Genomic DNA, 55,863 nt, shown 5'->3' with positions numbered 1-55,863 from the left:
TGTTGCACCCTACTCTTGCCGGGGGTATTGTCCGACTCCTGCACTGCAACATTACGACGCAGGCCCACTGCGGAGCGCGCCATGCCCCAAATTACCCCCAACGAATCCTGTTCCACGCCCAAGGCCACCCCGATCGATGCTTCGCGCATTGGTTTTCCGGCTGCCCAGGGCCTGTACCACCCCAAGAACGAGCATGACGCCTGTGGCGTCGGATTCGTTGCGCACATCAAAGGCAAGAAAAGCCACGCGATCATCCAGCAAGGTCTGAAGATCCTTGAAAACCTGGACCACCGCGGCGCTGTCGGCGCCGACAAGCTGATGGGCGACGGCGCGGGCATTCTGATCCAGATTCCCGACACGCTCTATCGCGACGAACTGAGCCAGCAAGGCATCATCCTGCCGCCCCCGGGCGAATACGGCGTGGCCATGGTGTTTCTGCCCAAGGAAACCGCCTCGCGCCTGGCTTGCGAACAAGAGCTTGAACGCTCGGTGCGCGCTGAAGGCCAAGTCGTGCTGGGCTGGCGCAATGTGCCGGTGGATGTCGACATGCCCATGTCGCCCACGGTGCGCGACTGCGAGCCGGTCATCCGCCAGCTGTTCATCGGCCGTGGCGCCGACGTGATGGTGCCCGACGCGCTGGAACGCAAGCTGTACGTAATCCGCAAGACGGCCAGCCACGCCATCCAGAACATGCATCTGGCCCATGGCAAGGAATACTTCGTGCCGTCCGCGTCGGTGCGTACCGTGGTCTACAAGGGCCTGCTGCTGGCCGACCAGGTGGGCCGTTATTACCGCGATCTGGCCGACACCCGCACGGTGTCCGCCCTGGCGCTGGTGCACCAGCGCTTCTCGACCAACACGTTCCCCGCCTGGCCGCTGGCCCACCCGTACCGCATGATTGCGCACAACGGCGAAATCAACACGGTCAAGGGCAACTTCAACTGGCTGCGCGCCCGCGAAGGCATGATGCAGTCGGCCGTGCTGGGCGACGACCTGAAAAAGCTGTACCCCATCGTCTATGAAGGCCAGTCGGACACCGCCACGTTCGACAACTGCCTGGAACTGCTGGTCAACTCCGGCTATTCCCTGGCGCACGCCATGATGATGATGATCCCGGAAGCCTGGGAACAGCACACGCAGATGGACGAGTCCCGTCGCGCGTTTTACGAATACCACGCCGCCATGATGGAGCCGTGGGACGGCCCCGCCGCCGTTGCGTTCACCGACGGCCGCCAGATCGGCGCCACGCTGGATCGCAATGGTCTGCGTCCCGCCCGCTACCTGGTCACCGATGACGACATGGTCATCCTGGCGTCCGAAGCCGGCACGCTGTCGATTCCCGAGAACCGCATCGTCAAGAAGTGGCGCCTGCAGCCGGGCAAGATGTTCCTGATCGACCTGGAACAAGGCCGCATCATCGACGACGCCGAGATCAAGCTGCAACTGGCCAACAGCCGCCCGTACCGCCAGTGGATCGAGCGCCTGCAGATCAAGCTGGAATCGCTGCCGGCCCCGCGCCAGGCCGCCGTCGCCACGCAGTCGCCGGTGTCGTTGCTGGATCGCCAGCAGGCATTCGGCTGGACCCAGGAAGACTACAAGTTCATCCTGGAACCCATGGCGTCCACCGGCGAGGAAGTCATCGGCTCGATGGGCAACGACGCCCCGCTGGCCGTGCTGTCCGACCGCGCCAAGCCGTTCTACAACTATTTCCGCCAGTTGTTCGCGCAGGTCACGAACCCGCCCATCGACCCCATCCGCGAACAGCTGGTGATGTCGCTGGTGTCGTTCATCGGCCCCAAGCCCAACTTGCTGGACATCAACAACGTCAACCCGCCGCTGCGCCTGGAAGTGTCCCAGCCGGTGCTGGACTTTGCCGCCATGGCGCAAATCCGCGACATCGAGCAGGTCACGGGCAAGAAATTCCGCAGCTTCGAACTGGACATCACGTACCCCGCCGCCTGGGGCCCCGAGGGCATTGAAGCCCGCGTGGCCGCGCTGTGCGCGCGCGCCGTCGATGCCGTACAAAGCGGCTACAACATCCTGATCGTGTCGGACCGCCTGGTCGACAGCGAACGCGTGGCCATCCCCGCGCTGCTGGCAACGTCGGCCGTGCACCAGCACCTGATCCGCGCCGGCCTGCGTACCAACACCGGCCTGGTCGTGGAAACCGGTTCCGCGCGTGAAGTGCACCACTTCGCGCTGCTGGGCGGCTACGGCGCCGAAGCCATTCACCCCTACCTGGCGCTGGAATCGCTGGGCAAGATGAATGACCCCGAAAAGGCCGTGAAGAACTTCATCAAGGCAACCGGCAAGGGCTTGAACAAGGTCATGTCCAAGATGGGCATCTCGACCTACATGTCCTACACCGGCGCGCAGATCTTCGAAGCCGTGGGCCTGCAAAGCAACCTGGTGAACAAGTACTTCACCGGCACCTCGTCCAACATCGAAGGCATCGGCATCTTCCAGGTGGCCGAAGAAGCGCTGCGCCAGCACCGCGCGGCGTTCAGCACCGACCCGGTGCTGGCCAACGACCTGGAAGCCGGCGGCGAATACGCCTACCGCGTGCGCGGCGAAGAGCACATGTGGACGCCGGATTCCATCGCCAAGTTGCAGCACGCCTCGCGCGCCAACAACTACCGCACCTACAAGGAATACGCGCAGATCATCAACGACCAAAGCCGTCGCCACATGACCCTGCGCGGCCTGTTCGAATTCCGCTTCGACCCGTCGCGCGCCATCCCGCTGGATGACGTCGAACCCGCCAAGGACATCGTCAAGCGCTTTGCCACCGGCGCCATGTCGCTGGGCTCGATCTCGACCGAGGCGCACTCGGTGCTGGCCGTGGCCATGAACCGCATCGGCGGCAAGTCCAACACCGGCGAAGGCGGCGAAGACGAACTGCGCTACCGCGCCGAAATGCGCGAAGGCAAGAGCACCATCAAGGACGGCGACACGCTGGCCTCGCTGCTGGGCTCGGACCGCATCGAAGCCGACGTCGTCTTGAAGAAGGGCGATTCGCTGCGTTCGAAGATCAAGCAGGTGGCCTCGGGCCGTTTCGGCGTGACCGCCGAATACCTGTCGTCCGCCGACCAGATCCAGATCAAGATGGCGCAGGGCGCCAAGCCCGGCGAAGGCGGCCAGCTGCCCGGCCACAAGGTGTCGGAATACATCGCCAAGCTGCGCTATTCCGTGCCGGGCGTGGGCCTGATTTCGCCCCCGCCGCACCACGACATCTATTCCATTGAAGACCTGGCTCAGCTGATCCACGACCTGAAGAACGTCAATTCCAAGGCCTCGGTGTCGGTCAAGCTGGTGTCCGAAGTGGGCGTGGGCACGGTGGCCGCGGGCGTCGCCAAGGCCAAGGCCGATCACGTTGTGATCGCCGGCCACGACGGCGGCACGGGCGCGTCCCCGGTGTCGTCCATCAAACACGTGGGCACGCCCTGGGAACTGGGCCTGGCCGAAACGCAGCAAACGCTGGTGCTGAACCGTCTGCGCAGCCGCATCCGCGTGCAGGCCGACGGCCAGATGAAGACCGGCCGCGACGTCGTCATCGGCGCGCTGCTGGGCGCTGACGAATTCGGTTTCGCCACGGCGCCGCTGGTTGTCGAAGGCTGCATCATGATGCGCAAGTGCCACCTGAACACCTGCCCGGTGGGCGTGGCCACGCAAGACCCGGTCCTGCGCAAGAAATTCCAGGGCAAGCCGGAACACGTCGTCAACTTCTTCTTCTTCATCGCCGAAGAAGTGCGCGAAATCATGGCGCAGCTGGGCATCCGCAAGTTCGACGACCTGATCGGCCGCGCCGATCTGCTGGACATGCGTTCGGGCGTTGAGCACTGGAAGGCGCAAGGGCTGGACTTCGCCCGCGTGTTCCATCAAACGCAATCGGACGCCGACGTGCGCCAGACCGAAGAGCAGGACCACGGCCTGGCCGGCGCGCTGGATCACCAGCTGATCGACCGCAGCCGCCCCGCGCTGGAACGCGGCGAAAAGGTGTCGTTCATCGTGCCGGTGCGCAACCGCAACCGCACGATCGGCGCCATGCTGTCGGGCGCCGTGGCCTCGCGCTATGGCCACGACGGCCTGCCGGACGACACCATCCACATCCAGTGCAACGGCACCGCCGGCCAGAGCTTCGGCGCGTTCCTGGCGCACGGCATCACGATGGACCTGGTGGGCGAAGGCAACGACTACGTCGGCAAGGGCTTGTCGGGCGGCCGCATCATCGTGCGCTCGCCCAACGACTTCCGCGGCTTCGGCCCCGACCACATCATCGCTGGCAACACCGTGCTGTACGGCGCGTTGGCGGGCGAGGCGTTCTTTAACGGCGTGGCCGGCGAACGTTTCGCGGTGCGTAACTCGGGCGCGGCGACGGTTGTCGAAGGCACGGGCGACCACGGCTGCGAATACATGACGGGCGGCACGGTCGTGGTGCTGGGCGCCACGGGCCGTAACTTCGCGGCCGGCATGTCGGGCGGCGTGGCGTATGTGTGGGACCCTGAGCGCACGCTCAAGCATCGCGTCAACCTGTCGATGGTCGAACTGGAAGGCGTGGCGCCGCATGCGGAACAGCAAGCGCTGAACAACATCGACATCTGGCACAGCGCGCAGCGCGGTGGCGAACGCGAGACGGATGAAACCATCCTGCGCCGCCTGGTGGAAGACCACTTCCGCTACACCGGCAGCTACCGCGCCCGCGAGATCCTGGGCGACTGGGAAGCCTCGCGCGGCAAATTCGTAAAGGTCATGCCGACGGACTACCGTCGCGCATTGGGTGAAATGTGGCGTGCAGCCAACCAGCAACAACTGGCTGCGTGAGGGATACCATGGGAAAGATTACTGGCTTTATGGAATTTCAGCGCTTGCAGGAGGCCGCCGAGGCCCCGCAGAAGCGGCTGAAGAACTGGCGCGAATTCGTGCTGCACCTGACCGACGACCAAGCCAAGCAGCAAGCGGCGCGCTGCATGGATTGCGGCATCCCGTTCTGCAACAACGGCTGCCCGGTCAACAACATCATCCCCGACTGGAATGACCTGGTGTACAAGCAGGACTGGCGCCGCGCGCTGGACGTCCTGCACTCCACCAACAACTTCCCCGAGTTCACGGGCCGCATCTGCCCGGCTCCGTGTGAAGCCGCCTGTACCTTGAACATCAACAGCGACGCCGTGGGCATCAAGTCCATCGAGCACGCCATCATCGACAAGGGTTGGTCCGAGGGCTGGGTTGCACCGCTGGTGCCGGCACGCAAGACCGGCAAGAAGGTTGCCGTGGTGGGCTCCGGCCCGGCCGGCATGGCCTGCGCGCAGCAGTTGGCGCGCGCCGGCCACTCGGTGACGCTGTTCGAAAAGAGCGACCGCATCGGCGGGCTGCTGCGTTACGGCATCCCCGACTTCAAGCTGGAAAAGCATCAGATCGATCGCCGCATTTCGCAGATGGAAGCGGAGGGCGTGGAGTTCGCGCCGTCCACCTACATCGGCAATCCGAAAGACCCCGTGGCCGATGGCTTGACGGTGCGCACGCCGGAATCGCTGAAGGCGGAATTCGACGCCATCGTCATGACGGGCGGTTCGGAAACGCCGCGCGATCTGCCGGTTCCCGGCCGCGAGCTGTCGGGTGTGTATTTCGCCATGGACTTCCTGCGCCAGCAGAACAAGGCAGTTGCCGGCGACCGCCTGACGAACCAGACGCTTGCCAAGGGCAAGCACGTGGTGGTGATTGGCGGCGGCGATACGGGTTCGGATTGCGTGGGCACCAGCAACCGCCATGGCGCGGCCTCGGTCACGCAATTTGAATTGATGCCGCAACCGCCCGAGTCCGAGAACAAGACGATGACGTGGCCGTACTGGCCGCTGAAGATGCGCACGTCGTCCTCGCACGAAGAGGGCTGCGAGCGCGATTGGTCCGTGACCACCAAGCTGCTCAAGGGCAGCAACGGCAAGGTCGAAAAGCTGGTCGGCGCGCGCGTCGAGTGGTTCAAGGACGAAGCCACCGGCCAGATGAAGATGCGCGAAGTCGAAGGATCGGAATTCGAGATCAAGGCTGACCTGGTGCTGCTGGCCATGGGCTTCGTATCGCCGGTGCAGACCGTGCTGGATGCGTTCGGCGTGGATCGCGATGCGCGCGGCAACGTGCGTGCCAACACCGACGACTACCGCACCAACGTCGAAAAGGTTTTTGCCGCGGGCGACATGCGCCGAGGCCAATCGCTGGTGGTCTGGGCCATCCGCGAAGGCCGCCAGTGTGCGCGATCGGTCGATGAATTCCTGATGGGCAGCACCGAACTGCCGCGCTGATCTTCCGGCAACGCAACACCTACGCAAGACCCCATTCGCCGCCTTCGCGCCCCAGCGCCAAGGCGGCGAATGTCATTGAAGGCGGCGAATGTCATTGAAGGCGGGGAATGTCATTGAAGGCGGCGAACGACACCGCATTAGTCTCCCCGCTGTTGCCGCGCCACCACGTCGCATTCCGCATCTTTTAACGGTTTGACACACATCAATCTGGCCTTGCGCCGGGTCTGAGAACCTGTGGCCTCACCTTACGGAAAGATCGGAGAAGAAAAATGTTTTCGCTGAACGGGCGTATCCGCGCCACCGCCATTGCCGCACTGATCGCCGCCGGCTCACTGGCTGCCCCGGCGCATGCGCATGAAGCGGGCGACGTGCTGTTCCGAGTGGGCGTGACGCAGGTGCGCCCCGCTTCCAACAACGGCACGGTGCTGGACGGCAGCGTCAAGCTGGACGCGAACAACAACGTACGCCCGAGCTTCACGCTGGGCTACATGGTGACGCGCAACATCGGCATCGAACTGCTGGGCGCGTGGCCGTTCCAGCATGACGTCAGCGGCAGCGGTTTGGGCAAGATCGGGTCCAGCAAGCAGCTGCCCCCGACCCTGAGCCTGCAATGGCACATCCTGCCCGACAGCATGATCCAGCCGTACATCGGCGTGGGCATCAACTACACGCACTTCTTCGACACCCAGGCCGAAGGCGCGCTGAAGGGTTCCGACCTGAAGATGGGCGATTCGTGGGGCGTGGCCGCCCAACTGGGCGCGGACTTCAAGATCAACGAACGCTGGTTCATGAACGCCGACATCCGCTACATCGACATCAAGTCGAAGGTGAAGTTGGACGGCCAGCACATCGGCACCGCGCGCATCGACCCGTGGGTGGCGACGCTGGGCGTTGGCTACCGCTTCTAAGCAGCGGCTGTTTGCCGGCCCGGCGTCTGCAATTGCAGGCGCAAGGCCTGCAACGCGGGCGTATCGTCGTCCGCGCGCCAGACCAACTGCGTCAGGGCGGTAGCGGATGGGCCGGTCAGTGCGCCGACATGGACGGAATGCTCGGCCCCCAGCACTGCCAACACCGAGCGCGGCACGATGGCCACACCCGAGCCCGCCGCCACACACGCCACGATGGCGTGATACGACGCAAACTCCATCACCCTGCCCGGCGCCACGCCTTCGTGGTTCAGCCACGATTCCAGGATGCGGCGGTACGAACACCCCGCCGCGAAGGCGATCACCGTGCGGTCGCCAAGATCGCGCGGGCTGCTGATCGGCCCCCATGCCAGGGGCGAGATCAATGCCAGGCTTTCCTGAAAAGCGTCCATGGCGGCCAGACCCTCTGCCGGAAACGGCTGGGCAACAAACGCCGCTTCGATTTCGTAATTGCGCACCTGCGCGGCCAATGCGCCCGACGTGCCGGTGACCAGTTCAATGCCCACTTGCGGCCATGCCGCGTGATAGGCCGCCAGGATCGGCGGCAGGCGCGCGGCCGCCGTGCTTTCCATGGTGCCGATGCGCAGCACGCCCTGCGGCGCGCCGTCGCGCACTGCCGCCTGCGCCTCGTCGGACAAACGCAGCAGCCGGTCGGCGTAGGACAGCAGCACGCGGCCCTGGTCCGATAGCACCAGCCGGCGGTTCTGGCGGCGAAACAGCGGAGCGTTCAGTGACGCCTCCAGCTGCTTCAGGCGCGTGGACACATTGGACTGCACCCGGTTCAGGTGCTGGGCCGCGCGCGCGACGCCGCCCTGGTCGGCCACGGCCTTGAAAATCTGCAACGCATCGAGATCCAAGTTTCTCATTTCAAGAACCTATGTTCTTAATAATTCACTATTAAAGATATAAGTACAGCCGTAGAGTAGGCCCATGTCAACGCCTGCTTACCCTTCCGTTTCCGTTTCCGATTCCGCTGCCGATGCCGATGCCGCTGCCGCTGCCGACACGCGCAGCGCGGCCACTCTGGCGTGGCCGGCCGCCCTGGCCCTGGCTGCCGCCATGGGCATCGGCCGCTTTGCCTTCACCCCCGTCTGGCCGCTGATGGCCGAGGAAGGCGGCTTGTCGCTGGCGCAGGGCAGCTGGATCGCCTCGGCCAACTACGCCGGCTACCTGCTGGGTGCGCTGGCCGCCGTGGCCTGGCCCATGCGTCACGCAGGCCACGCACGCGTGCAGCTTGCCATCAGCCTGTTGGCCGTGGCGCTGTTGACGCTGGCCATGCCGTTGACGCATGACGTCATGGTCTGGTGTGCGCTGCGCCTGGCCGCCGGCTATGCCAGCGCCAGCGCATTCATCTGCGTCGCGGCTGGCCGGACGGTGGCGCCGGGCGATCCGCGGGAGCCCGCCGCGTCGGCGCTGACGTATGCGGGCGTGGGCGCCGGTATCGCGCTGACCGGCTTGGCGTGCCTGGCGCTGATGGCATGGGGCGTGCGGGCGGACGGCACCTGGCTGGCGCTGGGCGGGTTGACGCTGGCCTTGTCCGCCATCGCCTGGCCCGGTTTGAAGCGGCCATCGCATGTGCCTTCGTCGACGGCGCACGCCGGCCCACCGGCGCGTGTGCCCCGCGTCACCGCCCGGCTGGCATTGCATTACGGCGTTTTTGGCATCGGCTACATCATTCCCGCCACCTTTCTACCCGCCATGGCCAAGCAGGTCATCGCCAACCCCGCCGTGTTCGGTTGGGCATGGCCGCTGTTCGGCCTGGCCGCTGCCGTGTCATGCCTGCTGGTACCGCGGCTGGCACGGGCCCGCGACGAAAAGCGCGTCTGGCAGGTTGCGCAGGCGCTGATGGCGGCCGGCATGCTGGCCGCCGCGCTGTGGCACCACATCGCCGCCGTGATCGTGGCGGCGCTGCTGGTGGGCGGCACGTTCATGGTGATTACGCAGGCGGGCATGCTGACGGCCCGGCGCATGGCCGGCGCCGCCGCCCCGCGCGCCGCCGCCATCATGACCGCCGCTTTCGCCGCCGGGCAGATCCTGGGGCCGCTGTTGGCATCGTGGGCCGGCCACTGGGGCGCCGGCCTGCCGCAGGTGCTGGGCGGCGGGGCCGCGCTGCTGGCCGTGTCCGCGTGGCGCTTGGGAAAAATCACGACAGAAGACAAAGGCGCTGGGCATAATGCGATCGGCCCGCAGGGCTGTACACATTAGAGACAAGAAAGAGGAGTCACCCGCATGAAATCACTGCGCCCCCTGATCGCCGCCCTGGCGGCCGTTGCCGCCTTCAGCAGCGCCGCGCAAGCCCAGACCGCCGACTGGCCCGCCAAGCCCATCACCATGATCGTGCCTTACGCGCCGGGCGGCTTTGCCGATACCCGCGTGCGCCTGCTGGCGCGCAAGCTGGGCGAATCGCTGGGCCAACCCATCGTGGTGGAAAACAAGGCGGGCGCGGGCGGCGTGGTCGGCACCAACCTGATTGCGAAGGCCGCCCCCGACGGCTACACCATCGGCACGGGCAACCTGGCCCCGATGGCGGTGAACCCGTCGCTGATGAAGGAAATGCCCTACAACCCGCAGAAGGATCTGGCCCCGATCGTGCTGATCGAGAACAGCCCGCTGGTGTTGAGCGTGAATAACGAATTGCCGGTCAAGACGCTGGCGGACCTTATCGCGCTGGCCAAGAAGCAGCCGGGCAAGCTGTCGTTTGGCTCGTCGGGCGTGGGCGGGGCGCACCACTTGTCCGGTGAAATGTTCCGCGAACAGGCCAAGATCGACATCGTGCACGTGCCGTACAAGGGCGGCAGCCTGGCCGCCACCGATTTGATGGGCGGCCACATTTCGATGATGTTTGAAATGGGCTATTCCGCGTTGCCGGCCATCCAGGGCGCCAAGATCCACCCCATCGCCGTCACGTCCGCCAAGCGCCTGGCCGTGCTGCCGGACGTGCCGACGATGGCCGAGTCCGGCCTCACCGGCTTCGAGTCCTACAACTGGCAGGGCATCGTCGCCCCGGCCGGCACGCCGGCGCCGATCATTGCCAAGCTGAACGCCGAGTTCAACCGGATCCTGAAAGAACCGGATGTGCAAAAGGCCATTGCCGACACCGGCAGCCAGGCCGGCGGCGGCACGCCCGAGGAATTCGCGGCTTTCATCAAGAGCGAAACCGACAAGTGGGCCCACGTCATCAAGGCTGGAAACATCCAGCTTCAATAACCTGAAGGAGTCACTCCATGGCCGCCCGATTGCTAGACCTGCTGAAGCTGGACCACCCCGTCATCCAGGCGCCCATGGCGGGCGGGGCGACGACGGTGGAACTGGTGTCCGAAGCGTCCAAGGCGGGCGTTCTGGGGTCGCTTGGGGCGGCCTACATGACGCCCGCGCAGATCGAAACCGCCGTGCAGGGCATTCGCGCCCGCACGGACCGCCCGTTCGCCATCAACCTGTTCGCCAGCGTGCCGGCGCAGCCCATGCAGGGTGACGCCGACCGCATGCTGGCGTTGATGGCCCGTTACCACGCCAAGCTTGGCCTGCCGGCCCCGGCCGCGCCGGCCACCCAGGCGGACCCGCTGCCCGAGCAGATCGACGCCATCCTGCGGCTGCGCCCGGCCGTGTTCAGCTTCACGTTCGGCCGCATCGCCGGCGATGTTCTGGCGCGTTGCCGCGAGCTGGGCATCCTGACGGTCGGTACGGCGACCACGGTGCGTGAAGCGGTGGCGCTGGAGCAGGACGGCGTGGACGCGGTGGTGGCCCAGGGGGCCGAGGCAGGCGGCCATCGCGGCACGTTCCTGGACGATTTCGAGCAGTCGCTGGTCGGCACGATGGCGCTGGTGCCGCAGATTGCGGATGCGGTATCCATCCCGGTGATTGCCTCCGGCGGCATCATGGACGGGCGTGGCATCGCGGCCGCGCTGGCCCTGGGTGCCGACGCGGCACAAATGGGGACGGCCTTCCTGACGACGGACGAATCGGGCATCAGCGAAGCCTACAAAGCCGTCCTGCCCGGATCGCGTTCGGAGCAATCGCGGGTGACGCGGGCGTTTTCCGGCCGCCCGGCTCGCGGCATTGCCAACGCGTTCATGCGGGACGCCGACGCCATTGCCGCCGACATCCTGCCGTACCCCCTGCAAAACGCCTTGACGCGCCCCATGCGCACCGAAGGCGGCAAGGCCGGCAATACGGAAGTGTTGTCGCTGTGGGCAGGTCAGGCCGCGCCGCTGGCCCGGCGCGAAAGCACGGCCGATCTGGTGGGCCGGCTGGCGCGCGAACTGGCTGCCGTCCGACATCGCAACTGACTTGGCCCGACTTATGCGCAGGATGCGCCCCGGCCCAGCCCAAAAGCGCCGCCCGCTTGCCTCAAACACGACCGGATTGTCCCTGCCACCGAAAACACTGTTCCACGGGCGCGCCCTTGCGTTGTCATTGCAAAGCGTCGAGCTACAATGGCGCCTCGCCGCTGGGGCCCATCGCCTGTTTTGCCCCGGCACCTGAGTAACCGGGCGCTTCCTGCCGCAGCCTGTCTTGCCCGCGCAGCCCGGTTATCCGCCCCGCGCGCCGACAAGCCAGCAGGGCTAGCTCCGCCACCGAAACACTCTTTCGTTGCCCATGCCCGCTCAATCAAGCAGCACCCCGGAATTCGCCCTGCGCCTGGACGGTGTAGCGCTTGGCTACGGTGATTTCACCGTCCTGCGCGATATCTCCATGGAAGTGCGCGCAGGTGAAGTGGTCGCCATCATGGGCGGCTCGGGCTCGGGCAAGACCACGCTATTGCGCGCGGCCACCGGCCAGTTGCTGGCCCAGCAAGGGCGGGTAGAGGCGTTTGGCCAGGACCTGGGCCAGGTCACCCCGGCGCAGTTGCAGTCCCTGCGCAAGCGCATGGGCGTGCTGTTCCAGCAAGGCGCGTTGTTCACCGATTTGAACGTGTTCGAAAACGTGGCGTTTCCGCTGCGCGAACACACCCGGCTGTCCGAAGCCGAAGTCACCGACCGGGTGCTGGACAAGCTGGACGCCGTGGGCTTGCGGGCCGCCGCGCATCTGAAGGTAGCTGAAATTTCCGGCGGCATGGCCCGCCGTGTGGCGTTGGCCCGTGCCGTCGTGCTGGAACCCGAACTGATCCTGTACGACGAGCCCTTCGCGGGCCTGGACCCGATCTCGCTGGGCATCACCGCCCGCCTGATCCGCCATCTGGCCGACCGGCTCGGTTGCGCCTCGGTGCTGATCACGCACGACGTCCAGGAATCCTTTTCCATCGCCGACCAGGTGTATCTGGTGGGCCAGGGCAAGCTGGCCGCTGCCGGCACGCCGGAATCGTTGTCGGCGTCGCAAGACCCTTACGTGCAGCAATTCCTGAAAGGCGAACCCGACGGCCCGGTCGCGTTCCAGTATCCCGACACGCCGGCTTTTCAGAAGTGGCTGTCCGCACAGAAAGGGCGCAAAGCATGAGCGGTTCCAACAACATGGTTGGCGCGCTGGGGGGCTGGGTGCGCAAACAGATTTCCGGCATCGGCTTTTTCACCCGCTTTTTCGGCGGCATGCTGGCGCGCAGCGGCATTGTGTTTTCGCGGCCGCGCCTGGTGTCCCAGCAAGTGCACTTCATCGGCAACTATTCGCTGCTGATCATCGCCGTATCCGGCATGTTCGTGGGCTTCGTGCTGGGGCTGCAAGGCTATTACACGCTGAACCGCTACGGCTCTGAAGAGGCCCTTGGCCTGCTGGTGGCGCTATCGCTGGTGCGCGAATTGGGCCCGGTCGTTACCGCGCTGCTGTTCGCGGGCCGGGCGGGCACATCGCTGACGGCCGAGATCGGCTTGATGAAAGCGGGCGAACAGCTCTCGGCCATGGAAGTCATGGCCGTGGACCCCATTCGCCGCGTGCTGGTGCCGCGCCTGTGGGGCGGCATCATCGCCATGCCCATCCTGGCCGCCGTGTTCTCCATGGTGGGCATCCTGGGCGGCTGGGTCGTCGGCGTCGTAATGATCGGCGTGGATGCGGGCGCCTTCTGGTCGCAGATGCAAAACGGTGTCGACGTCTGGAACGACGTGGCCAACGGTGTCGTCAAGAGCGTGGTGTTCGGCATCACGGTCACGCTGGTCGCGCTTTACGAAGGCTGGCAGGCCAAGCCCACGCCGGAAGGCGTGGCGCGGGCCACCACGCGCACGGTGGTCGTGGGTTCCCTGGCGGTACTTGGGCTGGACTTCCTGCTCACCGCCTTGATGTTTGGAAATTGAAACGGATTGATCATGTCACGCGAAAAAACCGACTTCTGGGTAGGCCTGTTTGTACTGCTGGGCGCGGTCGCTCTGGCGTTCCTGGCGTTGCGAGCCGGCAACCTGAGCACCTTTTCCTTCGCCCCCACCTATACGCTTTCGGCCAATTTCGATAACGTAGGCGGCCTGAAACCGCGCGCGGCCGTCAAAAGCGCCGGCGTTGTGGTGGGCCGCGTGTCCAGCATCACCTTCGACGACAAGACCTTCCAGGCGGTCGTGTCGGTGAATCTGGAAAAGGAATACCAATTCCCGAAGGATTCCTCGGCCTCGATCCTGACGTCCGGCTTGCTGGGCGAGCAGTACCTGGGTCTGACGGCCGGCAGCGAAGAAGAGAACTTTACCGACGGCGGAAAAATCCGCTATACACAGAGCGCGGTTGTGCTGGAGCAGCTGATCAGCCAGTTCCTGTACGGCTCCGCTGAAAAGCAGGGCGCTTCGTCGTCCGAGCCCGCCGCGAAAGCGCCAAATTAAAGACGATGCGAAAGACGCTGTAACGGCGTCGCGCCTCGACATCGCAATAACATAAGAATCGTTGATAGGGTCTCCTGATCATGAACAAGAACGCATTTTCCCGAATTGCCACCATCGCGGCGGCGGGTGTCCTGATGGCCGGCTGCGCCGCGCCGCAGAACCCGGACCCGCGCGATCCGTGGGAAGGCTTCAACCGGGGCGTGTACAAGTTCAATGACACGGTGGACCGCGCGGTATTCAAGCCGGTCGCCCAGGCGTATACCTATGTCACGCCGCAGCCCGTGCGCAGCTGCGTGCACAACATCTTCAGCAACATGACGGACCTGTGGTCCGGCACGAACAGCTTCCTGCAAGGCCGTGGCCACGACTTCGTGAACACGCTGGGCCGCTTCCTGTTCAACACCACGATGGGCGTGGGCGGCTGCTTTGACGTTGCCTCGGCCAACGGCGCACGCAAGATCCCGAACGACTTCGGCACGACGCTGGGCGTGTGGGGCTTTGGCCAGGGCCCGTACCTGGTGCTGCCGATCTTCGGTTCGTCGACCGTGCGTGACGGCGTGGGCCTGGCCGGCGACTTTGCCGGCACCACCTACGGCTACATGGGCATCGATTCCATCGACAACGTGCGCCTGCGCAATTCCCTGTGGGGCCTGCGCCTGGTTGACACGCGCGCCAGCCTCTTGAACGCCACCGACACGATCGACCGCGTGGCCCTGGACCCGTACAGCTTCATCCGCGACGCCTACCTGCAACGCCGCAACGCCATGGTGATGGGCCACCGCGTTGACGACGAAGGTTCGCTGCCCAACTACGAAGACGACGAGGGCGATGCCCCTGCCGCCGGCAAGGCTGCCCCGGCACCCGTGCCCGCCACCAAGTAAGCTTTAGGCTTGCGTTCATCGGTACCGTAAGGAGTTTTGATGCGATTTGCTTTTCTTTCCCTGATGCAACGGTTGGCCTTCGCGGGCCTTCTGGGCCTTGCCGTGGCTGGCGCTGCGCAGGCCAAGCCTGATCCCAACGGCGCGCCGGACCAGTTCGTCCTGGCCACCGCCAACGAAGCGCTGGATGTCCTGAAGGCTGACGGCGCGGTCAAGGCCGGCAACACGACCCGGATCAACGAAGTGGTCAACCAGCACATCCTGCCCTACGTGAACTTCCAGAAGACCACGCGTCTGGCCGCCGGCCGCTTCTGGCGCCAGGCAACCGACCAGCAAAAGAAAGCGCTGGCCGAGGCCTTCCGTGGCACGTTGGTGCGCACCTACAGCGGCGCGCTGACCCGCGTCACGCCCAGCACGTCGGTCAAGGCGCTGCCGTTCCGTGGCGACCCCAAGGCCGACGACGTGGTCGTGCGCACGCTGATCAGCCAGTCGAACGGCCAGCCTACCGGCGTGGACTACCGTCTGGAAAAGACGCCGCAAGGCTGGAAGATCTACGACATGAACGTCGAAGGCATCTGGCTGATCGAAAACTACCGCAACCAGTTTGCGCAGCAGATCAACCAGAACGGCATCGACGGCCTGATCCAGGCCTTGAACCAGCGCAACCAGTAATTTCGGGTTCCGGCTGTCTTCGGCCCGGCGCGCCCTTGTGGCCCGCCGGGCCGATTATTTCGGGGACGGATAAAACCGCCATCCCCCCAGGCCCTCCGGGGCCATAGGCGCTTGCCGTCACGGCGCGCTTATATAATGATCAATTCGCTCTTTTCGGGCCCCCCCCGCCGTTATGTCAGCCGTCAGTCTAGAAAACGTCTCCAAGATCTACTCGCCGCGTGTGCGCGGCTGGCAGAAGCTGCTTGGGCGCAAGCCCGCCCCCGGCTTTCAAGCGCTGGACAATGTCAGCCTGAATATCGAGCATGGCGAGTTCTTCGGCCTGCTCGGGCCGAACGGCGCGGGCAAGACCTCGTTGATTTCCATTCTTGCCGGCCTGGCGCATGCCACGTCGGGGCGCGCCAGCGTCTGTGGATACGACGTCGTTGCCGACTACAAGTCGGCGCGGCGGTCGCTGGGCGTGGTGCCGCAAGAGCTGGTCTACGACCCCTTCTTCACAGTGCGTGAAACATTGCGCATTCAGTCCGGCTACTTCGGCCTGCGCAACAACGACGACTGGATCGACGAAATCCTGTTCAACCTGGGCCTGTCCGACAAGGCCGACAACAACATGCGCGCGCTGTCGGGCGGCATGAAGCGCCGCGTGCTGGTGGCGCAGGCGCTGGTGCACAGGCCGCCCGTCATCGTGCTGGACGAGCCCACCGCCGGCGTTGATGTCGACCTGCGCCGCACGCTGTGGGAATTCATCTCGCGCCTGAACAAGGCCGGCCACACCATCATGCTGACCACGCATTACCTGGAAGAAGCGGAAGCCCTGTGCGGCCGCATCGCCATGCTCAAGCGCGGCCGCATCGTGGCGCTGGACACGACGCAAGCGCTGATGGCGCGCGTGGGCGGCGTCGACCTGGAAGACGCGTTCGTGCGCATCATGCACCAGGGCGATGAACCCGCCGCGCCCGCCCTGCAACCCGAAGAGATCTCGTCATGACGCAGCCCAACGCGACCGCCGGCCAACCGCTGGTGCAGCCCCGCCTGGATGCGGGCTCCGGCTTTCCGACCCTGCTGCGCAAGGAATTGCTGCGCTTCTGGAAGGTGGGTTTCCAGACCATTGCCGCGCCCGTGATCACGGCGCTGCTGTACCTGCTGGTCTTCGCGCACGTGCTGGAAGGGCGCCTGATGGTGTATGGCACCGTGCCGTACACCGCGTTCCTGATCCCCGGCCTGATGATGATGAGCATGCTGCAGAACGCGTTCGCCAACCCGTCCTCGTCGCTGATTCAAAGCCGCATCACGGGCAACCTGGTGTTCATGCTGCTGCCGCCGCTGTCGCACCGTGACATCTTTGGCGCGTTCGTGCTGGCGGCCGTGGTGCGCGGCCTGAGCGTGGGCGTATGCGTGTGGTTCGTCGCGCTGTGCTTTGTGTCGCTGGTGCCGGCCAACCCGCTGTGGCTGCTGGTCTTCGCGGTGCTGTCCTGCGGCATCATGGCCGTGCTGGGCGTGGTCGCGGGCCTGTGGTCTGAAAAATTCGACCAGCTGGCGGCCTTCCAGAACTTTCTGATCATGCCCGCGACGTTCCTGTCCGGCGTGTTCTATTCGATCCACACCTTGCCGCCCTTCTGGCAGGCCGTGTCCCACTGGAACCCCATCTTCTACGCCATCGACGGCTTCCGCTACGGATTCTTCTCGGTGTCGGACGTCTCGCCCTGGCGCAGCCTGGCGGTGGTGACGGGGGTATTCCTGGCGCTCTCGCTTTACGCGCTGCGGCTTCTGGCCAGCGGCTACAAACTCAGGAACTGACGTCCATGCTTCCCACTCCCGCGCAAGTCCGCCAATACATCGCGGACGGCCTGTCCTGTGAACATCTTGACGTGCAAGGCGACGGCTCGCATTTCGACGCCGTCATCGTCAGCGCCGCCTTTGAAGGCAAACGCCTGATCCAGCGCCATCAAATGGTTTATGCCGCGCTGGGCGACCGCATGAAGGCCGAGATCCACGCACTGTCGATGCGCACGCTGACACCTGACGAATACCAGCAAGCAGGCAAGTAATGGATAAATTGCGCATTACCGGCGGCTCGCCGCTACACGGCGAAGTCTCGATATCCGGCGCCAAGAATTCCGCGCTGCCGATCCTGTGCGCCGGCCTGCTGACGGCCGACGCGCTGACGCTGACCAACGTGCCGCACCTGAACGACACCGCGACGATGCTGCGCCTGCTGGCGCGCATGGGCGTGCAGGCCGAACGCGGGGCCGACGGCGTCGTCACCTTGCAGGCCAACCGCGTCGACAACCTGGAAGCGCCCTACGAACTGGTCAAGACGATGCGCGCATCGATCCTGGTGCTGGGTCCGCTGCTGGCACGCTTTGGCGAGGCGCGCGTCAGCCTGCCCGGCGGCTGCACCATCGGCCAGCGCCCCGTCGACCAGCACATCAAGGGCCTGGCCGCGCTGGGCGCGCAGATCAGCATCGAACACGGCTTTGTCGTGGCGCGCGCCAAGCGCCTGAAGGGCGCCTCGGTGCGCACCGACATGGTCACCGTCACCGGCACCGAAAATTTGCTGATGGCCGCCGTGCTGGCCGACGGCCAGACCGTGCTTGAAAACGCCGCCTGCGAACCGGAAATCGTGGATTTGGCCGAGCTGCTCATCAAGATGGGTGCGCGCATCCAGGGGCACGGCACCGGTCGCATCGTGATCGACGGCGTTGAACGCCTGCATGGCGCCGAACACCGCGTCATTTCCGACCGCATCGAAGCCGGCACCTTCCTGTGTGCCGTGGGCGCGGCCGGTGGCGACATCCTGCTGAAGAACACCGACCCCGCCATTCTGGGCGCCACGCTGGACAAGCTGACCGAAGCCGGCCTGACGATCGAAACCGGCCCCGACTGGATACGCGGCGCCATGTCCGCGCGCCCCAAGTCCGTGGGCTTTCGCACGCACGAATACCCGGGCTTCGCCACCGACATGCAGGCCCAGCTCATGGCGCTGAACGCCGTGGCGGACGGCACCTCGGTCATCGTCGAAACGATCTTCGAAAACCGCTACATGCACGTGCAGGAACTGCGCCGCATGGGCGCCGACATCGACATCGACGGCCACACCGCCGTGGTGCGCGGCGTGAAGCGCCTGTCGGGCGCCACCGTCATGGCCACCGACCTGCGCGCGTCCGCCAGCCTGGTCATCGCCGGCCTGGCGGCCGACGGCGATACGCTGGTCGACCGCATCTATCACCTGGATCGCGGCTACGACCAGATGGAAGTGAAACTGCGCGCCCTGGGCGCGAATATCCAACGCGTGACCGGCAAGGAACAGGCATGAAAGGTAATAGCCCCCAGGCTGCGCCTTCGGCTTGCTGCCCCCCGAGTGGGTCCGTTCATTTTGAGGCTGCCCGGCAATGAACAATGCCACGATGAAGCCCCTGACCCTGGCGCTGTCCAAGGGCCGGATTTTTGAAGAAACCATGCCGTTGCTGGCCGAAGCCGGCATCGAAGTCACGGAAAGCCCGGAAAGCTCGCGCAAGCTGATCCTGCCCACCAGCGACCCCGGCCTGCGCCTGATCATCGTGCGCGCCTCGGACGTGCCCACCTACGTGCAATACGGCGCGGCGGACCTGGGCATCGCGGGCAAGGACGTGCTGATCGAGCACGCCAAGGAACAGCCCGGCGGCCTGTACCAGCCCATCGACCTGAACATCGCCAAGTGCCGCCTGGCCGTGGCCGTGCGCAACGGCTTTGACTACGAAGGCGCGGTGCACCAGGGCGCGCGTCTGCGCGTCGCCACCAAATACGTGCACTCAGCCCGTGAACACTTCGCGGCCAAGGGTGTGTACGTGGACATCATCAAGCTGTATGGTTCGATGGAATTGGCGCCGCTGGTCGGCCTGGCCGACTGCATCGTGGACCTGGTGTCCACCGGTGGCACGCTGCGCGCCAACGACCTGGTCGCGGTCGAAGACGTCATGCCGATTTCATCGCGCCTGATCGTCAACCAGGCCGCGCTCAAGACTCGCGGCGCCCGCCTGCAACCCTTGCTGGACGCCTTCGAAAGAGCCGCCTCCCGCAACGCCTGACCCCCGCCCGCCGCGATAACGCGGCGGCCGCTTTCCGCTTTGCTGCATGACGCCATGGCCCTGATCAATCGTCTTGATTCCCGCGATCCCGGATTCAAATCCGCCCTGTCCAAGCTGCTGGCTTTCGAGGCCACCGAGGACGAGTCCATCGACCGTGCCGCCGCCGGCATCCTGGCTGACGTGCGCGCGCGCGGCGATGCCGCGCTGGTGGAATACACCCAGCGCTTTGACCGCATGCCCGGCGCATCCGCCGACACGCTTGAAATCCCCAAGGCCGACTGGCACGCCGCGCTGGCCACGCTGCCCACGGCGCAGCGCAACGCGCTGGAAGCCGCCGCCGACCGCGTGCGCGCCTACCACGAGCGCCAACGCGCTGAAACCTGGACCTACACCGAAGCCGACGGCACGCTGCTGGGCCAGCAGGTCACGCCGCTGGACCGCGTGGGCCTGTACGTGCCGGGCGGCAAGGCCGCCTATCCGTCGTCGGTGCTGATGAACGCCATTCCCGCCAAGGTGGCGGGCGTGCAGGAACTGATCATGGTCACGCCCACGCCCGACGGCGTGCGCAACCCCATCGTGCTGGCCGCGGCCGCCATTGGCGGCGTGGACCGCGTGTTCGCCATCGGCGGCGCGCAAGCCGTGGGCGCGCTGGCTTACGGCACCGACACCGTGCCCGCCGTGGACAAGATCGTCGGGCCCGGCAACGCCTATGTGGCCGCCGCCAAGCGCCGCGTGTTCGGCGTGGTGGGCATCGACATGATCGCCGGCCCCAGCGAAATCCTGGTCATCTGCGACGGCAAGACGCCGGCCGACTGGATCGCCATGGATTTGTTCTCGCAAGCCGAGCACGACGAACTGGCGCAGTCCATCCTGCTGTGCCCGGACGCCGCGTTCATCGAAGAAGTGGAAGCCGCCATCGCGCGCCTGTTGCCCACGATGCCGCGCGCCGACATTCTGCGCGTCAGCCTGGCCAATCGCGGTGCGCTCATCCAGGTCCAGAGCCTGGAAGAAGCCTGCCAGATCGCCAACGACATCGCGCCCGAACACCTGGAAATTTCCACCGAGCAGCCCGAAATCTGGACCGCCAAGATCCGCCATGCCGGCGCCATCTTCATGGGCCGTTTCAGCTCGGAAGCGCTGGGTGACTACTGCGCGGGCCCCAACCACGTGCTGCCCACGTCCCGCACCGCGCGCTTTTCGTCGCCGCTGGGCGTGTACGACTTCCAAAAGCGTTCCAGCCTGATCCAGGTGTCGCACCAGGGCGCGCAAACGCTGGGCCGCATCGCCGCCGAACTGGCGCTGGGCGAGGGCCTGCAAGCGCACGCCGCCAGCGCCCAGTACCGGGTCGACAAACCATGAGCGCGGCCCCGGCGGCAGGCGTCGCTGGCCGCATCGAAGGCACCGTGCGCGCGGATATCCGCGCGCTGGCCGCCTACCCGGTCGCCAACGCGGATGGCTGCATCAAGCTGGACGCGATGGAATGCCCGTATGAATTGCCCGACGTGGTGCGCGACGACATCGCCCGCGCCGTGCGCGACACACCGCTGAACCGCTATCCCGCCGCTGACCTCTCTGCCTTGCAGCAGGCGGTGAAAGCCGGCTTCGGCGTGCCCGACGCGGCCGACGTGCTGTTCGGCAACGGCTCGGACGAGCTGATCCACATCGTCGTCCAGGCCTGCTGCAACCCGGGCGACGTGGTGTTGTCGCCGTGGCCGTCGTTCGTTTATTTCGACATGGCGGCGCGCTTTGACCACGCCCGCTTTGTCGGCGTGCCGCTGACCGACGACCTGACCCTGGATCTGCCGGCGATGCTGGCCGCCATCCGCGAACACCAACCCAAGGTGGTGTTCCTGGCCGTGCCCAACAACCCCACCGGCGGCCTTTTGTCCGACGAAGACGTGCAGGCCATCATCGCCGCCGCCCCCGGCCTGGTGGTGCTGGACGAGGCGTACCAGCCTTTTGCCGACCGCACCTGGATGCCGCGCGTGCTGGACGCGCCCAACGTGGTCGTCATGCGCACGGTGTCCAAGATCGGCCTGGCGGGCCTGCGTTTCGGCTACCTGGCGGGTCACCCCGACTGGATCGCCGAGCTGAACAAACTGCGCCCGCCCTACAACCTGGACGTGCTGACGCAAGCCACGCTGATGGCGGTGTTGCGCCACAAGCCCGTGCTGGACGAACAGGCCGCGCGCCTGCGCGCCGACCGCGAACCGCTAGCCACCGCGCTGGCCGCCTTGCCGGGCGTCAGGGTATTCCCTTCCGCTGGCAACTTCGTGCTCGCCCGCTTTTCCGGCAAGCTGGACGGCAACGCCGTGCATCTTGCGCTGAAAACGCGCAAAATATTGATTCGCAACTTTTCCAACGCCCATCCGCTCCTGGCAAACTGCCTGCGCATTTCGGTGGGCGCCCCGGCCGAGAACGCCGCCTTGCTGGCTGCCCTGCAAGAGATTTTGAGTGCTTAACATGCGTACCGCAGAGATCACCCGCAACACCAACGAAACCCGCATCCGCGTGGCCATCAACATCGACGGCACCGGCAAGCAGACGATCGACACGGGCGTGCCATTCCTGGACCACATGCTGGACCAGATCGCGCGCCACGGTCTGATCGACCTGGACATCAAGGCCGAGGGCGACCTGCACATCGACGCGCACCACACGGTGGAAGACGTCGGCATCACGCTGGGCATGGCGATTGCCAAGGCGGTCGGCACCAAGGCGGGCCTGCGCCGCTACGGCCACGCGTACGTGCCGCTGGACGAAGCGCTGTCGCGCGTCGTGGTGGACTTTTCGGGCCGCCCCGGCCTGGAATATCACATCCCCTTCACGCGCGCCCACATCGGCAATTTCGATGTAGACCTGACGCGTGAGTTCTTCCAGGGTTTGGTCAACCACGCGCTGATCACGCTGCACATCGACAACCTGCGCGGCTTCAACGCCCACCATCAGGCCGAAACCGTGTTCAAGGCCTGTGGCCGCGCACTGCGCATGGCCATGGAAGTCGACCCGCGCATGGGCGACGTGGTGCCGTCCACCAAGGGCGTGCTGTAACGTTCGCCAACCCCCACCGCAGCAGGCAAAAGAAGTGACCACTATCGCCATCGTCGATTACGGAATGGGTAATTTCCATTCCGTCGCACGCGCCCTGAAGTTCGCCGCCCCCGACGCGGACGTCCGCATCTGCAACCAGCCCAAAGACATCGACGCGGCCGACCGCGTGGTGTTTCCCGGGCAGGGCGCGATGGCGGACTGCATGCGGACCCTGAATGAATCCGGCCTGCGCGAAGCCGTTGTGCGCGCCGCCCGCAACAAGCCCCTGTTGGGCGTGTGCGTGGGCGAGCAGATGCTGTTTGATTCCAGCGAAGAAGGCGGCACCTCGTGCCTGGGCTTGTTCCCCGGCCTGGTGCGCCGCTTTTCCGGCCCCCGTTTTGCCGACCTGATCCCCGCCGATGACGAAGCCTGCCTGGCCGATACCGGCGACGCGGGCCTGGCCGACACCCGCCCCGAGCGCCTGAAAGTGCCGCACATGGGATGGAACAAAGTCCGCCAGACGCGCTCTCATCCCATCTGGGACGGCATTCCGGACGACACGCACTTCTATTTCGTCCATAGTTATTACGCCGATCCGGACGATTCCGGCCTGACAGTTGGTGAAACCGATTACGGCGTCGCCTTTACCTGCGCAGTGGCGGCGGCTAACATTTTCGCGGTGCAGTTCCACCCCGAAAAGAGCGCCGAGCACGGTTTGCGCCTGTATCGCAATTTTGTAGACTGGCAGCCGTAGGCCTAGAGCCGACAGCGCCAGCCCATTCAACCCCTCTTTCTTTTTTGCTGCCCACCATGCTGCTGATCCCCGCCATCGATCTCAAAGACGGGCGCTGCGTGCGCCTGCGCCAGGGTGACCTGGACGATGCAACGGTGTTCTCCGAAGACCCCGCCGCCATGGCCACCCGTTGGCTTGACCAAGGCGCGCGCCGCCTGCATCTGGTCGACCTGAACGGCGCCGTTGCCGGAAAGCCGAAGAACGAAGCGCCCATCAAGGCCATTCTGGAAGCCGTCGGCGACGACATCCCCGTCCAGATCGGCGGCGGCATTCGCGACCTCGACACCATCGAACGCTACCTTGATGCCGGCATCTCCTACGTGATCATCGGCACCGCCGCGGTCAAGAACCCGGGCTTCCTGCAAGACGCCTGCGGTGCTTTCCCCGGCCAGATCATCGTTGGCCTGGACGCCCGCGACGGCAAGATCGCCACCGACGGCTGGAGCAAGCTGACCCGCCACGACGTGCTGGACCTGGCCAAGAAGTTCGAAGATTACGGCTGCGAAGCCATCATCTACACCGACATCGGCCGTGACGGCATGCTGTCGGGCGTCAACGTCGAAGCCACGGTGCGCCTGGCCCAACACGTGCGCATCCCCGTTTACGCCTCGGGCGGCATCGCCGGCATCCAGGACATCGAAGCCCTGTGCGCCGTCGAGGAAGAGGGCGTCGAAGGCGCCATCCTGGGCCGCAGCATCTACGAAGGCACGCTGGATTTCCAAGCCGCGCAGGCGCGCGCCGACGAATTGGCAAAATGACCCTCTCTCGCAGCAGCACCGAGGCCGGCGCGTCCGTAGCAAGCGCGCTGACCCGCCGCATCATCCCCTGCCTTGACGTCACCGCCGGCCGCGTCGTCAAAGGCGTGAACTTCGTCAACCTGCTGGACGCGGGTGACCCCGTCGAGATCGCCCGCCGCTACAACGAGCAGGGCGCGGACGAACTGACGTTCCTGGACATCACCGCCACCAGCGACGGCCGCGACCTGATCCTGCCCATCATCGAGCAGGTGGCCTCGCAGGTTTTCATCCCGCTGACCGTGGGCGGCGGCGTGCGCCAGGTGTCCGACATCCAGCGCCTGCTGAACGCCGGCGCCGACAAGATCAGCATCAACAGCGCGGCCGTGGCCAATCCGGAACTGGTGCGCGCCGCATCCGACTACCACGGCTCGCAATGCGTGGTGGTGGCCATTGACGCGCGGCGCGTGTCGGCCGATGGCGAACCCGCGCGCTGGGAAGTCTTCACCCATGGCGGCCGCAAGGCCACCGGGCTGGACGCCGTGGCCTGGGCACGCCGCATGGCCGCCTACGGCGCGGGCGAAATCCTCTTGACCAGCATGGACCGCGACGGCACCAAGTCCGGTTTTGACCTGGAACTGACCCGCGCCGTATCCGACGCCGTGCCGGTGCCCGTCATCGCCTCCGGCGGCGTGGGCAACCTGCAACATCTGGCCGATGGCGTCACCACCGGCCGCGCCAGCGCCGTGCTGGCCGCCAGCATCTTCCACTTTGGCCAGCACACCGTTGGCGAGTGCAAGCGCTTCATGGCCGAACAAGGCATTTCCGTACGGTTGGATTAATGATGAGCACTGAACCCGCCTGGATGGCCGACGTCGTCTTTGACGAAAACGGCCTGATCCCCGCCATCGCCCAAGATGCCGAGAACGGCCAGATCATGATGGTCGCCTGGATGAACCGCGAATCGCTGGCCGAAACGGCAGCCACCGGCCGCGCCGTGTACTGGTCGCGTTCGCGTCAGCGCCTGTGGCGCAAGGGCGAAGAGTCGGGCCACGTGCAGGAAGTGCACGAATTGCGCCTGGATTGCGACGGCGATGTGATCTTGCTGAAAGTGCACCAGGAAGGCGGTATCGCCTGCCACACCGGGCGCGCCAGCTGTTTTTTCCGCCGCCTGGAAGGGCCGACGGACCAGGCATCCTGGGTCACGGTTGACCCGGTGCTGAAAGACCCCGAACTGATCTACAAATGACCGATCAAACGCTAAGCGCCGCCGATATCCTGGCGCGCATCGCCGACACGCTGGAAACCCGCCGTCCTGAAAACGGCGGCGACCCGGCCGCGTCCTATTCCGCCAAGCTGCTGGCCAAGGGCCCGGATTCCTTCCTGAAGAAAATCGGTGAAGAAGCCACGGAACTGGTCATGGCCGCGAAAGACGGCGTGCCGGACCGCATCGTCAGTGAAACGGCCGACCTGTGGTTTCACTGCCTGGTTGCGCTGACGCACTTCAAGCTGCGGCCGGAAGACGTGCTGGCCGAATTGGCCCGCCGCGAAGGCCTGTCGGGCCTGGCGGAAAAAGCCAGCCGCCCCAAAGACTGACCCCGGAGCCCGGAAAATGAGCGACAACTGTCTTTTTTGCAAGATCGCCGCTGGCGACATCCCGTCCAAGAAGGTCTTTGAAGACGAGGACTTTGTTGCATTTCACGATATCAATCCGGCAGCACCGGTACATTTGCTGCTGATCCCTCGACGTCATGTCACATCCATGCAGGATATTACGGCCGAGGACGCAGGTTGGTTGGGTAGAATGATGTCGTTGGCGCCGCGGCTAGCAGCCGAAAACGGTTGCCGTCCGGGCCCTGATGGCGGATTTCGCATCATGATCAACTCTGGCGTCGAAGGCGGCCAGGAAGTCCCGCATTTGCATTTCCACATCATCGGCGGCTCGCGACCCTGGAAAGGACGCGTGGCCCCCACCGCGTAATTCGGAGAAACATCATGGGTAGTTTCAGCATTTGGCATTGGTTGGTCGTTCTGGTTATCGTGGCGCTGATTTTCGGCACCAAGAAACTGCGCAACATCGGCTCGGATCTGGGCGGTGCGGTGAAGGGTTTCAAGGAAGGCATGAAGGACGCCAACGGCGACAAGCCCGCCGACCCGATCGCGCAACAGCGCGTGTCCGGTGAAACCATCGACGTGCAAGCCAAGGAAAAGACCAACTCCTGAGCCCCGGCTCGTCTCCCGGGCCCGCCCCGAACGGGGCCGGCCCTTATTGCTTCAATTCCCGAGCGGCCGTCGAATGTTTGATGTCAGCCTCACTGAACTGATGGTGATCGGCGTCGTCGCCTTGATCGTCATTGGCCCCGAACGCCTGCCCAAGGTTGCCCGCACCGTCGGTCACCTGCTGGGGCGCGCGCAGCGTTACGTCAACGACGTGAAGTCCGATATCCAGCGCGAAATCGAAATCGACGAGCTGCGCAAATTTAAAAGCGAAATGGAAGATGCCGCGCAGGGCGTGCAGCAGTCGCTGAACGAAACCCACGCGTCATTGCAAGAACCGGTGCAGCAGTTCCGTGCCGAATTGGACGAAGTGGCCCGCGAGGCCAATGGCAAGGTCGCGCCGGTGATCGTGGGCGATGCGCCCGCCACGGCGGCCCCGCTCGCAGCCCCACTAGCAACCGCCACCGAGCCCGCCCGCACCATCGCGCCGCCCAGCCAGAACCACAGCCTGGACCTGGACCTGCCGCCGGCGTCCAACACCGGCACGGCGCCTGCCGCCCCCGCCTCACAACAACCCGCCCCGGCGCCCCGCGCGCCCACGGCTGACGACGCCGCGCCCGCCGCCAAGCCCGTCCCGCCCTCCGGAACACCGACGTGACCCAGGACGCCTCCCAAGAAGAAGGCCAGCAAGAGACCTTCATCTCTCACCTGGTCGAATTGCGAACCCGCCTGTTGCGCGCCGTGGGCGCCGTCGTGGCCGTGTTCATCGTGCTGTTCATCTACCCCGGCGCATCGGCCATCTATGACGTGCTGGCCGCGCCGATGCTGGCCTCGCTGCCCGAAGGCACGCGCATGATCGCCACGGGCGTCATCACGCCGTTCATGGTGCCCGTCAAGGTCACCATGATGGCCGCCTTCATCGTGGCGCTGCCCGTGGTGCTGTACCAGGCGTGGGCCTTCGTGGCACCCGGTCTGTACCGCCACGAAAAGCGCCTGGCGCTGCCGCTGATCGTCTCCAGCACGTTCCTGTTCATCGCGGGCATGGCGTTCTGCTACTTCGTCGTGTTCCGCACGGTGTTCCATTTCATCGCCACGTTCGCGCCGCAGTCCATCACCCCGGCGCCGGACATCGAAGCCTACCTGAGCTTCGTCATGACGATGTTCATGGCGTTCGGCATCACGTTCGAAGTGCCCGTGGCCGTGGTGTTGCTGGTGAAGATGGGCATCGTTGAACTGTCCAAGCTGCGGTCCGCGCGCGGTTACGTGGTGGTCGGCGCCTTCATCATCGCGGCGGTGGTCACGCCGCCGGACGTGGTCAGCCAGTTCATGCTGGCCGTGCCGCTTTGCCTGCTTTACGAAGTGGGGCTGATCTGCGCCCGCATGGTGCAGCCCAAGCCGGGCGCCGCCGACGACGCCGTGTCCGATTCGCTGACCGAACGGCACTGACACCGGCCGGCATGGCATCGTCTGAAAGGGTCGCTTCGGCGGCCCTTTGCATTTTTGCTTCGTATATCGCACAAAGGGTCCGGTATAGGACTGTTTCACCCTTGTGGGCCGCCGCTCGCGACTCTACATTGCAGGCATGTCGCCTGCTCAAAGGCTACGCGCCCTGATGCGGTGGCGTGGCATCCATAGTCAAAACCAGTTGGCGCGCCTTTCCGGCGTGCCGCAGTCCTGTATCCATCGGATCCTTACGCGTGGGGAACATTACTCGCCGTCGCGCACCACGCTGCTGCGTCTGGCCAAAGCGCTGGACACCAGCGTGCCGTGGCTGACCGACGGCGTGTTGGGTCCCACGGAATCGGGCGCCAGCGGCATGCCGCCGGGGTACGGCTCGCAGCCGCCCGTGATGCCGAAGTCGTGCAAGCCCGTGGTCGACGGCTACTGCGCTGAAATCGGCGCCATCCTGCAACACCAGCCCGACACCACAAAGCGGGCCGTGCTGTCGGTGGTTCGACTATTGGCCCAAAAGTCGCGCAATGACTAGCCCCGCATCGGGCACGGTGGCCGGTGCTTGTGCTGCTGGCGGTGGCTCCCGCGGTCGCAACCGCAAGCCCCTTCGCGATTGCTATCGCGGCTTGCCCGGCCGGGTGCCGACAACCACGGCCACCTCGACGGGCTTGCCCGCGCTCAACACGCCCAGCGTGGCGCGCTGGCCGGGCGGCAGCTGCGCAATCTCCGACAACAACTGCGACGTGTCCGCCATGCGCTTGCCATTGACCGATTGCACGATATCGCCCACGCGCAAGCCACCGCGCGCGGCCGGTCCATCGCGCATCACGCCGGCAATGATGACGCCGCGCGTGTCACCCTTGAGCTCAAACGCGCGCGCCAGCTCCGGCGTCACGTCCTGCGGTTCCACGCCCAGCCAACCTCGCTTGACCGAGCCCGTCTTGACGATGTCGTCCATGACCTTGCGCGCAATCTCCACCGGCGTGGCAAAGCCGATGCCCATCGACCCACCCGATTCCGAATAGATCGCCGTGTTGATCCCCACCAGATTGCCCTGCGCGTCCACCAGCGCACCGCCCGAATTGCCGGGGTTGATGGCGGCATCGGTCTGGATGAAGTTTTCGTACGTGTTCAGTCCCAGCCCGTTGCGCCCTAACGCCGACACGATGCCTTGCGTGGTGGTCTGGCCCACGCCAAACGGGTTGCCTATCGCCAGCACCACATCGCCCACGCGCAAGCCTCGATCAGCGGCCAGCGTGGCCACCGGCAAAGTGCGCAACGAACTCAGCTTCAGCACCGCCAGGTCCGTGTCCGGGTCTGCGCCCACCACTTTTGCCGCATCGCGCCGGCCGTCGGCCAGCGCCACCTCGATCGCGTCGGCCGCCTGCACGACGTGATAATTCGTCAGCACATGGCCGTCCTGGCTGACGATAACGCCCGACCCCAGGCTGGTCGTGGCCTGCCGCCGACTCATGCCGGGCACTTGCCCGAACAGCTGGCGCAGCACGGGATCATCGGGCAGCGGCACCAACGGCACATTGACGTGCTTGGTCGTGTACACGTTCACCACGGACGGTGCCGCGCGCGCCACGCCATCGGCGTACGACACCGGCCCCACGCCCGTGCCGGCCGGCGGCCGGGCGGACGCCGCGGCGGCGGGCGTGGCCGCGCCTGGGCCGGCAAGGCGCAGCAGGTCCGGCCGCAGGGTCGTGACCACGAATAGAATAGCCAGGCAGACCGTGACGGCCTGAGCAAATATCAGCCAATATCGGCGCATGATTCTGATAGGACAAGCAATGAAAAAAGTGGACTCCCACGTGCTGGCCAGCTGGCTGGACGACACCCTGCAAGCCGCGCGCTTCAAGGACTACTGTCCGAACGGTTTGCAGGTGGAGGGCCGATCCGAAGTCGGACACATTATCACCGGTGTCACCGCCAGCGAAGCGTTACTGCGCGCGGCGGTTGAACGGGGCGCTGACGCGGTGCTCGTGCATCACGGCTGGATGTGGCGCAACGAAGACCGGCGCATTATCGGCACGCGCCGCACGCGCATGGCGCTGGCGCTGAAGAACGACCTGAACCTGTACGCCTACCATTTGCCGCTGGACGCGCACCCCACGCTGGGCAACAACGCACAGCTGGCCCGCGTGCTGGGCCTGGCGCCCGCGCGCCGCGACGATGGGTCGCCGCGCACCTGCGGGCAAGACAATCTGGTCTGGTTGGGCGAGGCCGCCGGCGTGCAAACGCTGGGGCAGTTGGGCGAACGCGTGGCTGAACGTCTGGGCAGGCAACCGCTGGTCGTGGGCGACCCCGCTCAGCCCTTGTCCACCGTGGCCTGGTGCACGGGCGGCGCGCAAGGCATGCTGGCAGACGCGGTGGATGCCGGCGCCACCGCCTACATTACCGGCGAAGTATCCGAGTCCACCGTGCACTTGGCGCGCGAGACCGGCGTGGGCTTCATTGCCGCGGGTCACCACGCCACCGAACGATACGGCGCACAGGCGCTGGGTCAGGCAGTGGCCGAGCACTTCGGCATCAAGGTCGAATTCATCGACCTCGATAACCCGGCATAAAGCCAACCTGACATAAAGCGGTGACGCCCGCTGCGGATCATTACCCGGCGGGCAGCAAGCCCGTGGCCCATGTGGCGCATCGGCCACACGGCCTGGTGCCGTGTCTTATTTCTTGAGCAGGTCGCGAATTTCGCGAAGCAGCGCCACGTCTTCGGGCGTTGCGGCCGGCGCGGCCGGTGCTTCCTCGGCCTTGGTGCGGGCCTTGTAGATGGCCTTGACCATCCAGAAAATCACAAACGCCAACAACACGAAGTTGATGAGGATCGTCACGAAGTTGCCCCACGCAAACACGGTGGCGCCCGCCTTGGTCAGGTCGGCATACGTCATCGGGCCGTTGTAGCCGGCAGGCATCGACAGCACAAAGAATTTGTTCGAAAAATCGACCGCGCCACCCAGTATGAAATTCACCAGGGGCATGATGATGTCTTTCACCATGGAATCGACGATCCTGCCGAACGCCGCGCCGATGATCACACCAACCGCCAGGTCAACGGCGTTGCCTTTTACAGCGAAATCTCGGAATTCTTTGATGAAACCAGTCTTTTTGCTCATAAAAGCACTCCCTTCGTGATACGCCCTTCAGTGGGCTGGCGCTATAATACGCGGTTGCTATGTTGTTACATATTCCCGCGAACCCGATGCCGCAGAAGTGATGCTACTCGTAGAGCGGGCGCATCAACAAGGATAGGAAGATGAGTCAGGATACGCTGGTACACGATGATGACGGTGCGGTTGATCCCAACCTGCCACCTGATCCTTCGCGACGTTTCTGGGTTACCACCGCCTGTGCTGTGGGTGGCGTAGCAGGTGTCGCAACGGCAGTGCCGCTTGTGAGCACGTTTTCTCCCTCTGAAAAGGCCCGCGCGGCCGGGGCCCCCGTTGAAGTGGATATCGGCGATATACCCGTCGGCACCATGAAAACCGTGGAATGGCGTGGGAAGCCGGTGTGGATCATTCACCGTTCTCCCGAACAGCTCGCCGCCCTCAAGACGCTAGACCCTTTACTGGCCGATCCTGAATCCAAGCGGCCTGGCTTCACTCCCAAATACGCCGAAAACGAGGCTCGCTCGCGCAAGCCCGAGATCTTCGTTTGCGTCGGCATCTGTACCCACTTGGGCTGCTCGCCTACCTCGCACTTTGAAACGGGCGGCGGTGGCGGCATGGGCGCCAACTGGCAAGGCGGATTCCTCTGCCCCTGCCACGGCTCTACGTTCGACCTGGCTGGCCGGGTCTACAAGAACAAGCCTGCTCCCGATAATCTCGAAGTACCGCCCTACCAGTATCTGAGCGACACCCGCATCATTGTGGGCGTCGATGAAGACAACAAGGCCTGACGCTCGCGTCGCGCTTTTTTCCCGATTACGTAAGTAAAACAAATACGCCACGTATTAGAGAAGGAGCCGTTACATGGCTGGCGAGAAAACCGTCGAGACAACAGGCCTGTTGGGGTGGCTGGACCGGCGTTTTCCGGTGACATCCACCTGGAAAGCCCATCTGTCCGAATACTACGCACCAAAGAATTTCAACTTTTGGTATTTCTTTGGCTCTCTGGCCTTATTGGTCCTGGTGCTGCAGATCGTGACCGGCATTTTCCTGGTCATGCATTACAAGCCGGACGCCGAACGCGCGTTCCAATCCGTCGAATACATCATGCGCGAAGTCCCATGGGGCTGGCTCGTGCGCTATATGCATTCGACCGGCGCATCGATGTTCTTCGTCGTCGTCTACCTGCATATGTTGCGCGGGCTGCTTTACGGTTCATACCGCAAGCCGCGCGAACTCGTGTGGATCTTCGGCGTGGCGATTTTCCTCTGTCTGATGGCGGAAGCCTTCTTCGGTTATTTGCTGCCGTGGGGCCAGATGTCGTACTGGGGTGCTCAGGTGATCGTTAACCTGTTCGCCGCCATTCCGTTCATCGGTCCCGAGCTGTCGATCTGGATTCGCGGCGACTACGTCGTGTCGGACGCCACCTTGAACCGCTTCTTTGCCTTCCACGTCATCGCGATTCCGCTGGTGCTGGTCGGCCTGGTCGCGGCTCACCTGGTTGCGCTGCACGAAGTCGGCTCGAACAACCCGGACGGCATCGAGATCAAGCAGGGCCCGAAAGACAAGTACGGCCGGCCCAAGGATGGCATTCCGTTCCACCCGTTCTATTCGGTGCATGACCTGATGGGCGTGGCGGGCTTCTTGCTCGTGTTTGCGTTCATCGTGTTCTTCGCGCCGGAAATGGGCGGCTACTTCCTCGAGTTCAACAACTTCATTCCTGCTGACTCGCTGAAGACGCCTCCGCACATCGCACCGGTCTGGTACTTCACGCCGTTCTACTCGATGCTGCGTGCCACCACCGACGAATTCACGTGGGTGCTGGCGGGTGCATCGGTGCTGGGTGCGCTGGTATTGCTGTTCAAGAGCAATATGCGCGGCATCCTGCGCTTTGTGGTCCCGGGCATCCTGATCGTCGTGGCCGTGCTGCTGCGCGTGATCGATGCCAAGTTCTGGGGCGTGGTCGCCATGGGTGGCACCGTCGTCATCCTGTTCTTCCTGCCCTGGCTGGACCATTCCCCGGTCAAGTCGATCCGCTACCGCCCCACGTGGCACAAGTGGATCTACGGCATCTTCATGGTCAACTTCCTGGTGCTCGGCTACATCGGTACGCAGCCGCCCAGTCCGCCGTTGAACATCACGTCGCAGATCGGCACGCTGCTGTACCTGGCATTTTTCTTCCTGATGCCGGTCTGGAGCCGCCTTGGCACCTTCAAGCAAGTGCCCGAGCGCGTTACGTTCCACGCCCACTGAGCCCACCAGATAACGGATTAACCATGATCAAGAAGCTGATTGGTGCCGTGGCCTTGATGCTCACGTGCACCACCGCATTTGCCGCCGAAGGCGGTTTCCCGCTGGACAAGGCGCCGTACCGCGTCAACGACATGTCGTCGCTGCAAAACGGCGCCAAGTTGTTCGTCAACTACTGCTTGAACTGTCATAGCGCGTCCTCGATGCGCTACAACAAGCTCAAGGACATCGGGCTGACCGACCAGCAAATCAAGGAAAGCCTGCTGTTCACCGGCGAAAAGGTGGGCGACATGATGACGGTTGCCATGTCACCCAAGGACGCCAAGAAGTGGTTTGGCACGACGCCCCCGGACTTGTCCGTGATCGCTCGCGCCAAATCGGTCAACGCCGGCCCGTCCGGCGCCGACTACATCTACACCTACCTGCGCACCTTCTACCGCGACTCGTCGCGCGCGACCGGCTGGAACAACCTGGTTTTCCCGGCTGTGGGCATGCCCCACGCGCTCTGGGAACGCCAGGGTCCGCGCGAGCTGACCACCACGGCCATGCACGAAGTGGAAGTGAAGGATGCCAAGGAAGGCACACCCAAAACCTGGGAACGCGTCACGACGGTGTACGATGCTCAAGGTTTTTCCACGGTCAAGGCCGAACCGGTAGCTGATTACCGCGGCCATGCCACCTTTGATGCCAAATTTAAGGCCGCCAACCCGGCCCAAGTCGCAACATACGACAACGACGTCGCAGACCTGACCGCGTTCATGTCCTGGATGGCAGAGCCCGTCCAGACTTTCCGCGTCCGTCTCGGCGTTGGCGTCATGTTGTTCCTGCTGTTGTTCTTCCTGGTTACGTGGCGCTTGAACGCCTCGTACTGGAAACACGTGCGCTAACCGCAACGCCCCGCCAGGCATGCAAGCCGCTACCTATTCTTAATAAGGGACGGCAACGGAGGATAGGGCCGTACGCCTATCCCGTCTGGCAATTGGGGCCAGCGCCTGCTAGATTTAGGCGCTGGCCTTTCGTTTTTCATAAAGGACTTTCACCATGATGGTGCTCTATTCCGGAACCACGTGTCCGTTTTCGCAACGCTGCCGCTTCGTGTTGTTCGAAAAAGGTATGGACTTCGAGATCCGTGACATCGACCTGTACAACAAGCCCGAAGACATCGCGGTGATGAACCCGTACGGTCAAGTGCCCATCCTGGTCGAGCGCGACCTGGTTCTGTACGAGTCCAACATCATCAACGAGTACATCGACGAGCGCTTCCCGCATCCGCAACTGATGCCGGCCGACCCCGTCATGCGCGCCCGCACCCGCCTGTTCCTGTACAACTTCGAGAAAGAACTGTTCGTTCACGTCTCGACGCTGGAAGACCGCAGCGCCAAGCCCGACGAGAAGAAGCTGGCCAACGCGCGCCAGAACATTCGCGACCGTCTGGCCCAACTGGCCCCGATGCTGCTGAAGAACAAGTACATGCTGGGCGAGGAATTCTCGATGCTGGACGTGGCCGTGGCGCCGCTGCTGTGGCGCCTGGACCATTACGGCATTGAACTGCCCAAGAACGCTGCTCCGCTGCAAAAGTACGCCGAACGCATCTTCTCGCGCCCGGCCTACATCGAAGCGCTGACGCCTTCGGAAAAAGTGATGCGTCGTTAAGGCTGGTTGTGTGATGGGTGAAACTTCGACCAAACCGTATCTGATCCGCGCACTGCACGAATGGTGCACCGACAACGGCTACACGCCGTACATCACCGTACAGGTCGATGAGCACACCATGGTGCCCGTCGCGCATGTGCGTGACGGTCAGATCACACTGAATGTCGGCACACTGGCCACCAACCGCTTGGTGCTGGGCAACGAATTCATCGAATTCCAAGCCCGCTTCAGCGGCGTGACCGAGAACGTCTACGTTCCCGTTGGCGCCGTCAGCGCCATCTACGCACGCGAAACCGGCGCGGGCATGGGCTTTGAAGTGCAGCCCTATGAACCGCCGGAAGCCGGCGCCCAGGGCGCGGTGGAACCCGCCGCCCCCGAAGGCTCCGATGCCCAATCCGACGCCCCGACCGGCGACGACGGCGGCAACGACGACGAACCCAAGCGTCCGCGCCTGACCATCGTCAAATAGCATCTGCTACACAAAGACGGCGTGCCTGGCACGCCGTCTTTGCAACCGCCGCTGCGACATAATCCGCCGTAAATTGAATGTCGTCGGCGCCCGGTGCCCCATCGCACGCGGCGCCGTCGATTTTTCATTACAATGCAGTCCCTGCGCGTGCCCCGGCACGCCGTGCCGGTGTAGCTCAGTTGGTAGAGCAGCTCACTTGTAATGAGAAGGTCGAGGGTTCGATTCCTTTCACCGGCACCATGAACACCCTGTAGTTTCCAAGAAAAGCCCGACGATTTCTCGTCGGGCTTTTTTATTCCGGGCGCCAGGAAACGTCGCCCCCTATCCCAACGGCGGCAGCATGTTGAACAGCAGCACCATCAGCAAGCCCACCACCGCCACGATCGACTGCACGACCGAAATCGTTTTTGTCGCTTCGCCCATCGTCATGCCGAACGATTCCTTCACCATCCAGAAGCCGGCGTGGTTGGCGTAGTTGAAAAACAGCGAGCCGCAGCCGATCGATAGCGCCAGCAGGGGCAGGTTCAGCGTGGGGTCGGCGCCGGCCAGGGGGGCCAGCAGGCCGGCGGCGCCCACGATGCCGACGGTTGCCGAGCCGGTGGATACCGATAGCAGCATGGCGATCAGCCAGCCCAGAATCAGCGGCGGGAAGGCGAACTGGTGCGTCAGGTGCACGATGGCATCGCCCACCTTGGCGCTGGTCAGCACCTGCTGGAAGGCGCCGCCGCCCGCGATGATCAGCATGATGCCGGCGATGGGCTTCAGGCTTTTGCCCAGGCCGTCGCGCAATTTTTCGGCGTCGCCGCCGCGCATGAAGACCAGCGTGACCGCGGCGAACAGCACGCCCAGCAGCATAGCCACCAGCGGGTTGCCCAGGAAGGCGGCCACGTGCATCAGGCTGGAATCCTTGGGCAACAGCATTTCGGCCAGGGCATGCACCAGCATCAACAGCGCGGGCAGCAGCGCCGCCAGCACGCCCAGGCCCACGCTGGGCGCAGCGATAGCCGAGCCATTTTCCGGCGTGACGGTGAATTGCTCCAACAGGGCTTCGTCCGGGCGCGTTGTCATGCGGGGCGTGATGAAAGCCCCGTATAGCGGGCCGCCCAGCACCATCGCGGGCAGCGCGGCCAGAAAGCCGTAGATCATCGTGGGGCCCACGGTGGTCTTCAGGGTAGCGATGGCCGTCAGCGGGCCGGGATGCGGCGGCACCATGCCGTGCATGGCGGCCAGCGCGGCAATAACGGGCACGCCCACATAGACGTAAGCCGACCCCCTGAAGCGTTCCTGGCTTTCCAGCTTGCGCGCCACGCTGAAGATCAGCGGCAGCATGACGACCAGGCCCACTTCGAAGAACATGGGAATGCCGATGACGAAAGCCACCAACGTCATCGCCCAGGGAATCAAGCGCACCGAGGTGCGCCGCAGGATGGCATTGGCCAGGCGTTCCGTCGTGCCGGAATCCGCCAGGATCTTGCCCAGCATCGCACCCAGCGCGATCACCACGCCCACCGCGCCCAGCGTTTTGCCGGCGCCGTCGGTCAGGTTTTTAACGATGGCAACCGGCGACATGCCCGTTGCAAAACCCACACCGATCGAAACGATCAATAGCGCCAGCAGCGGATGCATGCGAATGCGCGAGACGATGAGGGCGACCAGCACCAAGACGCTCACCAGGGCGGTGAGCAGCAATTGAATGTCAAACGAAGACATGGATTAACCCAGTAAAGACGAGAGAGGTCGCGAACCTTCTGGGTGCCATGATAAGGGATCGGCAAGCCGCGCGCCCCGCGCCTTGCCGCCCCCCCTCGCGCTCAGTCCGGCTTGATTCCCGCCGCCTTGATGACCGCCACATTGCGCGCCAGTTCGCTGTCGACCTTGGCGCGGAAGGCCGCCGGGTCCTGGTAGGTGGCGTCGAAACCCAGCTCTTGCAGCTTGGCGCGGGTATCGGGTTCGGCCATCACCGCCTGAATCTCCTTGGACATCCGATTGACGATGGGCGCGGGCGTGCCCTTGGGCATGACGACGCCAAACCAGGTTTCGAAGTCATAGCCCGACACGCCGCTTTCCGCGACGGTGGGCACCTCGGGCACCAGCGTTGACCGCGCGCTGCCCGTCAAGGCCACCGCTCGCGCCTTGCCGGCCTTGATCTGCGGCAGGCTGGCCACCAGCGTGTCGATCGACAGCGGGATCTGGTTGCCGATCAGATCCGTCATGGCCGGCGCACTGCCGCGATAGGGCACGTGCAGCAGCTTGGCGCCGGTGCGTTGGGCCAAGGATTCTCCGGCGATATGCGGCGTGGAGCCATTGCCAAACGAACCGAAACTAAGCGCCTGCGCGGCCGACTTGCTGGTGATGTCCGCCACCGTGCCGATCCCGGTTTGCGGATTGGTCAGGATGACAAACGGCGTGCTGCCCGCGATAGCCACGTATTCGTAGCTTTTGACCGGGTCGTAGTTCAGGTTCGAATACAGCAGCGAATTCAGCGTGAAGGTAGGCGCGCCGGTAATCATCAGCGTATAGCCGTCGGGCGCCGCGCGCGCCACGGCCACCGCGCCGATGCTGGTGTTGGCGCCCGGCTTGTTCTCGATCACCACCGTCTGGCCCAGGCGCGCACCGAGTTTGGCCGCGAACAGGCGCCCGATCACATCGGTGGACCCGCCGGGCGGAAACGGCACCACCAGGGTGATGGGCTTGGACGGATACGTGTCGGCCGTGGCCAGCATCGGCGTGGCGGCCAGAACGCACAGGGCCAGCGCGCGCGATATCGTTTTGTTCATGGATTTCCCCTTGTGTTGTTGGATGGGTCAGTTAGGCAGCGCCGGCGCGCGGCGCCAATGCTGTGTGGCGGATTCGAACGCGTGCGCCAGTTGCAGCAGCGCGTGTTCCTGGCGATAGCGTCCGACGATCTGGATGCCTACCGGCAAGCCGTCTTCGGTAAATCCGCAAGGCACCGAAATGGCCGGGTGGCCGGTCAGCGACAGGTAGTAGCCGGACCGCATCCAGTCGATGTAGTTGTGCATCCGCGTGTCGTCGATATGGCTCACCGTTTCTTCGTGCACCGGAAAGGGCACCACCTGGCTGACCGGGCCGATCAGAAATTCATGCGTCTGCATGAAGGCGTGCATGCGCGCGAACAGTGCCGCGCGGTCGCGTTCGGCCTGCACCACGGTGGCGGGCGCTTGGGTCAGCCCCAGTTCGATGTTCCAGATCACCGTGTCCTTGAGCCGATGCCGATGCTGGCGCAACGCGGCCTCGTAGCCGACGGCGAAGACCTGGGCGCGCAGCGCCTGGAAGGCATCGTTGGCGCCGGTGAAGTCCGGGCAGGCCTGCTCGACCTTGGCACCCAGGTCCGCGAAGATCGGCAGCTGGCTTTCCAGTACTTGCAACACGTCGCGCTGAACGGGCAGATCACCCCACGTGGGCGCGTACGCGATGCGCACGTCCTTGAAATCGCGCTCCAGGCTGGCCAGGAAGCGCGCGGGGTCCTGATCGACGGTCAAGGGGTCGCGCGCATCCGGACCGGCCGTGGCAGCCAGGAGCAGGGCCACATCGGCCACCGTGCGCGCCATGGGGCCCGCTACCGTTAACGCGTTGTAAGGGCTGGCCGTGGGCCACTGGGGCACGCGGCCGGGCGACGGGCGCAGGCCGACCACGTTGCAGAACGACGCGGGGTTGCGCAGCGAACCCCCCATGTCAGTGCCATCGGCCAACGGCGTCATGCGCGCGGCCAGGGCCGCCGCCGCGCCGCCACTGCTGCCGCCCGCCGTCATGCGCAAGTCGTAAGGGTTGCGGGTGGCGCCGAACACCGCGTTGAAGGTCTGCGAGCCCGCGCCAAACTCCGGCAGATTGCTCTTGCCCAGCGTGATGGCCCCGGCGGCGCGTTCCCGCGTGACGATCAGGCTATCGCGCTCGGGTACGAAATCGCGATACAGCGGCGAGCCGTAAGTGGTGCGCATGCCGGCCGTCAGAAACGAATCCTTGTGCACGATCGGCAAGCCGTGCAGCAAACCCAGCGCGCCTCCATGGGCCTGGTGTTCGTCGGCCAGCGCGGCACGCGCCATGGCTGCTTCAGCGTCCAGGGTCACGATGGCGTTGACCTGCGGGTTGCACGCATCGATACGCGCCAGGTGGGCCGCCATGACGTCACGTGCGCTGGCCTTGCCGGCGACGATCTCGGCACGCAGCGCGACGGCACTCAGGTCACAGAGCGATGAAGAATGCGTCATGGGGAGGGAAAACCGCAAAAATGGTGGGGCGTCATGTGTATTGCTATGCGATACAAAGTATTGAATAATCAACTTTATAGTGGCTATTGGTCCCCCGGACAATTCGGGGAAACTAGCGTCGGACCCGTCTTTGGTCCTCGCCAAGCCCGTGCGCCATCACCGGTTCTTTCCCGCGTCCTTCCTCGCGTTCTTCCCGCGTACTCCCTCCGCTTTCAGCCATGACGACACGCACCGCTTCCCCGACCGACACCGCCACGCCCGACGCGGACGACCCGCTGTTTGTCGCATCGTTGGAAAAAGGAATGCGCGTGCTGGACGCCTTTCGCGACGCCACGGATTCCCTCGGGTTGACCGATATCGCCACGTTGACCGGCTTGGGAAAAAGTGCCGCTCAGCGCTTCGTGCACACCTGGGAGCGCCTGGGCTATCTGGCCAAGGACCCGGTATCGCGGCGCTACCGCCTGGGTCCGCGCGTGGTGGAGCTGGGCTACTTCTTCCTGCGCAACGACCGGCTGGTATCGATGGCCGCGCCGCATCTGGTCGCGCTGCGCGACCGCTGTGGGCTGGCCGTGCACATGAGCGTGCTGGTCGCCACCGACATGATTTATCTGCTGCGCCTGCCCAGCCGGCAGCTGACACTGGCCGAGATGCTGCCGGGGCGCCGCATGCCCGCCTGGTGCAACAGCGGCGGGCGCATGCTGCTGACCCAGCAGGACGACGACGCCATCTTGCAGGCATTGCACCAGGCGCCGCCGCGCGCGTTCACGCCGCGCACGGTGACAGACCCGGCCGCCTTGCTGGGTCTGATCCGCCAGGCGCGCGACGACGGCTATGCGCTGACCGAAGACCAGGTACTGCAAAACCAGGTTGGGGCGGCCGTGCTGTTACGCGATGCGCGTGACGTGCCGCTGGCCGCGATCAGCGTCAGCGCGCCGCGCCACGACTACCCCGGCGATCGCTTGCTGCGCGATATCGTGCCGCAACTGTTCCGCACCGCCCACGCGATCCAGCACGCGTGAACAGAATTTCCGCGGCCGCTTTGCATTCTTTCAATTTTTTGTGCATAATTCGGCCCCTCTACCTGTTCCCCGATAGCTCAGTCGGTAGAGCGACGGACTGTTAATCCGCAGGTCGCTGGTTCGAGCCCAGCTCGGGGAGCCAAAATTTCAGCAGTGCATGCCGTATCCGCACCGCTTGCAGTACCCCTAAAAAAGCCCGCAACTTGTTTGCGGGCTTTTTGCATTGGGGCGCGCCGTCTGCGTGCCTGCGCCAAGAGCGCGTAGGATAATCGCGCATCCCTGTCGACGGCCTCGTCTTGCCCCATCATGCGATCCACGCGATCCCTGCCTGCCCTGGTTTCCCTGCGCGCTTTTGAAGCGGCCGCGCGCCGCTTGAGCTTTTCGCTGGCCGCGCAGGAACTGTTCGTCACGCAAAGCGCGGTCAGCCATCACATCCAGCGGCTGGAAAGCGAGTTAGGCGTGGCGCTGTTTGAGCGGCGCACGCGGGCCGTCGCATTGACGCCGGCTGGCCAGGCCTATTTTGAACACGTGCACGCGGCGTTCGAGCTCTTGCGGCAGGGCACGGACAAGCTGCGCGCACCCGCCGCCGCGCGCGTAACGCTGAAGGTGGGTTTGCTGGCCTCGTTCGCCACGCGTTGGCTGGCGCCGCGCCTGCCGGCCTTTGCCGCCGCGCATCCCGAGATTGAATTGCAGCTGCTGCCCGACATCGGCCTGGCCGACGTGGCGGGCGGCGACGTGGACGTGGCCATCCGCTATGGCCGTGGCTCCTGGCCCGGCGTGGCCTCGCGCCTGCTCATGACCGAGCAACTGTCGGTAGTTGGCGCTCCCGAGCGCATCGCCGGACGCAAGCGGCCGCGCACGCCTGAAGACCTGTTGCGCCATCCGCTGCTGACCTCGCACGCCAAACAGCCTTTTGAATGGGATGCCTGGGCGCGCCGCTTCGGCATGGACCTGGGCCGCGCCCAGACGGTGCGTCTGCACGACTACAACATCGTGGTGGAGGCCGCGTTGGCCGGGCAGGGGCTGGCCATGGGTCGGCACCGGCTGATCGCGCCGCACCTGGCCAGCGGCGCGCTGGTGCAAGCGCTGCCCGGCGCGATGTTGGAAGATCCGCGCATCGGCTGGTGGTTTGTCGCGCCACGTGGCGCGTTGCAGCCCGCTGCTGCCGCGTTGCGCGATTGGCTGGCGGACGCGGCGCAAAAGGACGAGCCGACTTCCCCCGCGACACATTAGTTTTACTCATGTGTCGTCGACAAGAATTGATTGGTCAGGCGGCGGCGCGGCCGATAGCATCAAGCCCTGCGTTACGCTTTTAAAGCGGCCTCGGCGTCCATCGGTTTTGGGCTCCCCGCTTTTGACACTCTGACATTTCACAGGACATCCGCTATGACCCGTACGATCTCCGGCCGTGTGGCCGAACTGGGCTACACCCTGGAAGCCGCCGCCGCGCCCGCCGCCAACTATGTGCCTTTCGTCCTTGAGGGCAATCTGCTGACCATCTCGGGCCAAATTTCACGCAAGGGTGGCAAGCCGCAATACCTGGGCCAGCTGGGCAACCAGGTGTCGGATGCGGACGGTGTCGAAGCGGCCCGTTTGTCTGCCCTGGGGCTGTTGGCGCAGATCGCCGCCGCCACCGGCGACCGCCTGGACCGCGTGGCTCGCGTCGTGCGTCTGGGTGTGTTCGTGGCCAGCACGCCGGATTTCAACCGCCAAAGCGCCATCGCCAACGGCGCCTCCGACCTGATGGTGGAGGTGTTCGGTGATGCCGGCCGCCATGCGCGCAGCGCGGTAGGCGTCGCATCCCTGCCGCAGGGCGTGTCGGTGGAAATCGAAGCCGTCGTCGCACTGACCCCCGCCTGAGTTCCACGCCGGGTCTTGGCCCTTTTGCCAGCGCCTTGCCGCGCGACACGCCGTGGCTGCGTGCCGCGCGCACCCCAACGGAATCGACCATGTCTGCCCCCCTGACCGCCGCCCCTCTGACCGCCGCCACCATCCAGACCCTGCGCGCCCAGACGCCCGGCGCCCAAACCAGCGTCCATTTCAATCACGCCGGTTCGTCGCTGCCGTCCTCCGGCACGCTAGAGGCGATCCACGCGCATCTGCAACGCGAGGCCACGCTTGGCCCCATGGAAGCCGGCGTGGCGTCCCGCGCGTTGACCGAAAACGCGCGCACGCTTGCCGCCCAACTGCTGAACGCGCAGCCTGATGAAATTGCATTGACCACCGGCAATTCCGCCGGTTGGGGCGCGGCCTTCGCGGCGCTTGCCCCCTGGCGGCCCGGCGACCGCATCCTGGTTGGCCGCCACGAATGGGGGGGCAACCTGGCCGCCATGCGTCTGCACGCCGAACGCGCGGGCGCCGTGTTGGAAACCATCGCGTCGGATGACAGCGGTTGCGTGGACCCCGACGCGCTGGCCGACATGGTGGACGACCGGGTGCGCCTTATCGCGCTGACCTGGATGCCCGCCAATGGCGGCCTCATCAACCCGGCCGCCGCCATCGGCCGCGTGGCACGCCGGCATGGCATTCCTTACTTCGTGGACGCCGCGCAGGTCGTCGGGCAGTTGCCCATCGATGTCGCCGAGGTAGGTTGTGACGTCTTGAGCGGCGTGGGACGCAAGGCGCTGCGAGGCCCGCGGGGCACGGGCCTGCTGTATGTGCGGCGCAGCTTCCTGGACCAGTTGACACCCGCCTTCGTCGACACCTATTCCGCGCCGCTGGACGCCGACGGCCGCCCCGTGCTGCGCGCCGACGCCGGCCGCCTGGAATCGGCCGAAAACTCATTGGCGCTGCGTTGCGGCCTGGCCAATGCGCTGCAAGAGGCCCTGGCGCTGGGCTTGGGCTCGATCCGCGCCACGCTGGATGCCACCGCCCAGCGCGTGCGCACCGAACTTGCCGCCATCCCGGGGCTGACCGTGCTGGACCAGGGGCGCGAAAAATCCAGCCTGATCTCGTTCAACCTGCAAGGGCGAAACGCCGCCGACGTTCAGCGCGCGCTGGCGGCCGTGGGGGTAACGATCGGCAGCAATGGCGTACCGTACACGCCGCTGGATATGCAGGCGCGCGGCTTGCCCCACATTGCCCGGGTATCGGTCAGCCCGTTGACCAGCGACAACGAGATCGACCGCTTGCTGGACGCCCTGCGCGACGTGGCGCGCGCGGCGCCGTAGCGCCTGGCCAGGGGCTGGACCTGGACCTGGATACCCAACGATTACCCCTCACCCTTCAACCCGCCACGCGCCGCATGAACGGCGTCCACTTGGTGAATACAAGCAGGTTGCCCACCATCACCAGCGCCAATCCCAGCAGCGCGGGCGGCGTCCACTGGTAGCCCTCGGCCACCGTGGACACGCCCAGCGCCACCACCGGAAACAGCACCGTGCAGTACGCGGCGCGCGCGGGCCCCATGCGCCCCACCAGCGTCAGGTACGCCGTAAAGCCGATCACCGACCCCGGGATCGCCAGGTAAAGCAGGGCGCCGACGTACTGCTCGGACGTGTCGAACTGAAACGGCAGGCCCGCTAACAAGCAGCCCGCCAGCAGGATCGCCGCCCCGTAGAACATGCTGTAGGCGTTGCCGGTCAACGGCCGCACGCCCGCGCGTTGTTGCAGCGACGACAGCATGTTGCCCGTTGAAAAGCAGAACGTGCCCAACAGCGCAAAGCCCAATCCCAACAGCGTTTCGTGGCTGGCCTCCTGGCCGGCAAGCTCGGGCCAGAACAGCAGCACCAGCCCGGAAAAGCCGACGGCGCCGGCCAACATCACGCGCGGCGCGATACGGGTGCCGAACCACAGACGGGCGTTCAACGCGTTCCACAAGGTTGCCGCCGAAAACACCACCGACACCAGGCCGCTGGGGATCCACTGCGTCGCCGTGTAGAAGCACAGAAAATTCAAGCAGAACAGGCACAGCCCCTGGCCCACGCACAGCCAATGCCCACGCCGATCCAATTTTTGTAGCTTGCGGGTCAGCAGCAGGATGGCAAACAGCACCAGCGCCGCCAGCGCGAAGCGGTAGAAGATCGATACCGGAATGGCCACCGCACCCAGTTGCAGCTTGATGGCGATCCAGGTGGTGCCCCAGATAACGACGGTCAGGAAATAGAGGAAGAGATTCACGGTGCAACCAGCAAGGGAAAAGGGGCGCGATGAAGGCGGAGACGACGCGGGCGGCAGTGGCCGCTTGCCTGGCCGCCAGTGTGCGCCGCAGGCGGACGACACGATTGCCGGATCTTGCGGTTTTTATGCCGCCTCGCGCGCGGCGCGCGCGAGATCGAAGTAGCATTTCGCTTCTATGGGAATCGTCGCTTCGGCCCCGGCCGACTTCTCCGTCTTTCGCACCTTGTCGCGTTCCACCGCCACGCTGGAACGCGCCGCCGCCTTGGGCGAAGGCATCGCCATTTCGCAATGGGCCCGCAGCGCACGCGAGACGCTAGGCTACGACACCCCCGGCCACCACACGCTGTCGCTCTACCTGCATGGCGGCGACAAATCGTTTCGTGTGGGCCGCGACACGCTGCACGGTGGCGCGGGCAAATTCTGCGTGCTGCCGGCCGAACACTATTCGCGCTGGTGCATGAACGACACCGTGCATTTCCTGCACCTGTACATTGCCCCCGAGCGCCTGGCCCGCGAAGCCGTCATGCGCCTGGATTGCGAGCCGCGCACGCTGGAATTGCGCGACCGCACCTACATCCAGGACGAATCGCTGATCGACGTCTGCCGGCAACTGCTGGGCACCGACTGGGCGCAGCCCGCCGACCGCCTGGCCGCCAGCAGCGCGGCCGAAACGGTGTTGCACCATCTGCTGCAACAAGGCGTGGCGCGCAAGACGGTGCAGCCTTCGCGCGGCGGCCTGGCCCCGGCCGTACGCCGGCGCATCATGGATTACGTCGACGCGCACCTGCATGCCCCCTTGACGCTGGACGAGCTGGCGGGCGTGGCCGCCTTGTCCACCTACCATTTCGCCCGCATGTTCCACACCTCGTTCGGCGAACCGCCGCATGCCTGGGTGCGCGCGCGGCGGCTCGCGCACGCGCGCGGGCTGCTGGCAGCGGGCAAGGGCGACCTGGCCCGCGTTGCCCAGGCCAGCGGCTTTGGCAACGCCAGCCACTTGTCCCGCGTGTTTCGCGAGGCCGTGGGCGTCACCCCGGGCCAATACCGGCACGCCCGACGTCAGCACTGAACAGGCGTTGCCCCGGCCCCGCGCGCGCGCGAAGTTCGCCACGTTCGCCAAATGCGCAGGTCTACAATGTCGCATCGCCCTTTGCGGCCTTACGCTGCGGCCCGTCCGCGCTGCCTACCAACGCGATGCCGCCTTCGACCTCTCGCGCTTTTGACCTGCCGACCGGCTCTGCCAGCCCCCGCCCGTTGCGCGCGCACTGGCTGGCCGAACTCATCCGTCTGCGCGAAACCCATTGGGGTCCGCTGGACGACGCCGATGCCGTGCGCCGCGTACGGCAGTTGGACACCGACCTGCCCTCGCGCATCCTGGCCCGCGCCGACCTGCTTGCACAGCGCGAGAATCTTGGGCCGCTGGTAGACGGCTGGCGCCGCAGCGCACAGGCCATCCTGGCGGCGTTGTTCGTGCTGGCCCTGATGTCGGGCATCGCCGTGGCGCTAGGCGCGCTGGGCGACGGCTCGCGCCCGGTCAACGTGCTGTGGGCGCTGGGCGCATTGCTGGGCTTGCATGCGTTGACCTTTCTGCTGTGGCTGGGCAGTTTTCTGCTCAAGCCCACCGCCGCCACCGGGCTGGGGCGGCTATGGCTGTGGGCCACCCGCAAGCTGGCGCGCGGCCCCGACAGCGCGCTGGTGCCGCAGGCCTTTCTGAATCTGCTGGCGCGCGCGGGCGCCTTGCGCTGGCTGTTCGGCGCGGTCAGCCATCTGCTGTGGTTGACCGCGCTATGCGCCGCGCTGGCCGCCTTGCTGGTGGTGCTGTCCACCGCCAGTTACCGCTTTGTCTGGGCCACCACGCTGCTGGCGCCCGACACCTTCGTCTGGCTGACGCAAGCCATCGGCTGGTTGCCGGCGCACTTGGGCTTTGCGATGCCGGACGCGGCGGTCATCCGCGCCAGCGACGGCAGCCAGACGCTGTCCGCCGACGCGCAGGTGCAATGGTCGTTGTGGCTGATCGGCGTCGTGGTGGTTTACGGCATCCTGCCCCGGCTGCTTGCCGCCGCGCTTTGCGTGGCGGCCACGCTGCGGGCGCTGCGCCGCTTGCGCATCGACCCCTTGCTGGCAGGCTTTTCGCCGTTGCGAGACCGCCTGGAGCCCGCCGCGCAATCCACCGGCATCGACCGTCCGGTGGATGCGCTGCACCAGCCGCGCGTGCAATCCGCGCCGCTGTCCGGCCTGGCGGGGCAGCCCGTGCTGTTGGGGTTGGAGCTGCCGGCCGACCTGGCCTGGCCGCCCGCCAACCTGCCCGACACCGTGCAGATGGCGGGCAACCTGGACACGCGCGAAGAGCGCAACCGCGTGCTGGACGCGCTGGCGCAAGCGGCCGCTTCGCGTTTGCTGATTGCGTGCGACGCGCGTCAAACGCCGGATCGCGGCACCTTGTCGCTGATCGCCGAACTGTCCGCCCACGCAGGTCATACGGCCGTCTGGCTCATTGCTTCCCGTGCAGGCGGTGATCAAGAGGGCGGTGATGGCGAACACGATACCGACGGCGGCGGGAACGGCCGCAGCGGCAGCAGCAGCAGCAGCAGCAGCAGCAGCAACCACAACACCCGCGCCGCACTGTGGCGCGAACGCCTGCTGGCGTTGGGCCTGCCTGCCGACGCCATCCTGCAAACGCCCAACGCGCCGCTGACGTGGCTACAGGCCGACCATGGCTGACGACATCATCAAGATCGCGCTGGTCGGCCACACCAACACCGGCAAGACATCGCTGCTGCGCACGCTGACGCGCGACACGACTTTCGGCGAAGTGGCCGACAGCCCGGGCACAACCCGCCACGTGGAAGGCGCGCGGCTGCGGCTGGACGGCCGCGCCGTGCTGGAATGGTTCGACACCCCCGGCATGGAAGACAGCATCGCGCTGCTGGAATATCTGGAACGCCTGGACCAACCAGCCGAACGGCTGGACGGCCCGGCGCGCATCCGACGCTTTCTGGATACGCCCGAGGCGCACGGCCGCTTCGAGCAGGAAGCGCGCGTGCTGACGAAGATGCTGGAGTGCGACGCGGCGTTGTACGTGATCGACGCGCGCGACCCCGTGCTGGGCAAGCATCGCGACGAACTCTCCATTCTTGCGGCCTGCGGGCGGCCCCTGCTGCCCGTGCTCAATTTTGTGAACGCCCCCGCGCATCGCGCCAACGAATGGCGCGGCGCCATGGCGCGGCTGGGCCTGCACGCGGTGGTCGAATTCGACACGGTAGCCCCGCCGCTGGACGGCGAGCAGCAGCTGTACGCCAAGCTGGGCGTGCTGCTGGACCGCCATGCCAGTGCGCTGGCGCGCCTGTCCGACAGCCTGTCCGCGCAACGCCGCGAACGTCACGCCGCCGCCTACGAACTGCTGGCCGATCTGCTGATCGACGTGGCGGCGCTGCGCCTGGCCAGCCCCAGCGACGACACCGCGTTAGCCGCCGCGTCAGCGCAGTTGCGCGACCACGTGCGCCAACGCGAACAAACCTGCGTGAACGCGCTGCTGGCGCTCTACAACTTTCGCGCGGCCGACTTCACCGACGATGCACTGCCTTTGCAAGGCGAACGTTGGGGCATGGACCTGTTCCACCCGCAGGCGCTCAAGGACATGGGCGTGCAGGTGGGCATGGGCGCCGCGGCCGGCGCCATGGCGGGCGCGGCCGTCGACCTGCTTAGCGCGGGCCTGAGCCTGGGCACCGGCATGCTGATCGGCGCGGCGGCGGGCGGCTTGTGGCAAGGCGTTGAAAAGCTGGGCAAGCGCGTGGCCGGCAAGCTGCGCGGTTGGCGCGAGATCAGCGTTGACGACGCCGTACTGCGCTTGCTGGCGCTGCGCCAGCGCCAGTTGATCGATGCGTTGGAGCGTCGCGGACACGCCGCCCGAGAACCATTGAAACTAGCCCTTCCGGATGATGATGCCTGGCGCAAAGGCCCCTTGCCGGAGGCCCTGAAAGAAGCGCGCAGCCGCCCGGAATGGTCGGCGCTGGGTAAACACTACGAAGACAGCGACCGGCGCAAACGCACTGTCCATGAGCTGGCTCGAACGCTTGCCGCATCTGCCGCATCGCCCGGCCCGGCCATCGAATAGCCCGTCATTGCGCAGCGCGCAATGCCCCCTTTTTAGCCGCGAAAATGCACCATTCCAGGCGGACGGCAAGCGCGGACTAACCCCAATCCAAACCGATTGACGCTTAAACGAATGCGTCTATAAGATTCGATCTGCATCGGCGCGGGCTCGCCCCCGCCATGACAATCACAAGGGGTTGGATCTATCGTGAAGTCGAAGTCCTCTGCAGTGATTCCCGGCATCGCCTTTCACGGCCTGCGCGCGGTACACCCCGCGTGCCGCGCCACCCCGCACCGCCTTTCGTCGTAAGCAGCAACGCCATGCCCCGGAACCCGTTGGGGCTGGGGCCCTGTCACTTCTGTCGCGCAATCCGCGCACCACACGGAGCATGAGGGCTATGCGTACTTTTCCTCACTTGAAGCAAGCTGCGCTGGCGACCGCCATTGCCGCGTCGTTGGCGTTCAGCGCCGGCGCGACCGCCAAGACCTTTCACTGGGCGTACCAGGGCGACGCCACCTCGATGGACCCGATGGCGCTGAACGAGACCTTCACGCTAGGCTTCCAAGGCAACATCTACGAAACGCTGGCCGGCTATGACGGCAACTTGAAGCTGACGCCGCTGCTGGCCGAAAGCTGGGAAAACCCCGAGCCCACCAAATGGGTCTTCAAGCTGCGCAAAGGGGTGAAGTTTCACGACGGCTCGCCGTTCACCGCCGACGACGTGATCTTCTCGTGGAAGCGCAGCCTGACGCCCGGCTCGGACATGAAGGGCTACGGCGCCAAGGCCTCCGACATCAAGAAGGTTGACGACTACACCGTCGAGGTCACCACCCCCACGCCCAACCCCATCCTGCCGCGCGAATGGGTGTTCCTGTACATCATGAGCAAGACGTGGGCGGAAAAGAACAAGACCACCGAGGCTACCAACGTCAAGGGCGACAACCAGGGCAACTATGCCAACCTGAACGCCAATGGCACCGGCCCCTTCATGCTGGTGTCGCGCCAGCCCGATGTGAAGACGGTGCTCAAGCGTTATGACGGCTACTGGAACAAAGACATCAAGACCAACGTCGACGAAGTCATCTTCCAGCCGATCACCCAGGAAGCCACCCGCGTGGCCGCGCTGATCTCGGGCGAAATGGACCTGGTGCAGCCCGTGCCCGTGCAAGACTGGAAGCGCCTGGAAGACGCCAAGGGCGTCAAGCCGCTGACGGCGCCCGAAGCGCGCGCCATCTTCATCGGCATGGACCAGGACCGCGACGAACTGCTGTTCTCGGACGTCAAGGGCAAGAACCCGTTCAAGGACGCCAGGGTGCGCGAAGCCGTTGTGCTGGCCGTGGACACCAAGGCCATCAACGACAAGATCATGCGCGGCGCGGCCAAACCGCTGGGTTCGCTGGTGGCCACCGCCATCAACGGCTACGCGGATTCCTACGGCGCACCGTACAAGCCCGACCCCGAACGCGCCAAGAAGCTGTTGGCCGAAGCGGGCTATCCGAAGGGCTTCACCGTCACCATGGACTGCCCGAACGACCGCTACGTCAACGACGAAAAGGTCTGCCAGGCAGTGGCCGGCATGTTGGCGCGCGTGGGCATCAAGATCAATCTGCTGGCGCAGACCAAGTCCAAGTACTTCGGCAAGATCCTGCTGCAAGCGGGCAACCAGACCAGCATGTACATGCTGGGTTGGACACCCAGTTCCACCGACGCGCACAACGCGCTGCTGAACCTGGCGGCGTGCCGCGATGCGAAGACGGCGGCCGGCCAGTTCAACCTGGGCGGCTACTGCAACAAGAAGGTGGACGAGCTGACCAACAAGATCGGCGTCGAAACCGATCAGACCAAGCGCAACGCCATGATCAAGGAAGCCTTCGAGATCGTGCGCAAGGACTACGGCTATCTGCCCTTGCACCAGCAGCCGATGTCCTGGGGCGTGAAGGACAACATCAAGGTCATCCAGCGCGCCGACGACGTGCTTGACCTGCGCGACGTGGTGTTGCCCTGACCGCCTGAACAACACGTCTGTTCAGCACTTGTCTGACTAGTTCAGCCCCGGATGGCGCAAGCCATCCGGGCGCGCCCGGCCCAGCCCCGGTTCCGGCTGTCAACGGAAACGCGGCCCGGCGTTATCTGCAAACGAGGGCACCCGATAATGCTTTCCTTTATTGCGCAACGGCTTATCCAGTCGGTGCTGGTGATGTTGACGGTGGCGCTGATCGCGTTCTCCATGTTCCGCTATGTGGGCGACCCGATCGCCAGCATGGTCGGCCAGGACACCACCCCTGAACAACGCGCGCAGTTGCGCGAACAGCTGGGCCTGGACGACCCCTTCGTCGTGCAGTTCGCCCGCTTTGTGGGCAACGCCGCGCATGGCGACTTCGGCATTTCGTACCGGCAGCGCCGCCCCGTCAGCGAGCTGCTTGAAGAGCGCATGCCCGCTACGCTGGAACTGTCGTTCGTGTCTGCCGTGATGGCGCTGGCGTTGGGTATTCCGATGGGCATCTACACCGCGCTGCGCCGCCACGGCGTGCTGTCCAAGGCGTTCATGGCGTTGTCGCTGGCCGGCATCTCGTTGCCCACCTTCCTGATCGGCATCCTGCTCATTCTTGTCTTTGGCGTGCAGCTGCGATGGCTGCCCAGCTTCGGACGGGGCGACGTGGTCAGCCTGGGGTGGTGGACCACCGGCTTTCTGACCAAGTCCGGATGGCTGGCGCTGATCATGCCGGCCATCACGCTGGCGCTGTTTCAGATGACGCTGATCATGCGGCTGGTGCGCGCGGAAATGCTGGAAGTGCTGCGCGCCGATTTCATCAAGTTCGCGCGGGCGCGCGGCCTGCCTGAACGACTGATCAACTTTCGCCACGCCTTGAAGAACACGATGGTGCCGGTCATCACGATCACCGGCCTGCAACTGGGCTCCATCATCGCGTTCGCCATCATCACCGAAACCGTATTCCAGTGGCCCGGCATGGGGCTGTTGTTCATCCAGGCCATCAGCATGGTGGACATTCCGGTGATGGCGGCCTATCTGGTGCTGATCGCCTTCATGTTCGTGGTCATCAACCTGGTCGTCGACCTGCTGTATTTCGCCGTGGACCCGCGTCTGCGCGTGCAGAGCAAGTAAAGGAATCAACATGATTGCTCGCATCGCTCCCCTGTTTGCCCGCGCGGCCGACAGCGATATCTGGCACAGCTTCAAGCGTTCGCCCGGCGCCATCATCGCCGCCATCGTGACGCTGGCCATCTTGCTGGGCGCGCTGTTCGCGCCCATCATCGCGCCCCACAACCCCTTCGACCTGGCGTCGCTGTCCATCATGGACGCCAACACGCCGCCCGCCTGGGAAGAGGGCGGTAGCCCGGACTTCCTGCTGGGCACCGACGATCAGGGCCGCGACATTCTTTCTGCCGTGTTGTATGGCTCGCGCGTGTCGCTGCTGGTGGGGTTCGCATCGGTGCTGTTCTCGATGGTGCTGGGCGTAACGCTGGGTCTTATCAGCGGTTACGCCGGCGGCCGCATCGACAGCTTCATCATGCGCATCGCTGACGTGCAGTTGTCGTTTCCCGCCATCCTGGTGGCGCTGCTGATCGACGGCGTGGCGCGTGGCGTCTTGCCGCGCGACATGCACGATCAACTGGCGCTGTACGTGCTGATCTTCGCCATCGGGATCTCGGGCTGGGTGCAGTACGCGCGCACCGTGCGCGGCTCCACGCTGGTCGAACGCAACAAGGAGTATGTGCAGGCGGCACGGCTGATCGGCATCGGCCCGATCACCATCCTGCGCCGCCACATCCTGCCCAACGTCATGGGCCCCGTGCTGGTCATTGCCACCATCCATTTGGCGATCGCCATCATTACGGAAGCCACGCTGTCGTTCCTGGGCGTGGGCGTGCCGCCGACGGCGCCGTCGCTGGGCACGTTGATTCGTATCGGCAACAGCTATCTGTTTTCGGGCATGTGGTGGATCTCGATTTTCCCTGGCATTGCGCTGGTGGCGCTGGTGCTATCGGTCAACCTGCTGGGCGACTGGCTGCGCGACGCGCTCAACCCCAAGCTGCGCTGAGGACGTCATGGCCCTGTTGAACATTGAAGACATCCGCATCGAATTCCCCAGCCGCCGTGGCACGCTGGTGGCGGTGGACGGCGTATCGCTATCGCTGGAAAAAGGCGAGATCCTGGGCGTGGTGGGCGAATCCGGCGCGGGCAAGTCCACCATCGGCAACGCGGTGATCGGCCTGCTGGAAGCGCCCGGTCGCTTGGCCGGCGGCTCGGTGCTGCTGAACGGTGAACGCATCGACACACTGACGCCCGCGCAAAAGCGCAAGGTGCGTGGCCGGCGCATCGGCATGATTTTCCAAGACCCGCTGACCTCGCTGGACCCGCTGCAAACGGTCGAAAGCCAGCTGGTGGAAACCATGCAGGTGCACCTGAACCTGACGCACGCCGAAGCCAGGAAACGTGCGGTGCAACTGCTGGTGCAAGTCGGCATCGACCAGCCGGAACTGCGCGTCAAGCAATACCCGCATCAGTTCTCGGGCGGCATGCGCCAGCGCGTGGTGATTGCACTGGCCTTGTGCTGCGAACCCGAAGTCATCATCGCCGACGAACCCACCACCGCGCTGGACGTGTCCATCCAGGCGCAGATTCTTGAGCTGTTGAAGAAGCTGTGCCGGGAAGAGCAGGTCGGCATGATCATCATCACGCACGACATGGGCGTGATTGCGGACGTGACCGATCGGGTGGCGGTGCTGTATCACGGCAAGCTGGTCGAACAAGGGCCCACCGCCAAGATCCTGGGCGACCCCGACCATCCCTACACGCGCAGCCTGATATCGGCCGTGCCGCGCCCTGACATCAAGCTCAAGCGCTTTCCGCTGGTCACCTATATCGAAGACGTCAAGACGCCGTCGCAACCGCTGGACCTGGCCACGCATTGGCTGGGGCAACGGCGCGACTTTGGCGCGCAAACGGATGGCCCCTTGGTGCAAATGCGTGACCTGTCCATGCGCTTCGTGCTCAAGAGCGCGCTGCTCAAGCGCAACCAACGCACGCTGGACGCCGTCAAGCGCGTGAACTTTTCCATTGGCGAAGGCGAGGTCTTCGGGCTGGTGGGCGAATCGGGCTCCGGCAAGTCCACGGTCGCCAGGTTGATCTCGGGCTTGTACACGCCGTCGGAAGGCTCGGTCACGTTCGGCGGCACCGACCTGACGGCGCTAAAGGGCGAGAAACAACTCAACCCGTTCCGGCGCCAGATCCAGATGATTTTCCAGGATCCGTTTTCGTCGCTGAACCCGCGCATGCGCGTGCTGGACATCATTGCCGAGCCCATCCGCTTTCATAAGCTGGCGGCATCCGAAGCCGAAGCGCGCCGCATCGTGGCGGATCTGCTGGACGTCGTGGGCTTGGGCGATCGCGCCGCCGAGCGCTTTCCCCACGAGTTCTCGGGCGGCCAACGCCAGCGCATCTGCATCGCCCGCGCGCTGGCCACGCGCCCGCGTTTTTTGATCTGCGACGAACCCACGTCCGCGCTGGACGTATCGATTCAGGCGCAGATCCTGAATCTGCTGAAAGACCTGCAAGAAGAACTGGGCCTGACCATGCTGTTCATCAGCCACGACCTGCCGGTGATTCGCCAGATGTGCGACCGCGTCGGCGTGATGCGCTATGGCGAATTGCTGGAAGTGGCGGAAACCGAAACGCTGTTCCAGCAGCCGCAACACCCCTACAGCCAGCACCTGCTTGGCCTGATGCCGCGCCTGCAAACCATGTCCCGCGAGGGGCTGGATGTGGTCGAAGGCTGACAGCGAAGCGCAACCGGAGCAAGACATGACGGCGACACGACAGACTCTCTTTATCGGCGGCCTGGTATTCGATGGCGAGGGCAAGGTATTGCGCGATCACGGCGTGCTGGTTGAAGACAAGCAGGTGGCGCGCGTGGCGCCGGCCGGCGCGTTTGAAGGCTATGCGGGGCTACAGGTCAACACCACCGGCATGACGCTGATGCCCAGCCTGGCCGACTGCCATGTGCACCTGGTCTACACCGGCGGCGCCGACCCCAACGCCTTGCTCAGCAAGCAGGGCCCCGCGCAGATCACATTGACCGCGCTGGAAAATGCCCAGGCCAGCCTGCGCGGTGGCGTGACCGCTTTGCGCGACTGCGGCGGCAAGGACTACCTGGAATTTGGCGTGCGCGACGCGATTGCGCGCGGCGTGTTTCCCGGCCCCACCATCAAGGCGTCCGGCCGCATCATCTGCATGACGGGCGGGCACGGCAACCGCATCGGCCGCGTTGCGGATGGCGTCGATGACGTCGTCAAGGCGGTGCGCGAGCAAGTCCACGCAGGCTGCGACCTGGTGAAGATCATGGCCACCGGCGGCGTCATGACGCCCGGCGTCAGCCCGATGGACGCGCACTACAGCTTCGATGAACTGAAGGCGGGCGTGCACGAAGCCAAGCGCTTTCGCAAAAGCACGGCCAGCCATGCGCAAGGCACCCAGGGCATTCTGAACGCCGTGCGCGCGGGCATCGATTCGATCGAACATGGCATCTTCATGGACGATGATTGCCTGCGCGAAATGCTGGAAGCCGAAACCTATCTGGTACCCACCATCGCCGCGGTGCGCAATATCATCGCCAACGCCGACAACGGCATCCCGGCGTACGCGGTGGAGAAGGCGCGGGCGGTGGAACAACGCCATCGGGAATCGTTCCAGATGTACTACAAGGCCGGCGGCCGCATCGCGATGGGCACGGACGCGGGCACGCCATTCAACCTGCACGGCGAAAACGCCATGGAGCTGGCGTACATGGTCGAATTCGGCATGACGCCTGTCGATGCGCTGATAGCCGGCACGTCGCGCGGCCACGACCTGATGGGCTTGACCCAGCACGGCGTTATCGCCGAGGGCAAGGTGGCCGACCTGCTGCTGGTGCAAGGCGACCCGACCGAAGACATCCTGAAAGCGGCCGACAAGCGCTTCCACGTGGCGGTGCTGCGCAACGGCGAGCTGGCGGCGGGGGCGGTTGCGGTCTGGACCTGTTTCTTATAAAAAATTGACGGTGGCCACCGGGGGGAGGGTGTTTGGGTAGAGTGTGTAGTCGGCGGCTCAATAAGAAGATAAGTTAGTGCAGA

General features: G+C 65.1%; 54 protein-coding genes and 2 tRNA genes. 49 read left to right on the top strand and 7 right to left on the bottom strand.

Annotation, left to right across the window (positions count from 1 at the left end; all coding sequences use genetic code 11):
* Window positions 1-81: 81 nt before the first annotated feature.
* The 3 genes from AC6LJY_RS14135 (at window position 82) to AC6LJY_RS14125 (ending at window position 7,204) form a co-directional block, all read left to right on the top strand.
* On the top strand, window positions 82-4,821 hold the full coding sequence (locus tag AC6LJY_RS14135) for a glutamate synthase-related protein (protein WP_498136213.1): 4,740 nt from the start codon (window positions 82-84) through the stop codon (window positions 4,819-4,821).
* 8 nt (window positions 4,822-4,829) lie between these two features.
* Window positions 4,830-6,296 carry a glutamate synthase subunit beta gene (locus AC6LJY_RS14130; RefSeq protein ID WP_046805282.1) on the top strand — a complete coding sequence of 489 codons (1,467 nt, stop codon included), beginning with the start codon at window positions 4,830-4,832 and terminating at the stop codon, window positions 6,294-6,296.
* Window positions 6,297-6,565: 269 nt separating this feature from the next.
* On the top strand, window positions 6,566-7,204 hold the full coding sequence (locus AC6LJY_RS14125; RefSeq protein ID WP_104144711.1) for an OmpW/AlkL family protein: 639 nt from the start codon (window positions 6,566-6,568) through the stop codon (window positions 7,202-7,204).
* On the opposite strand, the gene AC6LJY_RS14120 is transcribed toward AC6LJY_RS14125, so the two are convergent.
* Window positions 7,201-8,088 carry a LysR family transcriptional regulator gene (locus AC6LJY_RS14120; RefSeq protein ID WP_219991539.1) on the bottom strand — a complete coding sequence of 296 codons (888 nt, stop codon included), beginning with the start codon at window positions 8,086-8,088 and terminating at the stop codon, window positions 7,201-7,203. The two genes, AC6LJY_RS14125 and AC6LJY_RS14120, sit on opposite strands and share 4 nt — an antisense overlap.
* A 64-nt stretch (window positions 8,089-8,152) precedes the next feature.
* Between AC6LJY_RS14120 and AC6LJY_RS14115 the strand changes: the two genes are divergently transcribed.
* The 26 genes from AC6LJY_RS14115 (at window position 8,153) to AC6LJY_RS13990 (ending at window position 28,325) form a co-directional block, all read left to right on the top strand.
* Entirely contained in the window at window positions 8,153-9,427 is a 1,275-nt protein-coding gene (locus AC6LJY_RS14115) for a YbfB/YjiJ family MFS transporter (protein WP_498136212.1), read from the top strand.
* A 24-nt stretch (window positions 9,428-9,451) separates the two neighbouring features.
* The gene (locus AC6LJY_RS14110) at window positions 9,452-10,429 is read left to right on the top strand and encodes a Bug family tripartite tricarboxylate transporter substrate binding protein (protein ID WP_104144708.1); all 978 of its coding nucleotides are present in this window, start codon (window positions 9,452-9,454) and stop codon (window positions 10,427-10,429) included.
* A 17-nt stretch (window positions 10,430-10,446) separates the two neighbouring features.
* Window positions 10,447-11,508 carry an NAD(P)H-dependent flavin oxidoreductase gene (locus AC6LJY_RS14105; protein WP_498136211.1) on the top strand — a complete coding sequence of 354 codons (1,062 nt, stop codon included), beginning with the start codon at window positions 10,447-10,449 and terminating at the stop codon, window positions 11,506-11,508.
* 310 nt (window positions 11,509-11,818) lie between these two features.
* Window positions 11,819-12,655: an ABC transporter ATP-binding protein gene (locus tag AC6LJY_RS14100; RefSeq protein ID WP_046805276.1), complete on the top strand. Its 837-nt coding sequence runs from the start codon at window positions 11,819-11,821 to the stop codon at window positions 12,653-12,655.
* Window positions 12,652-13,440, top strand: coding sequence for a lipid asymmetry maintenance ABC transporter permease subunit MlaE (gene mlaE, locus AC6LJY_RS14095; protein WP_046805275.1), 789 nt, complete (start codon window positions 12,652-12,654; stop codon window positions 13,438-13,440). Before AC6LJY_RS14100 ends, mlaE begins: the two co-directional genes overlap by 4 nt.
* Window positions 13,441-13,452: 12 nt before the next feature.
* Complete coding sequence (gene mlaD, locus AC6LJY_RS14090) at window positions 13,453-13,950, top strand: outer membrane lipid asymmetry maintenance protein MlaD (protein ID WP_046805343.1); 498 nt, start codon at window positions 13,453-13,455, stop codon at window positions 13,948-13,950.
* Between the two features lie 80 nt (window positions 13,951-14,030).
* Entirely contained in the window at window positions 14,031-14,831 is an 801-nt protein-coding gene (locus AC6LJY_RS14085; protein WP_046805274.1) for an MlaA family lipoprotein, read from the top strand.
* Between the two features lie 39 nt (window positions 14,832-14,870).
* On the top strand, window positions 14,871-15,500 hold the full coding sequence (locus tag AC6LJY_RS14080; protein WP_046805273.1) for an MlaC/ttg2D family ABC transporter substrate-binding protein: 630 nt from the start codon (window positions 14,871-14,873) through the stop codon (window positions 15,498-15,500).
* 172 nt (window positions 15,501-15,672) lie between these two features.
* The gene (locus AC6LJY_RS14075; protein WP_104144705.1) at window positions 15,673-16,485 is read left to right on the top strand and encodes an ABC transporter ATP-binding protein; all 813 of its coding nucleotides are present in this window, start codon (window positions 15,673-15,675) and stop codon (window positions 16,483-16,485) included.
* Window positions 16,482-17,294: an ABC transporter permease gene (locus AC6LJY_RS14070; RefSeq protein WP_046805271.1), complete on the top strand. Its 813-nt coding sequence runs from the start codon at window positions 16,482-16,484 to the stop codon at window positions 17,292-17,294. Before AC6LJY_RS14075 ends, AC6LJY_RS14070 begins: the two co-directional genes overlap by 4 nt.
* Window positions 17,295-17,299: 5 nt before the next feature.
* Window positions 17,300-17,545 (top strand): BolA family protein, encoded by a 246-nt coding sequence (locus AC6LJY_RS14065; RefSeq protein WP_046805270.1) that lies wholly within the window; start codon window positions 17,300-17,302, stop codon window positions 17,543-17,545.
* Window positions 17,545-18,813 (top strand): UDP-N-acetylglucosamine 1-carboxyvinyltransferase, encoded by a 1,269-nt coding sequence (murA, locus tag AC6LJY_RS14060; RefSeq protein ID WP_104144703.1) that lies wholly within the window; start codon window positions 17,545-17,547, stop codon window positions 18,811-18,813. Before AC6LJY_RS14065 ends, murA begins: the two co-directional genes overlap by 1 nt.
* A gap of 76 nt (window positions 18,814-18,889) precedes the next feature.
* Window positions 18,890-19,564 (top strand): ATP phosphoribosyltransferase, encoded by a 675-nt coding sequence (gene hisG, locus AC6LJY_RS14055; protein ID WP_046805268.1) that lies wholly within the window; start codon window positions 18,890-18,892, stop codon window positions 19,562-19,564.
* A gap of 54 nt (window positions 19,565-19,618) precedes the next feature.
* Window positions 19,619-20,923 (top strand): histidinol dehydrogenase, encoded by a 1,305-nt coding sequence (hisD, locus tag AC6LJY_RS14050; protein ID WP_046805267.1) that lies wholly within the window; start codon window positions 19,619-19,621, stop codon window positions 20,921-20,923.
* A complete protein-coding gene (hisC, locus tag AC6LJY_RS14045) occupies window positions 20,920-22,026 on the top strand; it encodes a histidinol-phosphate transaminase (RefSeq protein ID WP_498136210.1) in 1,107 nt (368 codons plus the stop codon). Before hisD ends, hisC begins: the two co-directional genes overlap by 4 nt.
* A gap of 1 nt (window position 22,027) precedes the next feature.
* Window positions 22,028-22,615: an imidazoleglycerol-phosphate dehydratase HisB gene (hisB, locus tag AC6LJY_RS14040; protein ID WP_006216836.1), complete on the top strand. Its 588-nt coding sequence runs from the start codon at window positions 22,028-22,030 to the stop codon at window positions 22,613-22,615.
* Window positions 22,616-22,649: 34 nt separating this feature from the next.
* Window positions 22,650-23,348: an imidazole glycerol phosphate synthase subunit HisH gene (locus AC6LJY_RS14035; protein WP_104144701.1), complete on the top strand. Its 699-nt coding sequence runs from the start codon at window positions 22,650-22,652 to the stop codon at window positions 23,346-23,348.
* Between the two features lie 56 nt (window positions 23,349-23,404).
* On the top strand, window positions 23,405-24,145 hold the full coding sequence (hisA, locus tag AC6LJY_RS14030; protein WP_046805342.1) for a 1-(5-phosphoribosyl)-5-[(5-phosphoribosylamino)methylideneamino]imidazole-4-carboxamide isomerase: 741 nt from the start codon (window positions 23,405-23,407) through the stop codon (window positions 24,143-24,145).
* Window positions 24,142-24,963, top strand: a complete 822-nt coding sequence (gene hisF, locus AC6LJY_RS14025; protein WP_498136209.1) for an imidazole glycerol phosphate synthase subunit HisF — start codon at window positions 24,142-24,144, stop codon at window positions 24,961-24,963. Before hisA ends, hisF begins: the two co-directional genes overlap by 4 nt.
* 2 nt (window positions 24,964-24,965) lie before the next feature.
* The gene (gene hisI, locus AC6LJY_RS14020; RefSeq protein WP_104144699.1) at window positions 24,966-25,370 is read left to right on the top strand and encodes a phosphoribosyl-AMP cyclohydrolase; all 405 of its coding nucleotides are present in this window, start codon (window positions 24,966-24,968) and stop codon (window positions 25,368-25,370) included.
* The gene (locus AC6LJY_RS14015; RefSeq protein WP_046805262.1) at window positions 25,367-25,717 is read left to right on the top strand and encodes a phosphoribosyl-ATP diphosphatase; all 351 of its coding nucleotides are present in this window, start codon (window positions 25,367-25,369) and stop codon (window positions 25,715-25,717) included. The genes hisI and AC6LJY_RS14015 overlap by 4 nt, the downstream gene beginning before the upstream one ends.
* 16 nt (window positions 25,718-25,733) lie before the next feature.
* Window positions 25,734-26,102, top strand: a complete 369-nt coding sequence (locus AC6LJY_RS14010) for a histidine triad nucleotide-binding protein (RefSeq protein ID WP_046805261.1) — start codon at window positions 25,734-25,736, stop codon at window positions 26,100-26,102.
* A 14-nt stretch (window positions 26,103-26,116) separates the two neighbouring features.
* Complete coding sequence (gene tatA / locus AC6LJY_RS14005; protein WP_046805260.1) at window positions 26,117-26,344, top strand: Sec-independent protein translocase subunit TatA; 228 nt, start codon at window positions 26,117-26,119, stop codon at window positions 26,342-26,344.
* A 73-nt stretch (window positions 26,345-26,417) separates the two neighbouring features.
* Window positions 26,418-26,996, top strand: coding sequence for a Sec-independent protein translocase protein TatB (gene tatB, locus AC6LJY_RS14000; RefSeq protein ID WP_104144697.1), 579 nt, complete (start codon window positions 26,418-26,420; stop codon window positions 26,994-26,996).
* Complete coding sequence (gene tatC / locus AC6LJY_RS13995; RefSeq protein ID WP_104144696.1) at window positions 26,993-27,784, top strand: twin-arginine translocase subunit TatC; 792 nt, start codon at window positions 26,993-26,995, stop codon at window positions 27,782-27,784. The genes tatB and tatC overlap by 4 nt, the downstream gene beginning before the upstream one ends.
* Window positions 27,785-27,920: 136 nt before the next feature.
* Window positions 27,921-28,325 carry a helix-turn-helix domain-containing protein gene (locus AC6LJY_RS13990; RefSeq protein ID WP_046803902.1) on the top strand — a complete coding sequence of 135 codons (405 nt, stop codon included), beginning with the start codon at window positions 27,921-27,923 and terminating at the stop codon, window positions 28,323-28,325.
* 81 nt (window positions 28,326-28,406) lie between these two features.
* Here AC6LJY_RS13990 and AC6LJY_RS13985 read toward each other — a convergent pair whose 3' ends face one another.
* The gene (locus AC6LJY_RS13985; RefSeq protein WP_498136208.1) at window positions 28,407-29,567 is read right to left on the bottom strand and encodes a trypsin-like peptidase domain-containing protein; all 1,161 of its coding nucleotides are present in this window, start codon (window positions 29,565-29,567) and stop codon (window positions 28,407-28,409) included.
* A 19-nt stretch (window positions 29,568-29,586) separates the two neighbouring features.
* Between AC6LJY_RS13985 and AC6LJY_RS13980 the strand changes: the two genes are divergently transcribed.
* Entirely contained in the window at window positions 29,587-30,363 is a 777-nt protein-coding gene (locus AC6LJY_RS13980; RefSeq protein ID WP_104144694.1) for a Nif3-like dinuclear metal center hexameric protein, read from the top strand.
* A gap of 105 nt (window positions 30,364-30,468) precedes the next feature.
* Here AC6LJY_RS13980 and mscL read toward each other — a convergent pair whose 3' ends face one another.
* Window positions 30,469-30,915, bottom strand: a complete 447-nt coding sequence (gene mscL / locus AC6LJY_RS13975; protein WP_046803905.1) for a large conductance mechanosensitive channel protein MscL — start codon at window positions 30,913-30,915, stop codon at window positions 30,469-30,471.
* Window positions 30,916-31,055: 140 nt separating this feature from the next.
* Between mscL and petA the strand changes: the two genes are divergently transcribed.
* From petA to AC6LJY_RS13945, 6 genes are all read left to right on the top strand, one after another.
* A complete protein-coding gene (gene petA, locus AC6LJY_RS13970) occupies window positions 31,056-31,697 on the top strand; it encodes a ubiquinol-cytochrome c reductase iron-sulfur subunit (protein WP_039882595.1) in 642 nt (213 codons plus the stop codon).
* 73 nt (window positions 31,698-31,770) lie between these two features.
* Complete coding sequence (locus tag AC6LJY_RS13965; RefSeq protein WP_046803907.1) at window positions 31,771-33,159, top strand: cytochrome b; 1,389 nt, start codon at window positions 31,771-31,773, stop codon at window positions 33,157-33,159.
* 23 nt (window positions 33,160-33,182) lie between these two features.
* Window positions 33,183-34,043 carry a cytochrome c1 gene (locus AC6LJY_RS13960; protein WP_046803908.1) on the top strand — a complete coding sequence of 287 codons (861 nt, stop codon included), beginning with the start codon at window positions 33,183-33,185 and terminating at the stop codon, window positions 34,041-34,043.
* A gap of 154 nt (window positions 34,044-34,197) precedes the next feature.
* Entirely contained in the window at window positions 34,198-34,809 is a 612-nt protein-coding gene (locus AC6LJY_RS13955) for a glutathione S-transferase N-terminal domain-containing protein (RefSeq protein WP_006216817.1), read from the top strand.
* A gap of 13 nt (window positions 34,810-34,822) precedes the next feature.
* On the top strand, window positions 34,823-35,278 hold the full coding sequence (locus tag AC6LJY_RS13950; protein ID WP_046803909.1) for a ClpXP protease specificity-enhancing factor: 456 nt from the start codon (window positions 34,823-34,825) through the stop codon (window positions 35,276-35,278).
* Between the two features lie 164 nt (window positions 35,279-35,442).
* Window positions 35,443-35,518 (top strand) — tRNA-Thr (locus tag AC6LJY_RS13945).
* Between the two features lie 81 nt (window positions 35,519-35,599).
* Here the strand turns inward: AC6LJY_RS13945 and AC6LJY_RS13940 are convergent.
* The 3 genes from AC6LJY_RS13940 to AC6LJY_RS13930 all read right to left on the bottom strand — a co-directional run bounded on the left by AC6LJY_RS13940 (window position 35,600) and on the right by AC6LJY_RS13930 (window position 39,504).
* Complete coding sequence (locus AC6LJY_RS13940; protein WP_498136207.1) at window positions 35,600-36,988, bottom strand: GntP family permease; 1,389 nt, start codon at window positions 36,986-36,988, stop codon at window positions 35,600-35,602.
* A 101-nt stretch (window positions 36,989-37,089) separates the two neighbouring features.
* Window positions 37,090-38,055, bottom strand: coding sequence for a Bug family tripartite tricarboxylate transporter substrate binding protein (locus AC6LJY_RS13935; protein ID WP_498136206.1), 966 nt, complete (start codon window positions 38,053-38,055; stop codon window positions 37,090-37,092).
* Window positions 38,056-38,082: 27 nt separating this feature from the next.
* Window positions 38,083-39,504, bottom strand: coding sequence for an amidase (locus AC6LJY_RS13930; RefSeq protein ID WP_498136205.1), 1,422 nt, complete (start codon window positions 39,502-39,504; stop codon window positions 38,083-38,085).
* Window positions 39,505-39,722: 218 nt separating this feature from the next.
* Here AC6LJY_RS13930 and AC6LJY_RS13925 point away from each other — a divergent pair, with 218 nt between their 5' ends.
* The 5 genes from AC6LJY_RS13925 (at window position 39,723) to AC6LJY_RS13905 (ending at window position 43,693) form a co-directional block, all read left to right on the top strand.
* A complete protein-coding gene (locus AC6LJY_RS13925) occupies window positions 39,723-40,523 on the top strand; it encodes an IclR family transcriptional regulator (RefSeq protein ID WP_104144691.1) in 801 nt (266 codons plus the stop codon).
* Between the two features lie 66 nt (window positions 40,524-40,589).
* A tRNA-Asn gene (locus AC6LJY_RS13920) sits at window positions 40,590-40,665 on the top strand.
* A gap of 164 nt (window positions 40,666-40,829) precedes the next feature.
* Window positions 40,830-41,756: a transcriptional regulator GcvA gene (gene gcvA, locus AC6LJY_RS13915; protein ID WP_498136204.1), complete on the top strand. Its 927-nt coding sequence runs from the start codon at window positions 40,830-40,832 to the stop codon at window positions 41,754-41,756.
* 153 nt (window positions 41,757-41,909) lie between these two features.
* On the top strand, window positions 41,910-42,383 hold the full coding sequence (locus AC6LJY_RS13910) for a RidA family protein (RefSeq protein ID WP_046803914.1): 474 nt from the start codon (window positions 41,910-41,912) through the stop codon (window positions 42,381-42,383).
* Between the two features lie 89 nt (window positions 42,384-42,472).
* Window positions 42,473-43,693, top strand: a complete 1,221-nt coding sequence (locus tag AC6LJY_RS13905; protein WP_498136203.1) for an aminotransferase class V-fold PLP-dependent enzyme — start codon at window positions 42,473-42,475, stop codon at window positions 43,691-43,693.
* 55 nt (window positions 43,694-43,748) lie between these two features.
* On the opposite strand, the gene AC6LJY_RS13900 is transcribed toward AC6LJY_RS13905, so the two are convergent.
* Window positions 43,749-44,642, bottom strand: a complete 894-nt coding sequence (locus AC6LJY_RS13900; RefSeq protein WP_314363576.1) for an EamA family transporter — start codon at window positions 44,640-44,642, stop codon at window positions 43,749-43,751.
* Window positions 44,643-44,817: 175 nt separating this feature from the next.
* Between AC6LJY_RS13900 and AC6LJY_RS13895 the strand changes: the two genes are divergently transcribed.
* The 8 genes from AC6LJY_RS13895 (at window position 44,818) to AC6LJY_RS13860 (ending at window position 55,780) form a co-directional block, all read left to right on the top strand.
* The gene (locus AC6LJY_RS13895; protein ID WP_498136202.1) at window positions 44,818-45,708 is read left to right on the top strand and encodes a helix-turn-helix domain-containing protein; all 891 of its coding nucleotides are present in this window, start codon (window positions 44,818-44,820) and stop codon (window positions 45,706-45,708) included.
* Between the two features lie 125 nt (window positions 45,709-45,833).
* Window positions 45,834-47,360, top strand: coding sequence for a DUF2868 domain-containing protein (locus AC6LJY_RS13890; protein WP_498136201.1), 1,527 nt, complete (start codon window positions 45,834-45,836; stop codon window positions 47,358-47,360).
* On the top strand, window positions 47,353-48,753 hold the full coding sequence (locus AC6LJY_RS13885) for a GTPase/DUF3482 domain-containing protein (RefSeq protein ID WP_485132652.1): 1,401 nt from the start codon (window positions 47,353-47,355) through the stop codon (window positions 48,751-48,753). The genes AC6LJY_RS13890 and AC6LJY_RS13885 overlap by 8 nt, the downstream gene beginning before the upstream one ends.
* A gap of 376 nt (window positions 48,754-49,129) precedes the next feature.
* Window positions 49,130-50,737 carry an ABC transporter substrate-binding protein gene (locus AC6LJY_RS13880; RefSeq protein WP_046803919.1) on the top strand — a complete coding sequence of 536 codons (1,608 nt, stop codon included), beginning with the start codon at window positions 49,130-49,132 and terminating at the stop codon, window positions 50,735-50,737.
* A gap of 147 nt (window positions 50,738-50,884) precedes the next feature.
* Window positions 50,885-51,856 carry an ABC transporter permease gene (locus AC6LJY_RS13875; RefSeq protein WP_046803920.1) on the top strand — a complete coding sequence of 324 codons (972 nt, stop codon included), beginning with the start codon at window positions 50,885-50,887 and terminating at the stop codon, window positions 51,854-51,856.
* 10 nt (window positions 51,857-51,866) lie between these two features.
* On the top strand, window positions 51,867-52,793 hold the full coding sequence (locus tag AC6LJY_RS13870) for an ABC transporter permease (RefSeq protein WP_046803921.1): 927 nt from the start codon (window positions 51,867-51,869) through the stop codon (window positions 52,791-52,793).
* 7 nt (window positions 52,794-52,800) lie between these two features.
* A complete protein-coding gene (locus tag AC6LJY_RS13865; RefSeq protein WP_498136200.1) occupies window positions 52,801-54,531 on the top strand; it encodes an ABC transporter ATP-binding protein in 1,731 nt (576 codons plus the stop codon).
* Between the two features lie 25 nt (window positions 54,532-54,556).
* Window positions 54,557-55,780 carry a metal-dependent hydrolase family protein gene (locus AC6LJY_RS13860; protein ID WP_498136199.1) on the top strand — a complete coding sequence of 408 codons (1,224 nt, stop codon included), beginning with the start codon at window positions 54,557-54,559 and terminating at the stop codon, window positions 55,778-55,780.
* Window positions 55,781-55,863 lie beyond the last annotated feature (83 nt).

Source organism: Achromobacter sp. RT286_PF (assembly GCF_059760425.1).
The sequence above is the reverse complement of the archived record's forward strand: the minus strand, read 5'-3'. Positions and strand labels throughout refer to the sequence as shown.

What these genes read in the sequence shown, in the direction of transcription:
- AC6LJY_RS14135 (WP_498136213.1), top strand. Translation starts at nt 82, where the DNA reads ATGCCCCAAATTACCCCCAACGAATCCTGTTCCACGCCCAAGGCCACC.
- AC6LJY_RS14130 (WP_046805282.1), top strand. Translation starts at nt 4,830, where the DNA reads ATGGGAAAGATTACTGGCTTTATGGAATTTCAGCGCTTGCAGGAGGCC.
- AC6LJY_RS14125 (WP_104144711.1), top strand. Translation starts at nt 6,566, where the DNA reads ATGTTTTCGCTGAACGGGCGTATCCGCGCCACCGCCATTGCCGCACTG.
- AC6LJY_RS14120 (WP_219991539.1), bottom strand. Translation starts at nt 8,088, where the DNA reads ATGAGAAACTTGGATCTCGATGCGTTGCAGATTTTCAAGGCCGTGGCC.
- AC6LJY_RS14115 (WP_498136212.1), top strand. Translation starts at nt 8,153, where the DNA reads ATGTCAACGCCTGCTTACCCTTCCGTTTCCGTTTCCGATTCCGCTGCC.
- AC6LJY_RS14110 (WP_104144708.1), top strand. Translation starts at nt 9,452, where the DNA reads ATGAAATCACTGCGCCCCCTGATCGCCGCCCTGGCGGCCGTTGCCGCC.
- AC6LJY_RS14105 (WP_498136211.1), top strand. Translation starts at nt 10,447, where the DNA reads ATGGCCGCCCGATTGCTAGACCTGCTGAAGCTGGACCACCCCGTCATC.
- AC6LJY_RS14100 (WP_046805276.1), top strand. Translation starts at nt 11,819, where the DNA reads ATGCCCGCTCAATCAAGCAGCACCCCGGAATTCGCCCTGCGCCTGGAC.
- mlaE (WP_046805275.1), top strand. Translation starts at nt 12,652, where the DNA reads ATGAGCGGTTCCAACAACATGGTTGGCGCGCTGGGGGGCTGGGTGCGC.
- mlaD (WP_046805343.1), top strand. Translation starts at nt 13,453, where the DNA reads ATGTCACGCGAAAAAACCGACTTCTGGGTAGGCCTGTTTGTACTGCTG.
- AC6LJY_RS14085 (WP_046805274.1), top strand. Translation starts at nt 14,031, where the DNA reads ATGAACAAGAACGCATTTTCCCGAATTGCCACCATCGCGGCGGCGGGT.
- AC6LJY_RS14080 (WP_046805273.1), top strand. Translation starts at nt 14,871, where the DNA reads ATGCGATTTGCTTTTCTTTCCCTGATGCAACGGTTGGCCTTCGCGGGC.
- AC6LJY_RS14075 (WP_104144705.1), top strand. Translation starts at nt 15,673, where the DNA reads ATGTCAGCCGTCAGTCTAGAAAACGTCTCCAAGATCTACTCGCCGCGT.
- AC6LJY_RS14070 (WP_046805271.1), top strand. Translation starts at nt 16,482, where the DNA reads ATGACGCAGCCCAACGCGACCGCCGGCCAACCGCTGGTGCAGCCCCGC.
- AC6LJY_RS14065 (WP_046805270.1), top strand. Translation starts at nt 17,300, where the DNA reads ATGCTTCCCACTCCCGCGCAAGTCCGCCAATACATCGCGGACGGCCTG.
- murA (WP_104144703.1), top strand. Translation starts at nt 17,545, where the DNA reads ATGGATAAATTGCGCATTACCGGCGGCTCGCCGCTACACGGCGAAGTC.
- hisG (WP_046805268.1), top strand. Translation starts at nt 18,890, where the DNA reads ATGAACAATGCCACGATGAAGCCCCTGACCCTGGCGCTGTCCAAGGGC.
- hisD (WP_046805267.1), top strand. Translation starts at nt 19,619, where the DNA reads ATGGCCCTGATCAATCGTCTTGATTCCCGCGATCCCGGATTCAAATCC.
- hisC (WP_498136210.1), top strand. Translation starts at nt 20,920, where the DNA reads ATGAGCGCGGCCCCGGCGGCAGGCGTCGCTGGCCGCATCGAAGGCACC.
- hisB (WP_006216836.1), top strand. Translation starts at nt 22,028, where the DNA reads ATGCGTACCGCAGAGATCACCCGCAACACCAACGAAACCCGCATCCGC.
- hisA (WP_046805342.1), top strand. Translation starts at nt 23,405, where the DNA reads ATGCTGCTGATCCCCGCCATCGATCTCAAAGACGGGCGCTGCGTGCGC.
- hisF (WP_498136209.1), top strand. Translation starts at nt 24,142, where the DNA reads ATGACCCTCTCTCGCAGCAGCACCGAGGCCGGCGCGTCCGTAGCAAGC.
- hisI (WP_104144699.1), top strand. Translation starts at nt 24,966, where the DNA reads ATGAGCACTGAACCCGCCTGGATGGCCGACGTCGTCTTTGACGAAAAC.
- AC6LJY_RS14015 (WP_046805262.1), top strand. Translation starts at nt 25,367, where the DNA reads ATGACCGATCAAACGCTAAGCGCCGCCGATATCCTGGCGCGCATCGCC.
- AC6LJY_RS14010 (WP_046805261.1), top strand. Translation starts at nt 25,734, where the DNA reads ATGAGCGACAACTGTCTTTTTTGCAAGATCGCCGCTGGCGACATCCCG.
- tatA (WP_046805260.1), top strand. Translation starts at nt 26,117, where the DNA reads ATGGGTAGTTTCAGCATTTGGCATTGGTTGGTCGTTCTGGTTATCGTG.
- tatB (WP_104144697.1), top strand. Translation starts at nt 26,418, where the DNA reads ATGTTTGATGTCAGCCTCACTGAACTGATGGTGATCGGCGTCGTCGCC.
- AC6LJY_RS13990 (WP_046803902.1), top strand. Translation starts at nt 27,921, where the DNA reads ATGTCGCCTGCTCAAAGGCTACGCGCCCTGATGCGGTGGCGTGGCATC.
- AC6LJY_RS13985 (WP_498136208.1), bottom strand. Translation starts at nt 29,567, where the DNA reads ATGCGCCGATATTGGCTGATATTTGCTCAGGCCGTCACGGTCTGCCTG.
- AC6LJY_RS13980 (WP_104144694.1), top strand. Translation starts at nt 29,587, where the DNA reads ATGAAAAAAGTGGACTCCCACGTGCTGGCCAGCTGGCTGGACGACACC.
- mscL (WP_046803905.1), bottom strand. Translation starts at nt 30,915, where the DNA reads ATGAGCAAAAAGACTGGTTTCATCAAAGAATTCCGAGATTTCGCTGTA.
- petA (WP_039882595.1), top strand. Translation starts at nt 31,056, where the DNA reads ATGAGTCAGGATACGCTGGTACACGATGATGACGGTGCGGTTGATCCC.
- AC6LJY_RS13965 (WP_046803907.1), top strand. Translation starts at nt 31,771, where the DNA reads ATGGCTGGCGAGAAAACCGTCGAGACAACAGGCCTGTTGGGGTGGCTG.
- AC6LJY_RS13960 (WP_046803908.1), top strand. Translation starts at nt 33,183, where the DNA reads ATGATCAAGAAGCTGATTGGTGCCGTGGCCTTGATGCTCACGTGCACC.
- AC6LJY_RS13955 (WP_006216817.1), top strand. Translation starts at nt 34,198, where the DNA reads ATGATGGTGCTCTATTCCGGAACCACGTGTCCGTTTTCGCAACGCTGC.
- AC6LJY_RS13950 (WP_046803909.1), top strand. Translation starts at nt 34,823, where the DNA reads ATGGGTGAAACTTCGACCAAACCGTATCTGATCCGCGCACTGCACGAA.
- AC6LJY_RS13940 (WP_498136207.1), bottom strand. Translation starts at nt 36,988, where the DNA reads ATGTCTTCGTTTGACATTCAATTGCTGCTCACCGCCCTGGTGAGCGTC.
- AC6LJY_RS13935 (WP_498136206.1), bottom strand. Translation starts at nt 38,055, where the DNA reads ATGAACAAAACGATATCGCGCGCGCTGGCCCTGTGCGTTCTGGCCGCC.
- AC6LJY_RS13930 (WP_498136205.1), bottom strand. Translation starts at nt 39,504, where the DNA reads ATGACGCATTCTTCATCGCTCTGTGACCTGAGTGCCGTCGCGCTGCGT.
- AC6LJY_RS13925 (WP_104144691.1), top strand. Translation starts at nt 39,723, where the DNA reads ATGACGACACGCACCGCTTCCCCGACCGACACCGCCACGCCCGACGCG.
- gcvA (WP_498136204.1), top strand. Translation starts at nt 40,830, where the DNA reads ATGCGATCCACGCGATCCCTGCCTGCCCTGGTTTCCCTGCGCGCTTTT.
- AC6LJY_RS13910 (WP_046803914.1), top strand. Translation starts at nt 41,910, where the DNA reads ATGACCCGTACGATCTCCGGCCGTGTGGCCGAACTGGGCTACACCCTG.
- AC6LJY_RS13905 (WP_498136203.1), top strand. Translation starts at nt 42,473, where the DNA reads ATGTCTGCCCCCCTGACCGCCGCCCCTCTGACCGCCGCCACCATCCAG.
- AC6LJY_RS13895 (WP_498136202.1), top strand. Translation starts at nt 44,818, where the DNA reads ATGGGAATCGTCGCTTCGGCCCCGGCCGACTTCTCCGTCTTTCGCACC.
- AC6LJY_RS13890 (WP_498136201.1), top strand. Translation starts at nt 45,834, where the DNA reads ATGCCGCCTTCGACCTCTCGCGCTTTTGACCTGCCGACCGGCTCTGCC.
- AC6LJY_RS13885 (WP_485132652.1), top strand. Translation starts at nt 47,353, where the DNA reads ATGGCTGACGACATCATCAAGATCGCGCTGGTCGGCCACACCAACACC.
- AC6LJY_RS13880 (WP_046803919.1), top strand. Translation starts at nt 49,130, where the DNA reads ATGCGTACTTTTCCTCACTTGAAGCAAGCTGCGCTGGCGACCGCCATT.
- AC6LJY_RS13875 (WP_046803920.1), top strand. Translation starts at nt 50,885, where the DNA reads ATGCTTTCCTTTATTGCGCAACGGCTTATCCAGTCGGTGCTGGTGATG.
- AC6LJY_RS13870 (WP_046803921.1), top strand. Translation starts at nt 51,867, where the DNA reads ATGATTGCTCGCATCGCTCCCCTGTTTGCCCGCGCGGCCGACAGCGAT.
- AC6LJY_RS13865 (WP_498136200.1), top strand. Translation starts at nt 52,801, where the DNA reads ATGGCCCTGTTGAACATTGAAGACATCCGCATCGAATTCCCCAGCCGC.
- AC6LJY_RS13860 (WP_498136199.1), top strand. Translation starts at nt 54,557, where the DNA reads ATGACGGCGACACGACAGACTCTCTTTATCGGCGGCCTGGTATTCGAT.